This window comes from Saccharospirillum alexandrii (assembly GCF_004000275.1).
In the GTDB taxonomy this organism is placed as follows: domain Bacteria; phylum Pseudomonadota; class Gammaproteobacteria; order Pseudomonadales; family Natronospirillaceae; genus Saccharospirillum; species Saccharospirillum alexandrii.
The window spans coordinates 1268326-1325996 of sequence record NZ_RCIP01000001.1 but is presented as its reverse complement, the minus strand read 5'-3'; the positions used below and the strand labels follow the sequence as shown (position 1 = coordinate 1325996).

The 57671-nt window shown below is 53.8% G+C and carries 48 protein-coding genes (2 of these 48 only partly in view); 18 read left to right on the top strand and 30 right to left on the bottom strand.

Annotation, left to right across the window (positions count from 1 at the left end):
* The 3 genes in view from EP166_RS05980 to etfB are tightly spaced (each overlapping or abutting the next) and all read left to right on the top strand, a layout consistent with a single transcriptional unit that may run on beyond the window.
* Window positions 1-908, top strand: the final stretch of a protein-coding gene (locus tag EP166_RS05980) for a (Fe-S)-binding protein (protein WP_281276757.1). The gene continues 994 nt to the left of window position 1, outside the view; only the last 908 of its 1902 coding nucleotides appear in the window; its start codon lies beyond the left edge, outside the window; it ends in the stop codon at window positions 906-908.
* Window positions 905-2182 (top strand): electron transfer flavoprotein subunit alpha/FixB family protein, encoded by a 1278-nt coding sequence (locus EP166_RS05975; RefSeq protein WP_127555852.1) that lies wholly within the window; start codon window positions 905-907, stop codon window positions 2180-2182. The genes EP166_RS05980 and EP166_RS05975 overlap by 4 nt, the downstream gene beginning before the upstream one ends.
* Complete coding sequence (gene etfB, locus EP166_RS05970; protein ID WP_127555851.1) at window positions 2172-2978, top strand: electron transfer flavoprotein subunit beta; 807 nt, start codon at window positions 2172-2174, stop codon at window positions 2976-2978. The genes EP166_RS05975 and etfB overlap by 11 nt, the downstream gene beginning before the upstream one ends.
* Here the strand turns inward: etfB and EP166_RS05965 are convergent.
* Both EP166_RS05965 and EP166_RS05960 read right to left on the bottom strand, forming a co-directional pair.
* Window positions 2975-3991, bottom strand: a complete 1017-nt coding sequence (locus tag EP166_RS05965) for a LacI family DNA-binding transcriptional regulator (RefSeq protein WP_127555850.1) — start codon at window positions 3989-3991, stop codon at window positions 2975-2977. The two genes, etfB and EP166_RS05965, sit on opposite strands and share 4 nt — an antisense overlap.
* A 60-nt stretch (window positions 3992-4051) precedes the next feature.
* Window positions 4052-5203 carry a glycoside hydrolase family 16 protein gene (locus EP166_RS05960; protein WP_127555849.1) on the bottom strand — a complete coding sequence of 384 codons (1152 nt, stop codon included), beginning with the start codon at window positions 5201-5203 and terminating at the stop codon, window positions 4052-4054.
* Window positions 5204-5406: 203 nt separating this feature from the next.
* Between EP166_RS05960 and EP166_RS05955 the strand changes: the two genes are divergently transcribed.
* Both EP166_RS05955 and EP166_RS05950 read left to right on the top strand, forming a co-directional pair.
* Complete coding sequence (locus EP166_RS05955; protein WP_127555848.1) at window positions 5407-8562, top strand: glycoside hydrolase family 3 protein; 3156 nt, start codon at window positions 5407-5409, stop codon at window positions 8560-8562.
* A gap of 226 nt (window positions 8563-8788) precedes the next feature.
* Window positions 8789-9580 (top strand): helix-turn-helix transcriptional regulator, encoded by a 792-nt coding sequence (locus tag EP166_RS05950; RefSeq protein WP_127555847.1) that lies wholly within the window; start codon window positions 8789-8791, stop codon window positions 9578-9580.
* Window positions 9581-9656: 76 nt separating this feature from the next.
* On the opposite strand, the gene EP166_RS05945 is transcribed toward EP166_RS05950, so the two are convergent.
* The 3 genes from EP166_RS05945 to EP166_RS05935 form a co-directional block, all read right to left on the bottom strand.
* Window positions 9657-9947 (bottom strand): putative quinol monooxygenase, encoded by a 291-nt coding sequence (locus tag EP166_RS05945; RefSeq protein ID WP_127555846.1) that lies wholly within the window; start codon window positions 9945-9947, stop codon window positions 9657-9659.
* A gap of 51 nt (window positions 9948-9998) precedes the next feature.
* A complete protein-coding gene (locus EP166_RS05940) occupies window positions 9999-10394 on the bottom strand; it encodes a DUF3465 domain-containing protein (protein ID WP_127555845.1) in 396 nt (131 codons plus the stop codon).
* A gap of 82 nt (window positions 10395-10476) precedes the next feature.
* On the bottom strand, window positions 10477-11076 hold the full coding sequence (locus EP166_RS05935; protein ID WP_127555844.1) for a class I SAM-dependent methyltransferase: 600 nt from the start codon (window positions 11074-11076) through the stop codon (window positions 10477-10479).
* Between the two features lie 236 nt (window positions 11077-11312).
* Between EP166_RS05935 and EP166_RS05930 the strand changes: the two genes are divergently transcribed.
* On the top strand, window positions 11313-12638 hold the full coding sequence (locus EP166_RS05930) for a hypothetical protein (RefSeq protein ID WP_127555843.1): 1326 nt from the start codon (window positions 11313-11315) through the stop codon (window positions 12636-12638).
* A 60-nt stretch (window positions 12639-12698) separates the two neighbouring features.
* Window positions 12699-13256: an AAC(6')-Ia family aminoglycoside 6'-N-acetyltransferase gene (aac(6'), locus tag EP166_RS05925; RefSeq protein ID WP_127555842.1), complete on the top strand. Its 558-nt coding sequence runs from the start codon at window positions 12699-12701 to the stop codon at window positions 13254-13256.
* A gap of 15 nt (window positions 13257-13271) precedes the next feature.
* On the opposite strand, the gene EP166_RS05920 is transcribed toward aac(6'), so the two are convergent.
* The 7 genes from EP166_RS05920 to EP166_RS05890 all read right to left on the bottom strand — a co-directional run bounded on the left by EP166_RS05920 (window position 13272) and on the right by EP166_RS05890 (window position 18613).
* Window positions 13272-14402 (bottom strand): serine hydrolase domain-containing protein, encoded by a 1131-nt coding sequence (locus EP166_RS05920; RefSeq protein ID WP_127555841.1) that lies wholly within the window; start codon window positions 14400-14402, stop codon window positions 13272-13274.
* Between the two features lie 134 nt (window positions 14403-14536).
* Complete coding sequence (locus EP166_RS05915) at window positions 14537-14980, bottom strand: YtoQ family protein (protein WP_127555840.1); 444 nt, start codon at window positions 14978-14980, stop codon at window positions 14537-14539.
* Between the two features lie 140 nt (window positions 14981-15120).
* Complete coding sequence (locus EP166_RS05910; RefSeq protein ID WP_127555839.1) at window positions 15121-15579, bottom strand: GNAT family N-acetyltransferase; 459 nt, start codon at window positions 15577-15579, stop codon at window positions 15121-15123.
* Between the two features lie 26 nt (window positions 15580-15605).
* The gene (locus EP166_RS05905; protein WP_127555838.1) at window positions 15606-16748 is read right to left on the bottom strand and encodes an iron-containing alcohol dehydrogenase; all 1143 of its coding nucleotides are present in this window, start codon (window positions 16746-16748) and stop codon (window positions 15606-15608) included.
* A gap of 8 nt (window positions 16749-16756) precedes the next feature.
* Window positions 16757-17230: a DUF427 domain-containing protein gene (locus EP166_RS05900; protein WP_127555837.1), complete on the bottom strand. Its 474-nt coding sequence runs from the start codon at window positions 17228-17230 to the stop codon at window positions 16757-16759.
* Window positions 17231-17357: 127 nt separating this feature from the next.
* Window positions 17358-17771, bottom strand: coding sequence for a DUF4345 domain-containing protein (locus EP166_RS05895; RefSeq protein ID WP_127555836.1), 414 nt, complete (start codon window positions 17769-17771; stop codon window positions 17358-17360).
* 11 nt (window positions 17772-17782) lie between these two features.
* Window positions 17783-18613 (bottom strand): NmrA family NAD(P)-binding protein, encoded by an 831-nt coding sequence (locus EP166_RS05890; protein ID WP_127555835.1) that lies wholly within the window; start codon window positions 18611-18613, stop codon window positions 17783-17785.
* Window positions 18614-18819: 206 nt separating this feature from the next.
* On the opposite strand from EP166_RS05890, the gene EP166_RS05885 reads away from it, so the two are divergent.
* Window positions 18820-19815 carry an AraC family transcriptional regulator gene (locus EP166_RS05885; RefSeq protein ID WP_127555834.1) on the top strand — a complete coding sequence of 332 codons (996 nt, stop codon included), beginning with the start codon at window positions 18820-18822 and terminating at the stop codon, window positions 19813-19815.
* Window positions 19816-19968: 153 nt separating this feature from the next.
* Here EP166_RS05885 and EP166_RS05880 read toward each other — a convergent pair whose 3' ends face one another.
* The 9 genes from EP166_RS05880 to EP166_RS05835 form a co-directional block, all read right to left on the bottom strand.
* The gene (locus EP166_RS05880) at window positions 19969-20406 is read right to left on the bottom strand and encodes a hypothetical protein (protein ID WP_127555833.1); all 438 of its coding nucleotides are present in this window, start codon (window positions 20404-20406) and stop codon (window positions 19969-19971) included.
* 373 nt (window positions 20407-20779) lie between these two features.
* Complete coding sequence (locus EP166_RS05875; protein ID WP_127555832.1) at window positions 20780-21085, bottom strand: SemiSWEET transporter; 306 nt, start codon at window positions 21083-21085, stop codon at window positions 20780-20782.
* Window positions 21086-21574: 489 nt separating this feature from the next.
* The gene (locus EP166_RS05870) at window positions 21575-23041 is read right to left on the bottom strand and encodes an ankyrin repeat domain-containing protein (protein ID WP_127555831.1); all 1467 of its coding nucleotides are present in this window, start codon (window positions 23039-23041) and stop codon (window positions 21575-21577) included.
* A 113-nt stretch (window positions 23042-23154) separates the two neighbouring features.
* A complete protein-coding gene (locus EP166_RS05865; protein ID WP_127555830.1) occupies window positions 23155-23454 on the bottom strand; it encodes a hypothetical protein in 300 nt (99 codons plus the stop codon).
* A complete protein-coding gene (locus tag EP166_RS05860; RefSeq protein ID WP_127555829.1) occupies window positions 23451-23900 on the bottom strand; it encodes a hypothetical protein in 450 nt (149 codons plus the stop codon). Before EP166_RS05860 ends, EP166_RS05865 begins: the two co-directional genes overlap by 4 nt.
* A gap of 964 nt (window positions 23901-24864) precedes the next feature.
* The gene (locus EP166_RS05855) at window positions 24865-26136 is read right to left on the bottom strand and encodes a leucine-rich repeat domain-containing protein (protein WP_127555828.1); all 1272 of its coding nucleotides are present in this window, start codon (window positions 26134-26136) and stop codon (window positions 24865-24867) included.
* Window positions 26137-27547: 1411 nt separating this feature from the next.
* Entirely contained in the window at window positions 27548-28348 is an 801-nt protein-coding gene (locus tag EP166_RS21425; protein ID WP_127555827.1) for a nuclease-related domain-containing protein, read from the bottom strand.
* A gap of 755 nt (window positions 28349-29103) precedes the next feature.
* A complete protein-coding gene (locus EP166_RS05840) occupies window positions 29104-34218 on the bottom strand; it encodes a hypothetical protein (protein ID WP_127555826.1) in 5115 nt (1704 codons plus the stop codon).
* A 718-nt stretch (window positions 34219-34936) separates the two neighbouring features.
* Window positions 34937-36928 carry a DNA topoisomerase III gene (locus EP166_RS05835; RefSeq protein WP_127555825.1) on the bottom strand — a complete coding sequence of 664 codons (1992 nt, stop codon included), beginning with the start codon at window positions 36926-36928 and terminating at the stop codon, window positions 34937-34939.
* 363 nt (window positions 36929-37291) lie between these two features.
* Between EP166_RS05835 and EP166_RS05830 the strand changes: the two genes are divergently transcribed.
* Window positions 37292-38962: a glutamine--tRNA ligase/YqeY domain fusion protein gene (locus EP166_RS05830; protein WP_127555824.1), complete on the top strand. Its 1671-nt coding sequence runs from the start codon at window positions 37292-37294 to the stop codon at window positions 38960-38962.
* A gap of 367 nt (window positions 38963-39329) precedes the next feature.
* Window positions 39330-41033, top strand: coding sequence for an L-lactate permease (locus EP166_RS05825; protein ID WP_220432487.1), 1704 nt, complete (start codon window positions 39330-39332; stop codon window positions 41031-41033).
* Window positions 41034-41272: 239 nt separating this feature from the next.
* On the opposite strand, the gene bfr (EP166_RS05820) is transcribed toward EP166_RS05825, so the two are convergent.
* From bfr (EP166_RS05820) to EP166_RS05780, 9 genes are all read right to left on the bottom strand, one after another.
* Entirely contained in the window at window positions 41273-41740 is a 468-nt protein-coding gene (gene bfr / locus EP166_RS05820) for a bacterioferritin (protein WP_127555823.1), read from the bottom strand.
* A gap of 2 nt (window positions 41741-41742) precedes the next feature.
* Entirely contained in the window at window positions 41743-42219 is a 477-nt protein-coding gene (gene bfr / locus EP166_RS05815) for a bacterioferritin (protein ID WP_127555822.1), read from the bottom strand.
* Window positions 42220-42489: 270 nt separating this feature from the next.
* A complete protein-coding gene (locus EP166_RS05810) occupies window positions 42490-43137 on the bottom strand; it encodes a 2OG-Fe(II) oxygenase (protein ID WP_220432486.1) in 648 nt (215 codons plus the stop codon).
* Window positions 43138-43210: 73 nt separating this feature from the next.
* On the bottom strand, window positions 43211-45043 hold the full coding sequence (locus tag EP166_RS05805; RefSeq protein ID WP_127555821.1) for an AMP-dependent synthetase/ligase: 1833 nt from the start codon (window positions 45041-45043) through the stop codon (window positions 43211-43213).
* Window positions 45044-45057: 14 nt separating this feature from the next.
* A complete protein-coding gene (locus EP166_RS05800; RefSeq protein WP_127555820.1) occupies window positions 45058-45849 on the bottom strand; it encodes an ABC transporter ATP-binding protein in 792 nt (263 codons plus the stop codon).
* Between the two features lie 87 nt (window positions 45850-45936).
* Window positions 45937-47133 carry a substrate-binding domain-containing protein gene (locus tag EP166_RS05795; protein WP_127555819.1) on the bottom strand — a complete coding sequence of 399 codons (1197 nt, stop codon included), beginning with the start codon at window positions 47131-47133 and terminating at the stop codon, window positions 45937-45939.
* 77 nt (window positions 47134-47210) lie between these two features.
* The gene (locus EP166_RS05790) at window positions 47211-48263 is read right to left on the bottom strand and encodes a branched-chain amino acid ABC transporter permease (RefSeq protein WP_127555818.1); all 1053 of its coding nucleotides are present in this window, start codon (window positions 48261-48263) and stop codon (window positions 47211-47213) included.
* A 52-nt stretch (window positions 48264-48315) separates the two neighbouring features.
* Window positions 48316-49320 (bottom strand): branched-chain amino acid ABC transporter permease, encoded by a 1005-nt coding sequence (locus EP166_RS05785; RefSeq protein ID WP_127555817.1) that lies wholly within the window; start codon window positions 49318-49320, stop codon window positions 48316-48318.
* Window positions 49320-50114, bottom strand: a complete 795-nt coding sequence (locus EP166_RS05780) for an ABC transporter ATP-binding protein (protein WP_246026222.1) — start codon at window positions 50112-50114, stop codon at window positions 49320-49322. The genes EP166_RS05785 and EP166_RS05780 overlap by 1 nt, the downstream gene beginning before the upstream one ends.
* 370 nt (window positions 50115-50484) lie before the next feature.
* On the opposite strand from EP166_RS05780, the gene iscR reads away from it, so the two are divergent.
* The 8 genes from iscR to sufT all read left to right on the top strand — a co-directional run.
* A complete protein-coding gene (gene iscR, locus EP166_RS05775) occupies window positions 50485-50979 on the top strand; it encodes a Fe-S cluster assembly transcriptional regulator IscR (protein WP_127555815.1) in 495 nt (164 codons plus the stop codon).
* Complete coding sequence (locus EP166_RS05770) at window positions 50976-52148, top strand: IscS subfamily cysteine desulfurase (RefSeq protein WP_127555814.1); 1173 nt, start codon at window positions 50976-50978, stop codon at window positions 52146-52148. Before iscR ends, EP166_RS05770 begins: the two co-directional genes overlap by 4 nt.
* Window positions 52149-52166: 18 nt before the next feature.
* A complete protein-coding gene (gene sufB, locus EP166_RS05765) occupies window positions 52167-53603 on the top strand; it encodes a Fe-S cluster assembly protein SufB (protein WP_127555813.1) in 1437 nt (478 codons plus the stop codon).
* 71 nt (window positions 53604-53674) lie between these two features.
* Entirely contained in the window at window positions 53675-54424 is a 750-nt protein-coding gene (gene sufC, locus EP166_RS05760; protein ID WP_127555812.1) for a Fe-S cluster assembly ATPase SufC, read from the top strand.
* Window positions 54425-55717, top strand: a complete 1293-nt coding sequence (gene sufD, locus EP166_RS05755; protein WP_127555811.1) for a Fe-S cluster assembly protein SufD — start codon at window positions 54425-54427, stop codon at window positions 55715-55717.
* On the top strand, window positions 55714-56934 hold the full coding sequence (locus tag EP166_RS05750; RefSeq protein WP_127555810.1) for an aminotransferase class V-fold PLP-dependent enzyme: 1221 nt from the start codon (window positions 55714-55716) through the stop codon (window positions 56932-56934). The genes sufD and EP166_RS05750 overlap by 4 nt, the downstream gene beginning before the upstream one ends.
* A gap of 88 nt (window positions 56935-57022) precedes the next feature.
* Window positions 57023-57421 carry a HesB/IscA family protein gene (locus EP166_RS05745; protein ID WP_127555809.1) on the top strand — a complete coding sequence of 133 codons (399 nt, stop codon included), beginning with the start codon at window positions 57023-57025 and terminating at the stop codon, window positions 57419-57421.
* A protein-coding gene (sufT, locus tag EP166_RS05740; RefSeq protein ID WP_127555808.1) for a putative Fe-S cluster assembly protein SufT crosses the window boundary here: on the top strand, window positions 57421-57671 show its 5' portion. Its footprint extends 277 nt past the window's final position; 251 of the gene's 528 nt are visible here — the first part of the coding sequence; the start codon lies at window positions 57421-57423; the stop codon falls past the right edge of the window. The genes EP166_RS05745 and sufT overlap by 1 nt, the downstream gene beginning before the upstream one ends.

The window sequence follows — 57671 nt, the reverse complement described above, 5'->3', positions numbered from 1 at the left end:
TCGAGCACGTCGATGCGATCGTCGATATGCGCCGCTTTTTAACCCAGGAACGCGGTGAGACACCAGGCGCCGGTGTTCAGGTTCTGGATAACCTGATCGCGACCGATAACCCTGGCGGGCTCGACCCGGCGCGGCGGTTCGACTGGGCAACGGATCTTAACCTGCCGCTGATCGCTGACGTGGGTAAAGCCGACGTCTTGTTCTGGATCAGCGATGGTGCCTTTGACCAGCGCAGCCAGCGCATTTTGCGCGCCTTTGTCGCGGTCATGCGTGCCGCCAATGTCGACTTTGCGGTGCTGGGCAACGACGAATGCGATTCCGGCGACGTTGCTCGACGGCTGGGTGACGATGCCACCTTCCAGCGGCTGGCGCGCCACAATATTGAAGTCCTTGGCCGCTACGAGTTTAACCGCATAGTGACGACCGACCCGCATGCCTTTCATATACTGGCCAATGAGTACGGCGATTTCGGTGGCCATTATCGGGTTCAGCACCACAGCATGTTCATCAATGAACTGATGGAGCAGGGCAAGCTGAATCTGCAACCGAAGGCACTGGGGCGCGTGACCTATCACGATCCCTGTTATCTGGGCCGATACAACGGTGAGTATGAATCCCCGCGTTCGGTGTTAAAAACACTGGGTATCGACGTGCAGGAAATGACGCGCTCCGGCTACCGCTCGCGGTGCTGCGGTGGCGGCGGTGGGGCGCCCATTACCGACATACCCGGCGAGCATCGCATTGCCGATATGCGCGTGGACGATGCTCGGGCCGTTGAAGCCGAGACCATCGCCGTCGCCTGCCAGCAATGTACGGCCATGCTCGAAGGGGTGGTGGAACCAAGACCGCAAATTAAAGACCTGGCCGAACTGGTCAGCGAAGCCCTGGTAACGGAGGAGCGAGCATGAGCCTTCGAATCAGACGCAACCCACGGCTGGAACGTATTCGCCGCAACCGGTTGCACCCGGAGTACACCGCATTAATGGCGGCAACGGTTCCAGCCATTGGCCCAACCGGGCTGCGCCGAATCAATCCGCATCAAACCGGCTTTGTCATGGTACAGGGACGCAAGCGCCTGAATCGCTTGAATCCAGGCGGAGTTGGGTTCGCTACTTCAAGCCAGCCCGGCCAAGCGCAAGCCAAAGAGAAGCCGCTTCACAGCGTAACCGACCCGCGTGGTTATGTTGCTGTTGTGATGGATCTGCCCGGCGGTCGGCTCAGCAGTCACGACCGGGATGTGCTGGGTCTGGCTCAGCAATTGGCACAAGCAAAGGATGACCCCCATGCGGTATTGGCGATTGCTCTGGGCGACGTTCGGGAAACTGACCTGGGCGGTGCCGGTGCTGACCGGGTAATTCAACTGAGCCAACTGCACACCGAACCCCTAACCGGGTATTGCCCCGAACTGAAATTGTCGATACTGACCGAGATTGAAAAGCACTACCAGCCGGCCTATTGGTTGTTCCCGGACAGCATCGACGGCGGAGCCGATCTGGGCTCGCGCTGGGCCGTTCAGCAACACGAACGAGCCGCCGTACAAGCCTGGCAAGTCAATAAAGAAAACACCGTATGCCGGGGCGGCAGTCAGCTGACCGACTGGCATCGGCCGACGCCTCGTGTTTTGTTGCTGGCCCCCGAATGCGCCGCGCCGGTTGAGGAATATCGATACGAAGCCTTGCCGCTGGAACTGACACCGCCTGAACCGATTTCTGCAACCATCGAAGACAGGGGGCCGGTCAGTGTCGACCCGAGTCAGATCGCTCTGAGTGAAGCCGAGTTCATTCTGGCTGCCGGGAACGGTGTGCGTAACTGGGATCAGTTCCATCAGGTGGCCACTGTGTTGGGGGCAACCGAGGGCGCCAGCCGGGTCGCGGTTGACGATGGTTATATGCCACGCCACCGGCAGGTGGGTGCGAGTGGTACCTGGGTGTCTGCCCGGGTCTATCTGGCGGTGGGTATTTCCGGTGCCATTCAGCATTTGCAGGGCATTGGCCAGTGCGAAACGGTCATCGCTGTCAATCTGGATGCCGGCTGCGACATGGTACGCCGGGCCGATTTGACCGTCATCGCCGACAGCGAAGCCGTGTTTGCTGAATTGCTGAACCTGATGACTGAGCGGCAAACCGGCGTCTCCCATCAAAGTGACACCGCAGATGAAGGAGAGGCTCGCCATGTTGCCTGAATCGCTCTCAAAAGCCGTGGCGGGTCAGCCGCTGAAAATCGCGGCGCTGGTCTCTGTTGGTCAGCATCCGTTGTCGCGCCGTGAGCGCCAGGCCGATCAGGATTCCCGCGCGGTGGAGTTGGCACTGTCGTTGTCACCACAGTTGCCCAGCCTTATCCATGTGGGTTCCGCCCAGAACAACGCCCTGCGTGCCTATCTGGGCATGGGGTTGAACAGCTTGACGGTGCTGAATGCAGACCCGGATGCCGATGCCGTACCGGCGTTGGCAGACTATCTGCGCGACCAGCCACTGGATATTGTGTTAACCGGCGTCCGTGCCGAATGTGGCGAGGGCTCAGGCTTGTTGCCCTACGCAGTGGCTAGTCAATTGGGCTGGCCGATGGTGCCTCGCATTGTATCGGTGGTCTCGATTGCTGACGGCCATGCCGACGTCTGGCAAGCATTGCCCCGGGGCCAGCGACGCGCCTTGCGCGTGCCGCTGCCGTTCGTCGCCAGTGTTGACCCGGCGGCCGATCCGGCTCGCCAGTCGGCTTTCGGCCCGGCTCAGCGCGGTAATATCGATTTCCGGCCTTGCGCCGCCGAACCGGATCAGGCCCGTGCAGACTGGGAGCAACATCCCGCCAAACCCAGGCCCAAACGCCTGGCCGTCGCCAAAGGCGGCACCGCCGCAGAACGCATGAAAGCCGCGACCGCCAAACCCCAGGGGCAGGGCGGACAAGTAATGACCGAAGGAACAGACCGGGAAAAAGCCGAAGCGATTCTGGCCCGGCTGGTGGCCGAGGGCGTGGTGCGTTAGCGAACGCCGGGTTCCACCGAAAACGGCCGGCTAACCGTATTGCGTTCAACCAGGGTGGGTTCAAACTGACGGGCTTTGCTTTCCGCCTTGTTGTAAATGCCAGCCAATGCCATGCGCGCCGACGTTTGTGCCATTTCAAACATCGGGAAATGCAGGGTGGTCAGTTTTGGGTTTACATACTGGGCGGTCAGGCTGTTATCGAACCCGATGACGGACAATTGGTCCGGCACCCGAATGCCATGGTGTTCGGCGGCTTCCAACACGCCAAAGGCCATCTCATCATTGCCGGCAAATACGGCCGTTCCTTCAAACTGGCGCTCAAACAGGGTTTCCATCGCCTGGTAGCCGCCAGCGAGTTCGAAATAAGTGTTAACGACCCAGTCATCCGGAACCACAATTCCGGCTTCCGCCATGGCACGACGATAGCCCCGCAGCCGGTCTTGGGCATCCGGCTTCCAGATCTGGCCCATAATGCAGGCAATGTGCCGGTGCCCCTGGTCCAGCAAATAGCGGGTGGCGCGATAGCCACCGAGTTCGTTATCGAGCGACACACAACGGTGACTGAGCGCAGTCACCGGGTGGTTGATCAGAAAGACCGGCACGCGCTGGTTTAACTCGACCAGCTCTGTATCCTCGAGGCGTTCCACCATCAGCAACAACCCATCGACCTGCCGGTTGACCAGGAACTCAATGGCTTCACGTTCAAGGTCAGCGTCGCCGTGCCCGGCTGCGATGATCAGGTGCTTGTGCGCCTGGCGCAGGGCATGTTCGACCCCGGCCATCATCGGCCCGTAAAACGGGCCTTCCAACTTGGAAACCACCATGCCAATGGCATTGGACCGGCTGGAAGCCAGCGACTGTGCCGCCGAATTGGGCCGGTACCCCAAGGCTTGCATCGCCTGGTTTACCCGCTCTCTGGTTTTCTCCGTCACCCGATCGCTGCCGTTGATCACCCGGGACACAGTTGCCTGGGATACACCCGCCAGGTCGGAGACCTCTTTCATGGTGATCATTGTGTGCCCTCACCGAATATCACTGCGAGCATTATTCAGCCGGGCCCGGGCGTCAAGTGTTCAGGGATGATAACCCGCTACCGTCTCTGCATCGGGGTTGCGTGTGGCACAGCCGGCACCGGTAACAGCATCCACATCGCACTGGTACACCCGAACGTAGTCGACTTTCATCGTTTGCGGGAATACATCGGCATCGATACCCCGCTCATTCACATTGGTTGCCCAGTTACCGCCCACGGCCAGGTTTAGAATCAGATGAAACGGTTTGTTGAACGGCGCGCTACCACTGCCGATAACCAGTTCTTCGGTATCCGGATCCGGGTATTGTGAGTACCAGCCGGCATCGGTTTGGGTGGCGTAGTGCTGGCCGTCGACATACCAGCGAATCTCGCCGGATTGCCATTCGATGGCGTAATGATGAAACCCATCGGCTGGGCTTTCTTCCGTCCCAAAATCATAGTACGTGCCAGAGTGCACGTTATCGGGCCATTCCTGACCGTAGTGCAGGGTACCGTGAACGCGATGCTCAGGCGTGCCCGGCGTTGCTCCGTCGGCGTCACTCTGGGTTTCCAGATTGACCGCTTCCATAATGTCGATCTCACCCGAGGCCGCCCAGCCACCATAAACCCAGTCGGTCGGCAGCATCCAGATGGCTGGCCAGGTGCCTTGACCGGCAGGCAACTGAGCGCGGATTTCAAACCGGCCGTAACGCCAGTCACCTTTGTTTAGGGTGCGCAAGCGGGCGGAGGTGTAGGGCAGGGTTTGCGTATTGTTCGGGTCGAACCCGGGGTCTTCCTGGTTGGCAATGGGGCCGGTGAAGTCTTCTTTGATTGCCTTAATAACCAAGGCGCCGTCTTCTATGAACGCGTTGCTGGCCTGGTCGGTGTAACACTGTTGTTCATTATTGCCACCACCCCAGCAATTTTGTTCATAGCTCCACTTGGCCGGGTCAATCGCTGCGTTTTCAAATTCATCCGACCACACCAGTCGCCAGTTTTTATCGACCGGATGATGCATTGAATGTTCAGATTCAGGCTGTGGTTCGGGCGTTAGGTCTTCAGGGTCTGTCTCTGCATCGTCGTTTGATTCAGGGCTGGTTTCCGGGTTGGTTTCCAGGCAAGCCGAGAGCAAAAAAGCCGTCAGAATAGTGGCTGGAATCACCCATTTGCTGTGTGAACGTTGGTTGTTTTCGAAGTAGTCAATACGGTTCATACGTCCGGTCCTTTAAGCCTGGAATTTGAGAAGTCTTTGGCATGGTAAAGGGTTGGGGCTTACCCGTTCTGCAGAAATACTGACCAAACCTCCAATCCGCTGTTCCGCTTTTGCCTCACCCCCCATGATCTGCGTTGGCTCGATTCACGGCACGAATCAAGACAACGAAGACCTGAATCCCTACAACAAGAAGCGGGACTACGATGAAACAGATAACCACAGTACTGACGGTGAGCGCACTGGCGCTGTTGGTGGGCTGCGGCCCCTCCGATAAAGATGATAACGACAATGGCAATGGCGGCGGCAATGGTGGGGGTGGCAGCGAATCCATCAGCTACCGCACGGACCATAACGACTGGCCTGATATCACCAGCAAAGTAGCGCTCGACCCGGCCATTGAAGCCGAAGTTGATGCTTTGTTGGCATCCATGACATTGGAAGAAAAAGTCGGCCAGATGGTACAGCCGGAAATAAAAAGTGCATCGCCTCAGGACGTGATCGACTATCACCTGGGCTCCGTGCTGAACGGCGGTGGCTCCTGGCCCAACAACGATAAGACAGCCAGCATTGCAGAATGGGTAGAGCTTGCGGATCAATACTGGACAGCCTCGATGGACACCACCGACGGCAAAGCAGCCATCCCGTTAATCTGGGGCACCGATGCCGTTCACGGCCACAGCAACGTCTATGACACCACGCTGTTCCCTCACAACATTGGCCTGGGTGCCGCCAACGATGCGGATCTGATCAAGCGCATCGGCGCAGCCACGGCCAAACAGGTTGTGGCAACCGGCATCGACTGGACGTTCGCGCCAACACTGGCGGTGGTTCGGGATGACCGCTGGGGCCGCACCTATGAAGGGTATTCGGAAGACGGCGAGCTGGTCTTTCAATACGGCGGCGCCATGGTAGAAGGCCTGCAAGGTGATTTTTCCGAATCCCACGTGGTGGCGACCGCCAAGCACTTCATTGGCGACGGCGGTACCGATCTGGGTGATGACCAGGGCGATAACCTGGCCGATGAGAGCACTCTGATCAACGTTCACGGTCAGGGCTATTATTCATCGCTGGAAGCGGGCGTACAGACCGTAATGGCGACGTTCAACAGCTGGCAGGGTGAAAAGATCCACGGCCACGAATACCTGATGAACGATGTGCTGAAAGAAAAAATGAACTTCGATGGCTTTGTCGTCTCCGACTGGAACGGCCACGGCCAGGTGACCGGTTGCTCCAATGACGATTGCGTGCAGGCGGTGAACGCTGGCATCGATATGTTCATGGTGCCGGATGACTGGAAAGCCTTCATCGCCAACACCATTCAGTCGGTCAACGACGGCGACATCAGCATGGCGCGCATTGACGATGCCGTGCGTCGCATCTTGCGCGTAAAAATGCGTGCGGGCTTGTTCGACAAACCCAAGCCCTCCGAGCGTGATGGCGCAGGCGACTCCGATCTGATGCACGGTGAATCTGTGCAGGCACTGGCGCGTGAAGCGGTGCGTGAATCCCAGGTGTTGTTGAAGAACGAGGGTGGTGTACTGCCTTTGGGCAAAGACCTGAACATCCTGGTTGCCGGTAACTCCGCCAACAGCCTGGAAAACCAGACCGGCGGCTGGACGCTGACCTGGCAAGGCACCGGTAATGCCAATGCCGATTTCCCGAATGCCGACACCATTTTTGATGGTTTGGTTGACGTGATGGGCGAGGGCACCGGTAACCTGACGTTGAACGAAGACGGTTCCCAAGCCGATGATACTTTCGATGTCATCATCGCCGTTATCGGAGAAACACCGTACGCCGAAGGCAACGGCGACATCTCCAAGTTCGATACAATGGCGTTCGATGAGCACTACGAAGACGACGCCCAACTGCTGGCAGACCTGCGTGCCAGTGCACCCGGCACACCGATTGTGACTCTGTATGTTGGCGGTCGCCCATTGTGGATGAACCCACAACTGAACCTGTCGGATGCGTTTGTGGCCTCCTGGTTGCCAGGTACTGAAGGCGCGGGTGTCGCCGACGTTCTGTTTGGTGACCACCCCTTCACCGGTAAGCTCTCCTACAGCTGGCCTGCCAGCGATTGCCAGGTACCGGTCAACCGGAACGATGGGGAAACGCCTCTGTTTGACTATGGCTATGGCCTGACGACGGGCGAAGACGGCAGCGTGCCGGTATTGGCAGAAGACCGTTCAGAAACCGGCTGTGATGCACCCGATGTGTCTGATGCAGGAACCACCGAAGAACCGCTCGATATTTTCACCAACGGCGCCAGCCAGGGTGACTACACACTTCGCATTGGCGGCCCCTCTAACTGGGGTGGCGTACCGGTCAGTGTCGACCCGGCGGCTACAACCACCCTGCCGGGTAACGAACTGACGGTGACTACTCAGGATGGTACGGTTCAGCACAGTGCCAAGCGGATTGAATGGGCGGGTATTGGCCAGTTCTACAGTCAGAATCAGGAAGCGGCTGTTGGCACGGATCTGTCGCCTTATGCCAATTCAGAAACCAGCATCGTATTCAGAGTACGCGTAAACGAGGCGCTGACCTCGAATGCCCTGGCTCTGAGCGCGCATTGCATCCACCCGTGTCTGGGCGAGATCGACATTGCCAGCCTGATCAACGACCTGACACCGGGAGAGTGGTCTGAAGTCTCGGTGCCGCTGCAATGCCTGATCGACGATGGCCTGGACATCACTAACGTCAACACACCTTTCCTGCTCTATACCGACGATGCGTTTGACCTGTCGATAGAAAACATTCGCTGGGAACCGTTCACCGCCGGTGAAAACCCGGATTGCGAAGCCATAGCGCCGACCGAACCGAACCCGACTATCACCGAAGCAACCGATGTGTACATCGATGCTATCTCTGATACCGACGTGTTCAATGCACCCTCTGTCTGGGCCGCGAACATTAACGACTGGTCAGGTGACCCGAGCTTTGTGACCCTGGACCCTGCCTTTGATGATGGCGATAGCCTGGTCATCGACGCCCAGTACGGCGCTACAGCGGATCGCAAAGGTGTCGTACAGCTGATGATGAAGGGCGCAACGGATCTGTCTTCCCTGGCGGCCACAGGCCGGGTTCAGTTCGACCTGAAAGCGGTCGACCTGGCCGGCGCTACCGGCATGGTGGGCAAGATTGTCTGTAACGCCAATACTGAAACCTGCAGCACCGGCGACGTAGCGCTGACGGTGACAGAAGGGGTCTGGGAAACCAACGAACTGGTGTTTGCGGACTACCCGGATCTGGACTTCGTCAACATCACCTCAATACTGGAAATCCTGCCTATCTGGGCAGACGACCATGCCAACGTGCACTTCCAGATAGACAATGTTCAGATCCTGACCGACTGATCACCTGAACACTGTCTCATAACGCTTTCATTGCGTGTTTGCCGGGCCCTGTGCCCGGCTTTTTTATGCGTATCACCCCGGTTACACAGGTTACACTTTGTTATAATGTAAGCGCTTACATTTTACCGGGCAGGGTGTAGTCTCCTTTCAAGGCTGGTTCGTACGTAAAGCCGCAGAGCCTGAAACACGATGTACAAAAACAACAACACGTGTGAGGAATTTAGGGATGACGCATGTCAATGCCTTGCTGGCGCTAATGCAATTCAAAACAGACGGTAAGCACTACCAGTCCCGCATTATTCAGCCCGGGCGTGAAGAGATCGAACTGGTGCTGGATGGCCAGGCCGTATGCCAGGTAGAGGGAGGCTGTTATACCGTGGGCCCGGGCCATCTGGTCTGGCACCGCAGTGGTGACCGCACCATCTTCAGCAACGCCCGCTCAGACGACTACGAATGCCTGGTGCTCGCCTTTGCAACGGACCCGGTCAACAAGCCGCCGCTGTCGCGCGTATCCTACTGGCACAGCCGCATCAGTCCGCGCCAGTTTTGTGACGATGCCCTGGGCTACTACGACCTGGCACGCTCAGCCCAGTCAACGCCTGGCCAGCCCGTCCCCATAGATGCCGATTTCTGTCAGTATCTTTATGGCTGCTGCAAAGTGCATTCACAACCGGTCGATACCGGCGGAAGCCTGCCAGATCGGTCGTTGCACCGGGCGCTCTCCTACATTGCGGATCATTACAGCAAACCCATTACCGTGGATGCCATTGCAGCCGCCTCTCATGTCAGTGCTTCGCAACTGTATAGCCTGTTTCGAGCGCAACTGGGCAAAACGCCGCACCAGTCACTGCTGCAATACCGCATGGAGAAAGCCGTGCAGTTACTGATTCATCAGCGACCACTCAAGCAGGTAGTGAATGCGTGCGGGTTTGAATCGGAGAGTGGGTTTATTCGGGCGTTTAAGAAGCGTTACGGGATACCGCCGGGTGAGTATGTGCGGGATGGTGCGATTGTTTGATCCGGATGGAGGCATCCGGTTCAAACAGGGCTAAGTCTGGTGTTGATCAACTTCAGTCTTAATGCAGCGCTGGTAGTCAGAGCTTCGTCATTTCGCTGATAACGACAGACGCCACAGCACCTTCCGTTGCTGCCTGGTTAGCCACAATGTGTGGGCTTTTCAGGTGGTCCTGCCAAAGCTCGCGGTTTTCCCATACTTCATAGAAAAGAAATATGGCCGGGTTGTCGTTATCCTGGTGCAAATCATACTGAATGCAGCCTGCTTCTTTCAGCGTTGGCTCTATCAGTTTGGACAGCGCAGTGCGGACCTGGCTCTCCTTGCCGGTATTGGCTTCAATTCTTGCGACAATGACCAGTTTTTCGCTCATGTTATATTCCTCGTTGCGGTGCCACTTCAGCGACAGCTGTGTTTTTTCAACTTACTGATAGGTCCGGCCCTGGTGCTTTAGCCAGCCATCGGCATGGCGTCCGTTGGGGTCATGATGCGTCCAGTGCAGAACGCCGCCCTGACTGTTCCACTCATACTCTCCGAAAAACGCAACGGTGTCACCTACGGCTAACGCCGCAATTCTAGGTGCCAGGTCAATGTTATGCGCTATCAGCAAGGTTTGATTGCTGTCGAGTCTGAGGATGAACCGCTGATGCCGTGAGCCATCGATGTCATCGGGAAGAATGCGAATCACCTGGCCGTCACCCTGAACTTGAATATCGCTTTGGCGTGACTCATTGGCTTGTTGTAATACGGCATCGTTTGCATAAGCAACGTTGATGCTTAGCGATAGACAGCAGATGAGTATGGAAAACAGAAGTTTCAATTAAGAGTCCTTAAAATTGGGGTTACACATAGGAAAACCTATATGCTAGCAGGAGTGAACAGGCCATTTTCAGTCAGAGCATTCATAGTCCACGTTTGACCGCCAGCACTGAATAGGTATGCCACTGTTTTATGCAACCCATCGAGGTTGAGCCTTCTTCGTTTCGCTCATGAAAACGGACGATTTCGAAGTTTTCAAATAAGTCCATTACCTGTGTTTGCGTCAGCGGTGTAGTGGCGAGCCGAAAACCGTCGGCCCAGCTATCATCAACTCCCATAAAGTCGCCACCAAAAACACCGCCCACCGCGAGGCTGTCGGTAATTGCACGCCAGGCATTATTGAAAACGGATGGCTCAGCGAAAAACATGCTTGAATTGGCCAAAATGACACCCGCAGTTGGATAGGTAAAGTCTTCAAACGAAGCCTCTGAAACCTCTATCAAGGCGTCATGCCGGAACCGTTTTCGGCAGATGGAAATGGCGTCGGGGTTAATGTCAAAGCCGTGAACCCGATAGCCTTGCTCTGCAAGGTAAGCGATGTCACTGCCGGTACCGCAGCCGCAGTCGACCGCGACGTTTAATCCTGACGTGTTCAATTGGACAGCCCGCTCCGTTCTGGGCGAGTACGTTCGACTCATGGCCTTGTTATAATATTTCCGCCAAATCTCAGTGTTCTCATCCACTACCACGGTCCTTTACAGTTTCGTATGGATTTTGTGCAGCTCATCATAGGCTATTTAGCCTCTTTGGCGGCAGGGCTTACTTGCAAATTATTGAGGCTACTGCCACTCAAAGCTGGTGATAGCGGGGTCTGACAGCTCAACGTTAAGACCTGTCTTTAGTTGGGTTTCAATAATAAAGTGTTCTGCCGTCCATAGTACACTGATGCGCACTGCTGAATGACTGCCCAGAGGAAAGAATGTCGACTGAAGCCAATACCGCCAGCAAAGCCCCCTGGAACAGCACGTTGGCTGGCTGGTTACTGCTGTGGGTGGTGATCACGGCTGTGTTGGCAGTGACTCTACCGGGTTTCCCGGCGGCCATTGCCGGTGGCTTGATCTGGCTAGTGGCTGTATTACTCAAGGGCGGCGGCATCAAAGGGCCCCAGCGTATTCAGGTGGTCGTGATGCTCAGTGTCGGCAGCCTGGGCTTGCTGGCCGGGTTGCTGAACGGGGCCGATGGCCGTCATTTGCTCCGTGCCCTTGAGGCTAACCAAATGGTGATCGCCATGCTGATCGGTGTGAGCTTTCTCCGCCTGGTCACGTCCGGTGAGCTCAACGGTACCGATACCCTGCCTACCGGGCGGAAGGCTTTACTAAGCACGCTGGCCGGGCCTCACCTGTTCGGTTCGGTCATCAACATGTCGGCACTGTTCATTGTGGGTGATCGGCTCAGCCAGCGGCAGCCCCTGTCGATTCTCCAGGCGTTGATCATGAGCCGGGCCTTCAGCCTGTGCGCCCACTGGTCGCCCTTCTTTGCGGCGATGGGCGTCGCGTTGGTCAATGCTCCGGGTGCGCAATTAGCCACCCTGGCCAGTGTGGGTATTCCCTTGTCGCTGGTCATGCTGGGGTACACCTATTGGGAGCTAAGCCGAACACCGGAAGCCGATCAGCTGACCGGGTACCCACTCAATTCCGGTTCGCTCTGGCTACCCTTGCTTCTGGCGGTGCTGGTGCTGGTGGGCCACCAGATCTGGCCAGAGGTGCCGGTGCTGACGCTGGTGACACTGATTGCTGTGCTGGTCGCACTCGGCTGGTCTGTGTTGCGCGAGGGCGTCTCCGGCGTGTACAAGAGCGTTCAGCATGTGCAGACGGCGCTGCCGCGCCAGGGCAACGAAGTCATGTTGTTTCTGGGCGCTGCGGTGCTCGGTGCGGGTGTGGCGGCGTTACTCGATTCTTTTGATATTCAGCTCAGTTTTGCGACCTTCGGGGCGCACCAGGCCTTTGTGGTACTGCTGATTATGGTGACTCTGGCGATGGTCGGTATGCACCCGGTAACGTCGGTTACTCTGGTGGGCAGTTTGCTGGCACCGGTGGTAGAAGACCCAAATCTTCTGGCGCTGGTTTTCCTGATGACCTGGGCGTTCGGGGCCGGTATTTCACCGTTTTCGGGCCTGCAGCTGAGTTTGCTGTCTCGCTACCAGGTTAATGCAATGGCGTTGCTGCGCCGTAACTGGCGCTATGCTCTGATGCTGCTGTTGGCGGACTATCTGGCCTTGTTGGTGTACGGGTGGGTTTCGCAGTAGAACGGAAAGCCGGGTATGAATGACAACTTGGATTGAACGGAAAATACAATGGGGCGCCGCATGGACTGTACAGAAGTCGATTTAAGCCAGGAACCCGCCTTACACGAAGAAGCGGCAAGCGTGCTAATGGACGCCTTCCTGGCCAAAGGCAACACAGCATGGCCAACCCTTGAGCGAGCACGGGAAACGGTGGCTGAGTGCATCGCAGCCCCGAACCACTGTCTGGCCATACTGTGCAATGGCACGTTAACCGGGTGGGGAGGGCTGCGGCCCATGTACGACAAGACCTGGGAGCTACACCCCCTGGTTGTTGCGCCGGCGCACCAGGGGCAGGGTGTCGGCAGGGCACTGATGCAAGCTTTGGAGCAACGCGCCAGAACGCTTGAGTTGAACGGCATCGTATTGGGGTCGGATGACGAATTGTTTGAAACCAGCCTTTCACAAGTGCACATCACAGGCAGTAATGCCCTTGTCGAAATGCAACGGCTAACGAACCTGAAACGTCACCCATTCGAGTTTTACCAGAAGTGCGGTTACAGCGTTGTTGGTATGATTCCCAACGCCAATGGCAAGAACAAACCGGATATATGGATGTGGAAAGACCTGACGGTAGAGTGAGCCATCGGCGGTCGATCATAAGTCCGGGTCGAAGTAGTACTGCGATATAAACCTCGCGAAGGCAGTAGGGTCCCGACTGGCATCGTTGCACAGGATAACAATGGAAAATTCAGATTCCGGATACCGTTCATAGTAAGTCTTTGATCCGGCGTGCCAACCATCATGGGAATAGACGGGTTGCTCAAAGCGTTCTGTTACAAACTGGCCATTGGCGTACAGGCTGTCGTTGTACAAAATGGAACTGTTTGGCTGGTTAAACCCTTCAATCAGCGATTCCGGATCAGTCCCTAGCTGCGGATCATAAAAATGACGATCCCAGGTTAGCATGTCGTCGATTGACGTGTATAAATTGCCGTCGCCGACCCAAGGCTGGTTGATGTCTTCCCTGACGTAGCGTTCTCTATACTTGACGTAACCCGTGACGCGATTTTCAATGATGGGGTAGGGGCTATCCAAAAACACGGTGTCAGACATTCCAAGCGGCTGAAAAATAGTCTGGTGAGCATAGTCCGCCAGGGTCTGGCCGGTCACTTCCTCCACTAGCATGGAAAATAGAAAGTAGGCCACATTGCTATAGTGGAACTGCTCGTCTGGTGAATACCTAAGCGGCACGTCTTGAAAATAGCCATACAAGTCACTGGTGGAAAGGTAATGTACGTCATCAAATTGAAACGGGCCACCGCCTACAGACCTAAGCTCTAATGCGTCACCACCGGGCTGGGAGATCCAGTACTCATAGTCACTGTAGTTTGCCATACCACTGACATGACCCAGCATGGCATTGATGGTCACCGGCTCGCCGTAATCCATTAGGGCGGGCAAGTAAGTTCTGATGTCTTCGTTGAGATCAATTTTTCCTTCGTCTGCGAGTAAGTGCACCGCCATGGCCGTGAACTGTTTGGACACCGACGCCAGGTTGTGAACGTTTTGCGGGGTCATGGGTACCTGAAGTTCCAGACTGGCTAACCCGTAGGCGGCCTGGAAAATCCACTCTCCGGATTCGATCACGCCTACCGAGCAGCCCGGCTCATCATCTTCGATAATGTACTGGAAAGTGGTGTCTACACGCTCGGTGAACGAATCTGCTTGAGCATTCAGGCAACCAATAACCGACACAGTCGCTGCCAACAGGCTTTTCTTGAACATAGTGCTTCCTTGTAAAGAGCCTCTATCTGAGAATCGGTTCCATGCCCGAAGAACGACTGCAGCGGCGTTTGTTGTCGTAGTACATTTATGGGTCGAGACAAGTCGTTACGGTGGCACTTATTGCCCTTTAGCTTCTACCGGGCTGATGTCACATACTTGAGAATCTCAACCACCTGCGCCGGCGTTTGTGCCCACCCCATGGCGGAGGCATCGACTTCCTTCAGCGGGTGAATGATATCGTCGTTATGCAGGGTGATATAGGGAGTGCCCATAGCGGCACAAAACCCGGCATCGAAGGCAGCGTTCCACTGTTTGTATTTGTCACCGAAACGAATGACTGCCAGGTCGCACTGCTCCAGCATGGTTTTGGTGCGAATGCTGTTGATTTTGGATGACTGGTGGTCACGCCAGAAGGCCACGTCCGGTTTGCCCAGCATATCGCCTGCGGCATCGCTGGCATCGTGGTTGGTGACCGGTGCGGTAAACTCTACCGGCAAGCCAGCGGCATCGACGCCCGCTTGAATTTGTTCGCGCCAGTCTGTGTGGATTTCGCCAGAGAGATAGACTGTCCAGATCATGCGTTTCTCCTCAGTTGCCATTTAACAGCGTTAACAGAAAGCGTTTAACGTTATGACCCTACCATAGCCAGCTGGATTACAGAATTACAGGCGACTCCCCGCAACAGACGCTCAGCCGGATAGCGCCGGTAGTTCGGTGCTTACAAGTCTTGTGTATATAAATGCCAGTGATGCTCTTTCGGCGCTGTGACGGTAAAGTCCTGAAAGCCAAGGGAGGCGTACAGCGATTTGGCAACGGCGTTGTCGTCTTCAACCTCCAACGTCACTTTGGCGACATTGGCCGTTTTGGCTTCTGCCAGCACCCACTCCAGCAATGCCCGGCCTGCGCCCAGGCCCCGTGCCGAGCGCGAAACCATCACGTCATGCAGGTTCCAGACGTACTTCGATCGGTAGGTTGAGTAGGTTTCATAGCACACACAAAAGGCGATCGGTTTGCCGTCGTCGAACGCCATGAACCCTCTGAAACAGGGGATGGTTGCGAGTTCCTCGGCAACGGTGGGGCTCATGTCGGGCTTCACTTCAGCCGCGTATTCCTTAAAGAGCGTTGACAGCAGGCTGATGTCGCTCCTAGATGTTCGGTCAATTTCTCGCAACTCCATGAAAACCCCCAGTGGTATTCAAACCCTTATAATGACTCGCGCATGATGGCGTCTATTACCTCTGTTGGCAAAACCACCGGGTTAGCCTTCATCGACGATGAACTGGCCGCGGTGCGGGCCGTTGATGCGATGTGTTCCTCCGTTACACCCAGGGCCGACAAACCGGGTAACCCGCTGTCTGCAATCCATTGTTGAAATACCGGTAACGCCTGGTCGTTAGCGGTGTCGAACACCTCGGCTATCCAGCCGATTACGCGGTCAAGCCGGGCTCGTATCTCGGGGGCCTCAACATGGGCCCGGTTAGCGGCAATGCCCGCCGGTAACAACGCACCGCATATAGCACCGTGAGGGGCGCCGCACAGCCCACCCAGTGGGCCGGCAATACCGTGAACTACGCCTAGCCCGGAGTTGGCCAATGCCAGCCCGCCAAAGAGGCTCACCTGGGCCAGGTCATCACGCGCCTGTTCAGATTCGGCCGTCATCAGTTGCCGGAGCGCTCGCAGACCTTTGGGAATGGCCTCCACACAGAGCAGATCGGTGAATACGGTGGCGCGCGATGACACATAGGGCTCGATGACCTGGGTAATGGCATCCAGACCTGAATGCAGGGTCACGAGGCGAGGGCAGTGGTCGGTGAGGGCCGGGTCGATCAATGCCAGGTCGGGCAGCAGTTGCGCATCTCGCAGGCTGACTTTTCGGTGCGCGTCGGGCACATCGATCACCGCATTGCGCGTGACTTCGGCCCCCGTACCTGAGGTGGTGGGTACCAGAATCAGCGGTAACCGCCGTGCCGACAGTGGTAGCCCTTGCCCGACCACCTCCAGGTGGCTCAGCAGCTCGGTCGTGCTTGGCAGCATAGCTGCCAAAACTTTGGCTGAATCCATTACCGAGCCACCGCCAATCCCAAGCACCAATTCAACGCCAAGTGATTTGCCTTCGGCGATCGCGTTGATCAGTGTCTCTAAATCCGGCTCCTTCCCGATGGAGAGCGTTTGCACGATCTCAAGATCGGTCAGTGATGCGAAGACTTGCTCAAGCCGGCCCGGGCTGCGGCCATGCACAATAAGGGCACGAGTGCCCAGTTGTTTGGCGCGTTCGTTAAGCTGAATAACCTGCCCCCGGCCGAACACGATCTCCTGTGGGGTGAGAAGGGTAAAGTTGTTTGTCATCCAGGCTCCTACCAGTGTCTCGTTCCCGGGGCACCTTTGATCTGCCCCTCCAGATTTGGAGTAACCCAACCGCCATAGAAGTCGCCCGGCTGAGGGATGACTTTCATGTCGCCGACCCAGGCTTCGTCGATCAGCCCGGCGTAGAAGGCGAGGTAACTTGCCAGAGGTGCAAAACGTTCGGTCGGGTTGTCATAGGCCCAGGCCGCACGCTTGGCGGTGGTTCCCCCAACGATAACATCAAAGTAGCGAGCATTGCCTTTCCACTCGCAAAAGCTGGTGCCTGCTGCGGGCTGAAGTTCAGCGCTGACATCGTCTGGCGGCAAGTAATACGTGGGCGCATGATGGGTTTCCAACACCCGAAAGGCGCGGGTTGACTCGGCGATCAACAGGCCGCCAAGCATGATTCGGATGCGCTGTGGCACCGGCTCCAGAGCCGGTGGGCGTGGGTAGGACTGAACGTTTTCGCGGAGCAAGTCGGTCATGATGTGGGCCCTCGGTAGCCAGTAATGGAGCTGATTCAACAGCGCCTGTGGTTACCTTACGAGTAAACCGCACCAACCAGACGACAACTCCCCCCGGCTTATCGCGATTGATACGCCGGGGGCATGACTAGCGCAGTGGCAAAGTGGTTTTTTGAGCCTTGGCGATAACCCCTGCTATGACGACCAACACCAACAGTGCGGCCTCTACCGCCCAGGCGGTGAGAATGCCCGTTGATGGCAGGCCATCGACCATCAGCCCCAGCAGTCGGCCAGCGACAAGAGCCAGGTAGGTCCCGATGGCGACGATCAATGCCGTGCCTTGCAGTGACGGTTTAATAACTCCGGCCAGCATTAGGCAGCTTGCCAGCATGAGTAAGGCGCCTAGGGTTTTGAGTTCACTGCGCAGGCTCGCGGACTCGGGCACGGTAACCCCGTAAGACGCGTAAAACGCATCGGGCATTAGCAGAATACCCAGTCCGATAAGCCCCGTGAGCGCACCCGCAGTCATGAGCGTTAACTGAACCAGCCGTACGTTTTTCATGTCACCGCTCCCTAAGCGTTGTTCCAGACACCGCTTTCATGCGTGGCGATTACATAGTCCGCGAACCGCCGGGGTAGCCGACCCAGCGCCTCTTCGATGCCGTGCGTCGGGTAGCTGTTTCGGCCATCCAATACCTGGGTGAACAGCTCCCGCATCAGCCAGAGTTCGTCTTCACTCATGCCCAGTTCGCTCAGGTAGGCCAAATAAGGTTCCAGCGGTACCGGGTTGTAAATAATGGAACGACCCGTGACTTCGGCTATTTGGGCCACGCAGTCGGCAAAGGTCATCAGCTCCGTCCCGGTGACTTCAAACAACCGATTGGCCAGTTCCGGCCGGGTTAGCGCGGCGACCACGACCTCGGCAATGTCATCACAGTCGACAAAGGGCTCTTTCACATCATCGACGGGCAGAGATACCTCGCCTTCAATGACCGACCCGGTAAGGAAGCTCTCGCTGAAGTTCTGAAAAAACCAGGAGGCGCGCACCACGTTCCAGCGCAAACCACTGTCGATCAGCGCGTTTTCTGCGCGAATGGCACCGTTTTCACCCCGGCCGGACAGCAACACCAGATGCTCAACGCCGTGCTCCCGCGCCGCCTCAATAAAGGCGCGCAGCGTCGGCTCTGCCGAGGGTATGGCCAGGTCAGGCTGGAAGGTTACGTACGCCTGCTTCACGCTCTGCAATGCGGCAGACCAGGTCTCTGGGCGATTCCAGTCAAACGCCGGTTCGGTAGAGCGCGATACCGGCCGGGTAGCGAGGCCGTTCTGGCGCAGTAACGCATCGACGCGGGCGCCGGTTTTACCGTTTTTTCCAATGATAAGAATGGGTGTTTGTGTCGTCATGGGGTATTTCCTCAGTTGTGGATGGATCAGAGTGCTTGAAACTGAGGGCCATTCTGAGGGAGGGCAGATAGACGAACCATAATCAAAACGCTAACATAATTGACTATTCGTCTAAAACATTGGATTACTGATCAAATCTGAGTATATTTTCAAAATCAGCCATCCAAACAGGCTGGCCATTCCCGTGTTGAGCAGGCAGGTTAACCGTGACAGAGCAACGAAGCGTTCCCGAGCACTCCGACTACCTGGGCGAGGCATTGCACCTGCTAAAGCTCAGCGGCACTTTTTATTGCCAGTCCGAACTGCGCTCTCCATGGGGCGTTGACATGCCGCCATTCGACGATTGCCTGATGATGCACATCATCACCGCCGGACATTGCTGGCTGATGGTAGAGGGCGAGGCCCCCATTCACGTGCAGCAGGGCAGCCTGGTGATGCTGCCGCATGGCAAAGGCCACGTGATCGCCAGTTCACCGGAGCAACCCAGCACGCCACTGTTTGACATACCCGTGCACCACATCAGTGACCGATACGACCTCATGTCATTCGGCGGAAGCGGAGACGTCTGCCGTGCCACCTGCTGCGTGGCCCGTTTCGACCATGTGGCAGGCCAGCAACTGATCCGGCATTTACCAGCGGTGATGGTGGTGAATTCCTGGGAAGAGGCCGAGGGCAGTTGGCTGCAAAGCACGCTGCGCTACATGGCGCACGAAGCGCAAAAACTCAGCCCGGGCGGCGAGACCGTGATGTCTCACCTGGCCGATATTCTGATCATTCAATCCATCCGTACCTGGCTGGAAAAAGGCACCCAAGCCCACATCGGCTGGTTGGCTGCACTGCGCGACCCGCAAATTGGCCGCACCCTGGCGGCCATGCACCGCAACCCGGAAACCGACTGGACCATTGAGCGCCTGGCCGATGTGGCCAGCATGTCGCGCTCCGGCTACAGCGCTCGCTTTACCGACCTGATGGGCGAACCGGCCATGCGGTACCTCACACGCTGGCGAATGCAGATGGCCCGGTTGCAACTGAAAAACAGTGCCGATTCGATGATTGCGATCGCAGAAAACCTTGGGTACCAGAGTGAGGCCGCGTTCAGTCGGGCGTTTAAGCGCGTGTTTGGTGTGGCGCCGGGGAGTGTGAGGAAAGAGGCGAGGGTAGAAGCCTCTGGTACGGGTGTGATGATCGGTAGCAGCTATTGAAGATTCAGAGCTGATGTTCTAGCAGCTAGTTTTATGGGTTTGATAGGGCCTAAGGTACATTTCTCGACAGATGTATATTGAAGCCATCACAATGGATGGCCGAAGAGCCTTAGCGCCACCTTTCGGCGGAGTGGCTGACTACCGATTACAGAGTTAAGCTGCCTTGTTGTTAGCCTTGTATGCACGGTATAGCCGTTCTACAAGGAACATAAGCCCAACCAATACGCCCACGGCCAAAGACAACAAAAAGCCATCCACAAGAGTTGCAAAGTACGCTTGAAAGAAACCCTTTTCCGGAAAAACGGCACCAACGACGATCATGGCACCTATTCCCGCCCATATCTCCAACACAGGGGCGAACTGGGTGCAGGCTTTTACCACCGTGGCAATGCTTAACCGGAGCACAAAGGCGTTCCAGCCTTTTTGAAGGGCCCAGCGCTCCAAAGCTACATAGAAACCGATGAAAGTGACCACTCCGGCAACCATAGCGGTAATTTCAGATGGCGTTCTCGATTCCGACAGTGCGAAGGTGAAGCTAATTACGGCATTCAGGCAGACAAGTATGGTCCATTTGGTGATCAGTTTAGCCATGGTTTATTCCTTTTTGGCTGCCAGTGACAATGCTGCGGTAGGTGTCCGGAGCAAACTGCAGTTACCGGCGATTGGATTACAATGAGCAGCGCCCGCATTCAACTGGTACCAGGCACCGCTGTAGTTTGTCTCCGCTCTCCGATTTGAAAGACTGATTTAACAACGCCGGACATTACCAGGAAACAGTTGGATTAAACATTAGGGGCAGGACACGAGAGTCTGATTTTCTTCACTGAACTCAGGTTTTGTGATGGTCTCAGTGAGCTTGCCGGAAGACCTTCTGTTGCACCCGCGTGAAGAAACCATGGAAGGCCGTGCGAGTGGCGCAGACGGCCATCAGACCGGCCACAGCCGAGTGGCACGGTATCGAGCGTTATCGAGGCATAGCCAGGCCATTATTAAGGCTCTTTGTGCGGCCAGTGCGTATCCGGGTTCTTACTGTCAGTGTTAAGACACCACCAGAAAGAATCAGCGTAACCAGGTTTGCCAGCAGCATTGGCAAGTCACCAATGATGATTGCATAGATCAGCCAAAGTGCAACGCCCAGGGTGAAAATGGCGTACATGCCCAGTGATATGCCTTCAACATTCTTGGTTTTCAGGATTTGTACCACTTGAGGTACGAAAGCAGCCGTCGTGAGGCACGCGGCAGCCAGGCCGATTAACGTCATTAATTCCATGGGGGGAGCTCGATAAATGTTCAGCGTTGTAGGTGCAGATAGGCAATGAGCCTGCTGGCAAGTGTCAACAGAGCCGTTCCGTGATCAACCGACTTTGTCAGCCGAAATGGTAATTGTGGCGGTACCCCTACGCAATGGATAACACCCTAGGTTAGCCTGATACTTTCTAAGCTAATAGGTTATTAATAGTAACCTATGGAGTGATGGAGGGTGCCACAGCAGGCCGCCCTGTTTCGCCAGTTCCCGGCCGCTTCGCCGGGCACTCACCAGAGGTCTTCAATAGCTGAGCGCTGAAGAGGGCATCCATACAGGCATATTACTGCTTAATGGGCATGTCCAGAAGAACCATAGCCTTGTGAGGGGCCGAAGCATCAGCCAAACAAGACACCCAGCTCTATATGGATGTATAAATACTATCAAAGATACAAAGTTTATAGTATTTATGTATGGTTGTCACAATAGTTAACTCGACATGAGTACCGAGCCAAACTAAAGAGTACGACTTAAAATGCCTCTAACCTCTTCATAATAAGGAGTGTACAAAGAGTTCAACTCTGCATTCTCCAGTGCGGGCCGGTATTGTTCATCGAGCAGTTCGAGATGCTTTTGCTGAACCGTAGCGCCCCCAGCCATTAAAGCTTGGATAACGGCGATTTCTTCTTCATGAATGCTTCTAATGCGATCACTGCAACAGTTACTGAACAGTGATAAACGTTTAATACCATAGACGAGGGCATCGTCTCCCTGGCTGTCTATTGCATTCGCGTCGGCTCCATAACGCAGTAACAAGGCAACGGTGGCAGGGCTATATAGCTCCGCTGCTTTTATCAGCGGCAGCGACCATGAAGATGAGAAAAAGTGGTGGGGTTTGTTCACTGCTGCGCCCTGTTGCAACAGATACTCAAGGATTTCGCCCTCTGGCTCTCTCATTGCCGTTGTTAAGGCGGAATGCCCCAGCTCGTTAACATGATCGAGGTCGGCTCCTCGCGTAGCCAGCACTTTAACAAGCGGCATTTGCTGTGCGGTGAGCGCGCGTAGCAAAGGCGTAACCCCAGCCGATTGGTGGTTAACATCAGCCCCTTTATCAATAAGGTATTCAGCAATTTCCTCGTGAGGCGTCAATGCCGCCAGCATTAACAGACTATGCTGCATATCCATAATAGGCTGGCCTACCTTGAGATTCGGTGAGACGTTTCGCACTTCTATATAATCCCGCAGCAAAGCCAAGTCGCCCTCAACGATCGCCGCTTCGATTGAACCAGGCTGGTAGCTACCAATAGCAATGTCGATCAACGTGGGCCTATTTTCAAGTGCATCAACCAGAGCTTGTTCAAAGGGAGAAGACGCCGTTTCACCCAAAACCACCTCGCTGTTATTGTCCAGGAGGTTCGTAACGGTGGGTTCCTCGGTAACTAGATTCTTAAGCGGATTATGGAAGACAGCGTCTAATTTTGCCTGCACCTCGGTCGAGTATTGAGCTCTGCGACCTTTGAGCAGGTTGGCCGCTTCACGGCGAACGAAGTCACTTTCATCGTCAAGCCCGTTGATAATGTCTTGCTCTACTATGGCTAATTCATACTGCCACAGCGCGCGAAGCCCTGCGGTGCGTACAAACTCGTTCGGGTCATTGGATAGTGCCCGCAATATTGGCAACGATTGTTCGCTGTTGATTAACCCCAATACTGCGGCAGCGGTCTCCCGCTCAGCGTCCTCATCGCTCTGTGCTTGCCGGTGAAAAAACTCCAGCGATTGGATATCTTTTTCATCTATATGCAAGTAGCCTTCACGAAGCACTCTCATCCGGGTATCACGCCGCACTTCCGGATCAGGGTTTTGCCAGCCTTGAACGGCTTCGTCCAGCCAGAGGTTGGAATGGGGTGGCGGCTCCTTCGCGCAGGCAGCAAGAAGTAGAACAACCAGGGTCAGTGTTGAAAATAGATAGTTGTGTTTATTCACCTTTACTCCAATTTGCCTTAGGTCTAAGGGCCTATTCACGAATTCCGGTCGCGTTCGATGAGCGGAGGGTCATTCTGCCGAGGTGAACATACCCCAAAGCATCAGAAAAACTGTCAGTGCGGGTTAACCGCCGCATCGAATGCCAGACGTTTTTGGTAATCCAGCCAGTTGCGGGCACCGAGAATGCCGATAATTCCGATCGGCACGAAGGGGATAGAAAAAATGATGACGATAATCGCTCCAGCCTTGTGCACCGGTGTCTGCATCATTAATGCGCCTACCCAATTCATGCAAGCCAAACCCATTAATACATAAGAAATGGCCATCGGCATCTCCGGATCGCCCAGGGTCAGCGCAGATATTGCCAGAGTAATGAAGGCTGAAACGAAAATTTTGCCCATACCGGGGTTCATACGGCTAGCTCCTCAGTGCTCGGTTGGGTATGTTCACTAAGGACTTTCCATAAGCGTTCCACATCGCCAGGTTTGAACGTTTCAATGGGAAGATAAACGGGTTTCCTTTGGTAGGAAGACTCAACAACAAAACGGCGTTTCTGGCGACTGACCGAAAGAATGGTATTAAGAGGTATGAGTTGCAGCGCTCCCAGGGGAGCGGGGCTTTTGAATTCCAGCGTATTGTTCCTGATGGTACAAACAGGGGTATCTTCGCGACTCAGTATAATGAGCCCGACCACTACCATGAGCAAAGCCGATGCCAGCGGAAGCACCACTGGTATACCCAGTGCCAGAATAATAAAGGTTAGAAAGCCGAGCGCTATTCCGAGGCCCAGTTGAATTTTGGCCATTTTGCTGATTTTGGGGTTGCGCATGAATACGATGGCATCATGAGTGTCACTCATGGAGATCTCCTTATCTATGAGGTGGGTTTCCCTTGGTTTAGCTACCCAGACCGAGCCTGTGGCGGCAGCAGGCACTCTATAGAGATGTTTTTTATGTTTCCAGCCTGCTGAACGTGATCAGTTGCTATCAATTCCGTATTTGTGACGAAGGTCACTGCTACCTCATACGAGCCTGATGGCAGAGACGCTGGAATCATCCGAGTTCACTTCAGCTAAAGAGCGGATAGCTACCGCGTAGAAAGCCCCGGAATCACCTGAGCCACGTCAGCCAAGACCATTGTTCTCGTTTGTGGGTTACCCGCGCCAGGATCTGCCCGCAGGCCTTCCGTTTCGACTGCAAGACTACCTGGAGCTGATCGACTGGGCCGGGCGCCAAATCCGGGATGACAAGCGCGGGAGTATAAACAACAGCAATCCGGTTACTTTCGAACGCTTAAACATCGATGTAGAACACTGGGTCCTACAATACATAGCACTTTGAGAGCCAGTTCAAAGGGCTGGTGGGTACCGCAATATCAATCAAGGCTAAATTTCAACAATTTGGTTATCAGCGAACCTCTGGGCTTGGGTTAGCTGAACTGCTGACTTAGATGATCACCAATTAAAACACTCGTCATGGGCAGCCTGCAGCTTTGTTGTGCCTGAAATCTGAGATTTCTACGCTTTTCTACAATGTCACCTGCTACTACCCATTTTTAAAGCTCTATTGCGAGACTTTATAATCGTTCGGCCAAATTCTCGATAGTGTTCACTGTAGAGAGTGTCCACTAGTCGCGGTGAGTGTCCAGCAATCAGCTAGTGCAATAGAAGCCGCTTAGAGCCAGACCAATATCTGGCTTAATGGACTACTTGGGCATTACAGGTGTCGGGTGCCCATATATGTCCAGCTAGTTATTTTGATAGCTGTCTAGTGTGAGTGACCGGCTAGTCTTCAGCTGGCCTAGCTACTTCGGTTTTAACCGCTTCACTCTAAACCCAGACCGACTAGAAACGCTGTTATTTCAAGATCAGAAATGCCATCTTCTTCGATTTCAATACTCCCTGCGACAGTCTGCAAGTTGTTAGATAGCACACTGATGGAGCTTAGACTGTTTAACCGGATTGTTAAGTCACCCGCGACGCTATCCAAACCACCCAGCCCAGTTAAATTCGTTAGGGACTCATTCCGTTCGATCTCAACATGGCCAACACTTGTCAGGTTTTCCAGGCCAATGAGAGAAGATAGTTCGGAGTTTCTACCAATGCTTAGCTTGAAGGGCAAACTAGTAAGGCCTTCCAGTCCTTGTAAATCTGTTAGATCTGTATTTTGAATTTCTAGGTGCCTTACAGAGCTTAAGTTCTGCAATGGTAGCAGTGAACGAATAGGTCCATTAAGTGTAAGCTTATTACCAACGTTCGTCAGTTTTCCCAACGGTTCAATATCGGTCAGTACGTCATTGCCATCGATGCGCAAATCCCCTGATATATCATCGAGATTATCCAAACCCGATAGAGAGGACAATTTCGGATTGCCTGTAATTTGAACGTCATCGTTCAAAAAAGTACCAACAGATGTTAAGCCAGATAAACCCGCGATGGACTGAAGCGCATCATTGCCACTTAGGTCTAGGTTTCCTGCAATGAGGGACAAGCTCGCTAGGTCATCGAGATTGTCGAGAACAGGGTTGGCCGAGATCGTAAATTCGCCAACTTCAGTGAGACTTTCAAGCCCCCTCATTGAAACCAGAGAATTATTCGAGCGCAGAACAAAATCTGACCCTACGCTTTCTAGTTTTTCTAACCCACTTAAGTCAACCAAGCCGTCTGCATTTTCAATAACCAAACTGCCGCCAATAACCTCCAATTTTTCTAACCCCGCCATCGATGTGATGGCAGGGTTACCATCAATCCGAAGCCGGCCCGAAATGCTGGTAACATTGCTTAGCAGGGTAAGATCACTGGGTTGGCCTCCGTCATAGCCTATTCGCACAGAACCCGCAATTCTGTCACACTGGGCCAGGTTGACACTACTGATCACAGTATCGCCACTTACGAAATCCGTTACTTCTCTTACCGCAAAATCGATAAAGAAGTCGCCGGTACAAACATTCCCCCCGACTAAATCTGGATCTCCACTGTTGTTTCCAGGGGTTGTGTCTGATCCATCATTTCCGGTACCGTCGCCTCCAGTACAGGCAGTTAAGAATAAGGTAAGTAACGCTAAGGAAATGGGCCGTAGAGCGGATTGAAGTCGCATGAGAGTCCTTTCTATGCTGTTTGATAAAAATGCTTGAGCAATTTACACATCGTTCAGATAGACCATATTAAAATTTATTGACCGATGTCAATGACTATTTCTTGTGACCTACTGTTGGCCAATAACATGGACTCACACTTAATATTCTAGATTGTAACCTTTTGCTGTCAGTCGATAGCTTTCTCTACACAATATACAGGTATGTGGAGGGTGAATGACCTGGTCAAGGTGGTATTCATAAGACACCTGTCTGACGAACATTAATATAATCTATCAGGAACTGTTTTTTATAATCGAATATGGGCATGCCGGGAAGTTCACTGGAAAACTGACTTCCTAGAGTTTGTACAGCGCTATATACAGTATTGCGATAACGGGCCGTCAGAGTAAGACACAATGCCACGTTCAAGGAAAAGCCAGATCGCCCTGGAGGCGACACCTTACTATCACTGCACCTCTCGGTGTGCGCGCCCCGCGTTTCTGTGCGGGCGAGATGAACATTCAGGTAAAGACTATGGGCACCGTCGTAGCTGGATAGAGCAGCGCATGCTGGTTTTTGGCAGAGGTATACACACTCGATATCTGCGCTTATGCCGTCATGTCTAACCACCATGCTAGTCCGGACACCCAGCTCTATTTCAATATATCCAGACTATCGAAAGCAATTTTTTGATAGCTTTCTAGTGTGGGTGTCCGGGCTAGTATTTCCGTTTCGGAAAAATTTGTAATGCGATTGCGAATAAGAACCCTAGTGCTAAATAGTAATTATGAATCACCAGGCTATTGAGCAGATCTGAAGAATTTGTAAGCCCGAGAAGTATGCCAGCGTAAAGTGCTATCGACATAAATGTGACTACCACTTTGAATAGAAGGCTATTAACCCAGTTTACCTCGGCTTCATTAACTAACAGTATTGAACCGAAAGTGAAAAGTAGAGGAATCAGCTTATCGTAGATAGTGATATCTGGATTAAAACCTGCCTCTATAAGGCGCCAGAGCATAAAGACTCTTAAAAGAGGAGGCCATACCAAGAATACAATAATCAAGTTTCTCTTGGTAATGATCGAATAGTTTCGGTTACCTATCACTATGATGTCCTGCTTGGTGTGGTTGTCTTGTTTACCCGTGTGCGGCTATTTCGCTATAGCCCACTGTGGTAGGTGTCCAGAGAACCCGTAATTTACTAAAGCTATCACTAGCAATGTTTTAATAGTCGCCTAATGTGGATGTCCAGCTAGTCAATGGGTGTCAGGTTAGTCCTTTTCCGCCTTGAGGCCGATAGGTAATTGGCAGCGAGGCGCTGTTGGCCTGCGCAGGCAGGCACCTGTAAGGCTAGGATGAGAGCTTAAAGATGGTTAAACCACAGCCGACTTGGGTGCGAGTCATATCGGTGTTCGTTACATTTGGCGAATCATTGGAGGTTCAACGCAGATGCACCTCTGGTTCCACGGCACTTAGGGTAGCGGGAGCAACCCCAGAAGGCATCTCCTGCATTGTGGCCTTTCTTTGACTCTCTCAACACCATATCAGCCCCGCAATTGGGGCATTTTTTGCCATAAGTCTTCTCTTCAATGATGGACTCTATATGGCGGATGTGTGCCTTATTGGTTGCCCGGCTCCTCTGCAACCTCAAGTTACTTATTTTGGTCACCAAATCGGTAACCTGGTCATGATCAAGCACTTTGGTCTCGAAGCTTCGGATGAATCTGACTCCCGCTCTGGCGGTAGTTACGTTCGAAGGCATTTGCGTTTTGAACGTACTATCGCCAACAAAAAGGACCAGTGAATGTACGATCTCAGGAGGTAACCCCAAAGATGACTCAAGGACTTTAATGTGCTTGTAGTTTTGATGGAGTGGGTTCTGAAACTTCGAGCTGTGGCGATATATCTTTTGAGTCCACTGGCGCTGATTCACTGACCCAAAGATCCAGCCTTTCATGTTCTTGGTCTCTACGACGAACACGCCATATATAGACACCACAATATGGTCTATCTGGGTAGTTCCGTCTTGAGTAGGGATCGTGACGTCATTGAGCGTGACATAATCGCCTTTGGGCAATCGCGATAATAAGTACGCGACGGCACCTTCGCCAGCTTTACCTTTAAACCAACTGCTCTGGAAAAATGTGACTAGGAATATGAATGCAAGAAAGCCCGGGATGAGGTAACCGGTCTCTACGATGCTGGCCCATACTGTACTGACTATTTCCATCTAAATGCTCCTGTTTGCTCCTGTTTGCTCCTGTTTGCTCCTTTTTGCACTTGCAGTGCTTGGTCACCCTGTCAGTCTCAGTATGGCCCATTCGAGCCTTTGGAATGTTTAGGGTACCTAGAATCAATGACTCTGACCTCATTGATTGGCCCATACAGTTCTTACTATTTCCATCAAAATACTCTTGTTTTTCCTTTCAATAATTGCAATGTTTTGCTTGGTCGTACTGTGAGGCCCAGTACAGCCAATTTGAGCCATAGGAATGAGTAGGGCACCTTGAATCAATGACTCTGACCCCATTGATTCAAGCATTAAGCAATCATTGCATTGGCCAGTCGGATGGCCTGGTTAGCCTGGACGCTTATTCAAAAGCAGGAGATCTACCGACCGGCTTGATGGCATGGCTTAATCAAGAGTAACCCTTCCAAAGTCCGTTGAATCGATGATGAATTAGCGGTTAATCCGCCTTGGCATCAGTCTGATTTGGACATGGTTCCAGTAAACCGAGTGGGTGTTTTAGACAGCCAAGTGCGGACCTTCATCAGGGCCCGGGAGTGAACTTAAAAAGCTCCCAACCAGTAGGCCGGATATATGTCAGCACGACTGCTCTATCATTGAATAGCGCGTGGTTATGGCAGTAACAATAGAGAGGCATCGAGCCAGATGAAAATCTGGCTTAACAGACTACTGCGACTTGACAGGTGTCGGGCGTCCATATATGTCCAGCTAGTCTGTTTAGTTTGCAAGAACGAACTTTAAACATGTATTTTTCGTGATCTAACCATATGCTCACGAAGGTAATAAGCCCTAGCAGAACCAGTCTCTACAATTCCATTAAGTAACTCAAGGCATGAGTTATACATTTTTCGGTTTAATATTCCTCTATTCTCAACCTGCAAATAGCGCCCTATTGCCATTTCCAAGTAGAAAGCGGTATTGACTTGTTTACCGATAAGCTCTGAATTACCAGAAAATTTTGAAGCTAATAAGTGGATGCCTTTATCGAAGAAGACTTCATGAAATTGATACATTAATGATGCTAATGCTTCGAATACATGGCTATTGTTTGCAGATTCATTTGCAAATTCTAATAAATAATTTGCCCCTCGTTTCATATCACTTTCTTCGCTCTCATTACCTTGCCAAGGGCAATCAGCATACATCATTCCACGTAATAGCTGATTTAAATCATTCTGCAAGCCTATATAACGATCGTTAATATCATTCAAAGCTATCTTATGCGCTTGTGGCGCTAACAAGCTCCATAGTGTCCATATAGCATCATAATCACCTTCTTTTTCCACAGCGACATGATATGAAAGTGTTAACGAATAAATAAAGCTGGGTGCTTTTGAACACCCCAAGACTAATAACTCTTTAAAGGGCATGAAATTATTATTTCTTGAGTAAATAACATGCTCAGAAAGGCAATCTTGCATCTGTTTTTTTATATCATGATTTATTTTTTCATCACCACTTGAACGATGATGTTGATATTCAGTATCAAACACAAAATTCACTAACTTGTTAACCAACTGAATCTGAACATCATCCGTAGTACAATATGGAACCATTAACATTGGTAAATGAAGAAACCATGAACAATGGCTTTCCAAAGAAATATCGTCAACCGAAAGCTTAAACTTTCCGTCAACTAATTCATTGCGAAATGTTGTTATAAGAGCATTCCATTTTTCGAGAGCGGCTTGCAATTCATCACCTTGTAAATGATAGAACCTACGTACCACACTATCTTCTCTTCGGAATCTTGCATACTCAACTATCCCACCTATACAACGGGATGCTAATTCAGCGTCTCTTGACCAAAGAAACTCCCTTACCCCCTTAGCAGCACAAGCACAAACATTAAGGTTCTCATGTGTTAGTGCAGTTGCCAAAGCAAACTTCAAATGCTCTTCTTGTTCTGAATCTAGCTCTAAATCAAATAATTTAGGTAAAACAAATGCACACGCTCCAGAGCCATAATAATCAGTCTTATCATGGGCTGTTGTTCCATTCATATTATCTGCGTGCATGAATATTGACTCTAGGATAACTCCTAGGCACCAATCTTTATCCTCATTACTTAAGTTCAAAAGATCATCTCTAACACAAACAGCAGCAACAGTTGTAATTGTACCAACTGCCATATCGTAAAAGTTGTGAATTTCACCTTTTTGTAAGGAAATGAGTAATTTTTTTGCTGATATTAATGCGTCTTGATATGAAGAAAAATATTTTTCTTCGAGTAATTTTTCTTCTAATAATTTTCTTGCCCATAAATGCAAACTAGTTACAATATTATCAACCGCACGCTTTTCATTAAACTCTTGTTGATCTTGTTTTAAATCTGCAGGAAGTTCAGAAGAGCTTTGAAGTAATATTCGATCATTTTCTTTATCTTCAACGGCCTCCCAAGTACGCGTATCAACTCGGTGTACCATATACCGAAGTTTTTTTTCATTACGAGCAGTCGCTTCACTTATCAATTCATCAACAATTTTCAAAGCGCCATCCCTGAACTCACTTACGAACTGAAGCCTTGTTAATAAGGTTTCTAATGACTCTTTTCTCCATTGTCTAAGTGCTGCTTTTCTTCTCTCTTCGATGTAGATTTTCGATAATGCATCTCTATCAAGACCGAAGAAGTGCATTTCATTTCCGCCCATTTCTTGTGTCATTCGAATTAAATCTAAATGGTATAAATCAGCAGTTTTCAGTAAAGGAAATGCTGCTTTCCCTACTTTATCAGGGAAGCCTGTAGCCACAGAGGATAAAACAGATGTAGGCATTACAGAGTTGCTTTTTCTCAGCAAGTAATCATAAATCCATTCTATTTCATTGTCCTCTCCACTATTATCGACATATTCAACTAACCAGTTTTCTAATGCCATTAGCCCACACTGTAGCAGGTAAGGTAACGTAGACTGCCCTCGATAACCCTTCCAAAGGTGGGGTGATGCATACTGCTTAACTATTGTGCCGTCATTTAGTGTTATATCCACTTGCTTTACTACTGTCTCATAAGCATAAATAGTGTCTTCTTCATTATCATAAGGTTTAGCAAATTCAGATTCCGAATACTTTTGTGCCGTTATGTTGCATAACTTAATAATAAAATCTAACGCTAATCTAGGTTTTGATTGAAGAAGATAACTAAAAGGGCCTTTAGAGCCACTTGTAGGAAAAAAATCACGTTCTCTATCTAAACCAAAGGATTCTTCAACATCAATTCGGCCATAAGAACTATAGCCAAACTCATCTTCTTCTGGTTTTTGCAGTAGCCATTCATGCAATGAAAGCTTAACAACAAAGTCAGGATTACGCTTACACAACATAGGCACATTAGTGCCTACAAGGGCTAAACTAGTCAGCTCATCAACATAATTTAATCTTCTAGGTTTTACCTTGGAGATGAAAACATCCCGCTCCATTAATTCATCAAATTTTTCTTTAATTGCTGTCGAAACCTTTAATACAGCATTAAGTATTTTTTTTCTTCGCTTTTCATCACGATAAGAATCTTTTACCTGTTCAAGCAACCATAAACTCAACAAGCCAACCTTTTGTGACGCTTTTGGCAGTTCCTCATATATATTGATAAGGCCACACCATTCATCTATCACCTCAACAACTTGAGTAAGCATAGAGTTACTCAAATCGTCTTTAACCTCATAGATAAAATTAAACAGTGCCTCCCAACCATTGCCATAGGGTTGTAAGAACAAAGTTTTCAAAATTCCTGACTTTTCATCTTTAACCAATAAATAATTATATAGTGAGCTTGGCCTTTGACAGGTTATTCTTAGAATAAAGCAAAATCGGATCAAAAGTGCGCAATCATCCTTTAGAAGCTGAGACTTAAGAGAATATAGAAAATTTTCTGGCGAGCTATGTTGCATAATCGCTGCAATAGCCTCATCCTTCCAATAACTTTCTATACTATCAGTGGTCAATACTTCTTCAACAAATTCATTCGTTGCATGATCAAATTTCAATTTTCTGTATAGCCATAACCGAAAGGCCCTACTAATTGCAGGCTCATTACCAATAGTTAATAAAAATTTAACTAAGTCATGTGAATTTTCTACGTACTCGCTCTCAATGTATTCTTCTAATGCCCAGTCCTCTAATACGTCGTGCATTGGACTTATAGTGGCAGACTTCTGATCACGGTGAATTAAATGATCTTCTTCCAATTTAGCAATGACCTCAGGATCAAACTCACTAGCTCTAATACCAAACAACATTTTTTTCGCTCGTTGTTTTGCAATATTAATAAAAGTTGCTCTTCGTTTATCTGGCATTCCTAATTTTCTATCTGCCTCTTTTGAAATCACTGTTGCCCAGACAGTATTTCTAAAATCGTCTTCAGTATCACCAGATTTAAATTGTGCGCCATTTCCAATAGCTCTTACTGCAATCTCGATAAAAAATGGTACTTTAAGCAATTCAGTTAACGAATCATTAGATATTAGCCCTGTTAGCTCAGGAATATGTTCACTGACTTGATTAATCTGATCCGTAGTAAGTCCTTCCACATTTACACTGTCAAACTGGATAGCACTAGGTTGAAGATAATTAAAAGTAAGTTGTTGGTATGCATAATCACGGCCCGTTGCAATAATGGTCCAACCCGCTTGCCTTTTTATGTATTGAAGTAAATCAATAAATGCATCTTGATAATTTGGCTCTAAAACTTTTTCTAGAGATTCAATAACAAGTATTTTTTCTTTAAGTAACGAGAAGTATCCTTCAATCTGCCCTAACGTAGAATTCATTCCGATAGATGTGAATACATCGTTAAGGTGGCTTTTATCTAAGTCTTCAGCTCTTAAATAGAAAACAGGAACATCTTTGCCTTTCGTTGAGATAAAATCTTTAACAACTCCTGATTTGCCAATACCTCTAGCACCAGTAACAAAAAGAAAGTCATTTACCTCGTACAGTTCAGATATTTCTGCTATTTGCTCAAGCCTATCTATATGAAAACCATTAATCGTGTTCGATATTCCATCAAATATATGGTCACCACGCTCTTTAAGCTTTAAGAAATCATTTTCAAAATCTACTTTACTTGTCGGCTCAAATAATAATTTAACTTCATTTGGCACATTAGCTTGAGTTAGAGTCCCTGCATTCTGGTTAAATTCTTGAGCACAAGCCACTAATTTAGACAAAACAAGAGATGGCGATTCATCCGAGTAACATTCAATCAAAGAGCACAGCAAGTTTGCAACGACTGAATATTTGGCATCTAAGTCGAAAGAAATTAACTGAAAAGCTTTTAAAAAAAGCCATAATTCATCATCAGTAATTGCATTTCCTTCGTTAGCACTGGTTAATTGTGCCCTGAATATATTTAGCTTCATAACCTTAGCTTCACTAGAAAAACCTTTGGTTTCTAATTTTTTAATAAAGTCTGCTGAGTTTGATGAATATTTAGCCCATTCCAATATAGGAAGAGTATTATTAACTTCAAGTTTGGGTAACGGTCCTGTTATTAATGCAATTGAATCATTTTCAATATTAAACTGAGTGTTTTTAAAATCTTTCCATGCACTGTTAATAACTTCAGCGAACATTGAATCAGCAGATCCACTTATGGTGATTTCGTGCTTAATCTGAGCAAAAAGTTGACTTTGGTTATTTGCTTTATCAGTCGCAACTAAAACAAAGTCATCAGTATTTACGCCATCATATTTATTCTGAAACTTTAGCTCTTTTGCCCTCATATTCTGTGATAAACAAGGAACACAAGACTTTGTTAATAATGACAGTGCAAAAGCAGCTTGAACTCTAGTTTCAAAGTTTACACCGCCACCTCCAGTAGAGAATGGATTGCTTTGTTGTTTTACATCTTTGCTCATTTTATTTCCATATTTTCAAAACAATGCCAAACAGAAATTGATGTGCTTTGAGAAAACTGTGGTGATCGAATTGGCATGTAACAGTATCTTCATCGTCGTTTTCGCCGATGATTCCGACAAATAAGACCTTAAGCTTACTAAACCATACCGCTATGACTCGGTGATATAGGACCCGGGACTGTTGCTAACCTTACTAAAGGCGCATATCAAAACCGGTAGAACTGTCGCTTCAGCTGACTATTCTCGGCATCAGTGTCTCGGGAAACTCTTATTCCGGAATATCTCCGGTATCAGCGTCGCACCCGAAGTATTCTATGTGACCAAGTTCTCAAACACAGATTGCCTGGGGCTGAGCAGCGCGGGCTGAGATTAACAAAATAGGCAGTTGTTACACTCTCCTTTATTCCTTCGCTACTGAGTAGTTCCGCCGAGGTACCTAATGATTCAATATCCAGAAAAGCTTGGGATGTTCGTCTTTAAAAGCCACTCCCATATGTGCCGAATTAACTGGGTTGGATGAGCTCGGTTACAGTGCATTAGACTCGCTACCGCCCGGCCGGTTACAGGGCACACCAAGGCGAAAAACGTTGTTTCGACACCATCTCACTCTGTGACGAAGTTGGCAAGTATTTATTGAGTAGAGGTGTCACATCTGTCCGCTTTTAGGTTGCTGGGCTCAATTCAGTGGTTTTATACTCCCCAAGACACTTCGACAGGCTCAGTGCGAACGGGAATGGGACTTTGGGGTTGGTTTTGGCTTGGATCTGGCACCTGCCTTTTTGGGACCTACGGCCTGCTTCGCCTTACGCTTCCTACCAAAGGCTTTCCCAGGCTTCCTACCCAGGCCAGCCAGGCCCGTTGGCACCAGCGTCCTAAGCTGACCACACAATTCAGTTAACCCCTGCTCCAAGGGTTTCATCAAATCATCATAACGTGCCTTCTTGCTCGCTATGTCCCCAAGCACCGATTCCCAGCGGGCGGTTAAATCCGGCTGGGTAATCCGTTCGGGCAGAGCGTGAATCAGCGCTTTCCCGGCCTGGGTGGCGTGTATGTTCTTGCCCTGCCGCTGTAAAAAGTCGCGCTTGAACAGCAGTTCGATAATGCCAGCCCGGGTGGCTTCGGTGCCCAGCCCGTCGGTTTCTTTCAGAATGCTTTTCAGGGTGGCATCGCTTACGAAGCGGCTGATGCCAGTCATCGCAGCGAGTAAGGTGGCCTCGGTGAAGGGTTTGGGTGGGGTGGTGTGTTTTTCCATGCATTCGGCCTGCAGCGACTGCAGGGGTTGGCTTTCTTTCAGTGCCGGTAAGGGTGGGGCGGTTGTTGCCTCTTCTGTGTTGCGGGCACTTGGGAACAGGGCCTTCCAGCCCAGGTCGTGAGTATCGGTCTGGCAGGCCCGGAACAGTCCGTTTTCTATGGTCACGTCTACTTTGGTATCGAGTTTTTTCCACACCGGCATGAACTGCGCTAAATAGTTGCGGCAGACCAGGCTGTAGACTTTAAGCTCATCGGCATTCAGCCGGGTAAGGCTGCGCTGGGTGGGGATGATGGCATGGTGCGCGCCTACCTTGGCGTCGTTCCAGGCTTTGCTTTTCTGTTTCAGGTTCAGGCGGCCGCCGGTGTCGGTAAAGCCCGAATGGTTCAGGTTGGTCAGGCTGGTCTCTATCGCTTTGGTTACCGCTGTCGCTTCGGCAAAGTGCTCGGCAGGCAGGTGGCGGCTATCGGAGCGCGGGTAGGTAATGGCCTTGTGCGTCTCATAGAGTGACTGGGCCGTGTCGAGCACTTGCTGGGCGCTCATGCCGAAGGCCCGGTTGGCATCCATCTGCAGGCTAGACAGGCTGTGGGGTAGAGGGGCTGGCTGGTTAATGGTTTTCTGCTCCAGCCGGCTGACGCTGGCCGGTTTGAAGCTCACCCGCTGCACCACGTTCTGCGCCAGCGGTTGGGAGAGGTTGCGGCCTTGCTCATCCAGCCAGGGTTCGCAGGCTTCGCTGGGCACCCATTTGGCGTTGAAGCGCTCGCCCTGTTCGGTTTCCAGCAGGGCTATCACTTCATAGAAGGGTTTGCTGACGAAGGCCTCGATGCTGTCGTCCCGCCCGACCACCAGCCCCAGTACCGGCGTTTGCACCCGCCCGATGGATAAAACGCCCTGGTACCCGGCGGCTTTGCCCTGGAGCGTCATCGCTCGGGTCAGGTTAATGCCATAGAGCCAGTCGGCCCGGGAGCGGGCGAGGGCAGAGGTCGACAGCGGCTGGAAATCGGCATTGGGTTTTAACTGGCGTAATGAACGCTCTATGGCGGCCTGGTTTAAATCGGCAATCAGCAGGCGCTGGGTGGCGGCTTTCTTGGCAGCGGGCACCTTTAAGTAAGCGATTACTTCATCGACCAGTAACTGGCCTTCTCGGTCGGGGTCTCCAGCGTGTACGAGTTGGTCGGCTTCTTTCACCAGTTTGCGCAGGGCGCTTAGCTGAGCGCCTACCTGCTTTCTGGGTACCCACTGCCATTGCTTGGGGATGATCGGCAGGTGATCGTGACTCCAGCGCTTAAAGGCAGGGTCGTAGGCATCCGGATCGGCTTGCTCTAGCAGGTGGCCGATGCACCAGCTCACCACATCGCCACTGGCAAAGCGGAAGCAGCCTGTCTCTTTGCGGGCGGTGCCGGGCAGGGCATCGGCAATGGCGCGGGCGAGGCTGGGTTTTTCGGCAATAAAGAGGCGCATTAAGGAAGTTCGATAAGCATGGATGGATATACAGTAATCTGACCTGCGCTGTGGATCAAGGTTTTGAGCTGCGAGCTACGAGCTATTAGTTTTTAGAATGCAGCGTTTGCAACCAGTCGAGTGCCGGGCGCCGGGTGTGCCTGGTTGGGGAAGTCTGAGGCATGGATGCCGAAGCCTAGGCCCCATGGACGGGTTCACGCCGACCCCAACCAGGCATACCCGGCGCCCGGCGCGCATTTCTGACACCGCATCACAGTCTGACGCCTTACCCGCCAGCTATGAACCCGCTATAATGCCCGCCTTTGGGTTGCCGCGTGCGACCCGCCCTGACTTTACTCGACCGACCCGGGAGTTCCTGTTCACATGAGTGACAAGCCGTCCAACTTTCTCGCCACCATCATTGAGGATGATCTGGCCAAGGGTAAGCACGATAAAATCGTGACCCGCTTCCCGCCAGAGCCCAATGGCTATCTGCACATTGGCCATGCGAAATCCATCTGCGTGAACTTTGGCCTGGCTGAGCAATTTGGTGGTGTCTGCAACCTGCGCTTCGACGACACCAACCCGGAGAAAGAAGAACAGGAATACATCGACTCGATCAAGGCCGACATTCACTGGTTGGGCTTCGAATGGAACGAGACTGAAAAGTACACCTCGAACTACTTTGATACCCTTTACGACTACGCCGTGCACCTGATCAAGAACGGCGACGCCTACGTCTGTGATCTCTCGGGTGACCAGGCGCGGGAATACCGCGGTACCCTCACCGAACCCGGCCGAAACAGCCCCTACCGGGATCGCACCGTTGAAGAAAACCTCAACCTGTTCGAACAGATGCGCAATGGCGAGCTGGACGAAGGGTCTTGCGCTTTGCGGGCGAAAATTGATATGGCCGCGCCGAACATGAACCTGCGCGACCCGATTCTGTATCGCATTCGCAAGAAAGCGCACCACCAGACTGGCAACAAATGGTGCATTTACCCGAGCTACGACTTCGCCCATGGCCAGTCGGATGCGCTTGAAGGCGTGACGCATTCCATCTGTACGCTGGAATTTGAAGACCACCGGCCCCTGTACGACTGGTTCATCAGCAAATTACCCGTACCCGCGGTGCCACGCCAGTATGAATTTGCGCGCCTGAACGTGAACTACACCATCACCTCCAAGCGCAAACTGAAGCTGCTGGTCGACGACGGCGTGGTCGACGGCTGGGACGACCCACGCATGCCCACCATCAGTGGCATGCGTCGTCGTGGTGTGACGCCTTCCTCACTGCGCCACTTCTCCGACATGGTCGGCACCAGCCGTGCCGGCGGCGTGGTAGACCTGGGCATGCTCGACTTCGCAATTCGTGAAGACCTGAACGACAACGCCCCCCGCGCCATGGCCGTGCTGGACCCACTGAAAGTAGTGTTCACCAACTTGCCGGAAGGGCACCGTGAAGTGTTCACCGCCCCGGGCCACCCGAACCGGGAAGACCTGGGCGAGCGCGAACTGCCGTTCACTCGGGAAATCTACATCGACCGGTCTGACTTCAATGAAGACAGCAGCCTGTCGCGCAAGAAATTCAAGCGTCTGGTTACCGGTGAATGGGTGCGGTTGCGCAATGCGTACATCATTCAGGCCGATGAAGTGATCAAGAACGATGCCGGTGAGATTACCGAGATTCGTGCCAAGGTTGTCGAAGGCACCGTCGGTTCGGATGCCCCCGAAGGCGTTCGCCCGCGCGGTGTGATTCACTGGGTGTCGGCCAGCGAAGGCATACCGGCCACAGTGCGCTTGTACGACCGCCTGTTCGATACCGAAACCCCGGATCGCGGTGGCGATGACTTCATGCAATACCTGAACCCCGAATCGTTGAAGGTGCTGACCGGCTGCGTGGTCGAGCCGAGCCTGGCCGAGGGCGCGCCGGAGCAGTCGTATCAGTTCGAGCGGGAAGGGTATTTTGTGATCGACCGGTATGAGTCCAAACCAGATGCGCTGGTGTTTAACCGGACCATCGGTCTAAAAGAAGTCTGGGAACGCAAGGTTTAACTTCCTACAGCGTTCCGGTTGGCTTGGGTGGCTGTCGTCCGCGGCGGCTACCAGTGTTACCTCTGCGGGGTCGGTGTGAATCCATCTATGGAACCTAGATCGCATGATATGAATCCCCTCCTTGGGATTCACCCTTCGGGCTCGCTACGCTCATGCTAAAACGCTCCCGGCGTTTTAGTCCCTGTTGCGAACTACCCCGCATAGGTAACACTGGCACCCACCGCTCGCAGGGTGGGAACTTCTAAGCTCCTACAATGAAAGCTGCCAGGTTTTCACTGGTATTTTCTGTTTCATTGACCTTAAACAAGTCAAAACTCGATCAGTGGTCTAGACTGCGGGGTTGAAAAACCTCTGTCTGGAGCTTTGCATGCTGTCTGTTGTTTATTCACTGGCTTTCCTGCCTATTGTACTGGCTGGCATTCTATTGGTTGGCTTTCACTGGCCCGCCAAGAAAGCCATGCCGGTTGTGCTGCTGGTTACCCTGGTACTGGGTGGCTGGGTCTGGCAGATGAGTCTGATGCGGATGACAGCGTCTGTGCTGCAGGGGCTGATTCTAACTGCGGGTATTCTCTGGATTATTTTTGGCGCCCTGTTGCTGTTGAACACCCTGAAAGCCAGTGGTGCGCTCTCGGCCATTCGTGCCGGGTTTTCCGACATCAGCCCGGACCGTCGGGTGCAGGTGATTCTGGTGGCCTGGATGTTCGGGTGTTTTCTGGAAGGGGCTTCCGGGTTTGGCACCACAGCCGCCATTGCTGCGCCGTTGATGGTTGCGCTCGGTTTCCCGGCCATGGCTGCGGTGGTGATGGGCATGATGGTGCAGTCAACGCCAGTGTCGTTTGGCGCGGTGGGAACGCCCATTGTGGTGGGGGTAACCGGGGGGCTGGACAGAATCGCAATAACCGAATTACTGGTTGCCGATGGCAGTAGCTGGAGTGAATTTTACCGGCTGATGACCTCTGAAATTGCGATTACCCACGGCATTATCGGCACGCTGATGCCATTTCTGATGTGCCTGATGCTGACGCGTTTTTTCGGTGAGAAAAAGCAATGGCGCGAAGGCTTTGCGATGTTTCCTTTCGCGCTGTTTGCCGGTTTGTCGTTTACCATCCCCTATGCGGCGGCCGGTATTCTGCTGGGGCCTGAGTTCCCCTCAATGTTGGGTGCACTGGTGGGGCTGATGATTGTGGTGCCGGTTGCCAGGCGCGGCTGGTTGCTCCCGAAAGAATCATGGGATTTCTCGGCCAAACAGCACTGGCCCGAAGCCTGGAACGGCAGCATTAATATCCCGTTGGACGACACACCCTCCGAACAACGCATGCCGCTGCTGCGCGCCTGGGCGCCCTATGCCATGCTGGCGATATTACTGGTGCTGACTCGGGCCATTCCCGTTTTGAAAACCTTTGTTGAAACCTTTCTCGCCTTTGGCTGGACCGATATTTTAGGTGAAAGTGGCATCAGTGGCAGCTTGCAGCCGTTGTATTTGCCCGGCGGTATCATGGTGGTTGTGGTTGCCCTTACGATGTTGTTGCAGCGCGTGGGTTTGCCCTCGCTGGGCCATGCGGCCAGCGAGAGCACCAAAACCCTGATCAGCGCTGGCTTTGTGTTGGTATTCACCATTCCAATGGTGCGAATACTAATCAACTCAGGCGTGAACGCGGCCGACTTGCCCTCGATGCCGCGTGCCATGGCGCAGCTGGTGTCGAACGGCGTCGGAGTGGTTTACCCGATGTTTGCTTCAACAGTAGGTGCCTTGGGTGCTTTTATTGCCGGCTCCAATACCCTGTCGAATCTCATGCTGTCTGATTTTCAGTTCAACACGGCTCAGTTGCTTGGGGTTTCAACCGCGATGCTGGTGTCCGCCCAGGCGGTGGGTGCGGCTGCCGGTAATATGATCGCCATTCATAATATTGTGGCGGCATCGGCTACGGTTGGTTTGATGGGACGCGAGGGAACCATATTGCGTATGACCATTATTCCGACGTTGTATTACCTGGCGTTTGCGGGTGTGATTACGTTGATTGCGGTGTATGTGCTTGAGGTGGGAGATCCGGTGATGAGTGCGATGCAGTAGGGTTTAAATAAAGGGGGTTTGGGATTGTGCAGTATCTGGTGTCGCTCAAGTTCCGGCGTTCGCTGGCACATAGTTAGCGCCGGGTGCCAGGTGGGCTTATCAAGGGTGGTCCGCAGCAGGGATGCTGCGGTCCAGGCCCCATGGATGGGTTCACGCCGACCCTTGATAAGTCCACCTGGTGGCCGGCGCGGGTTATTGGCCACGAAGCCAAACGCGAACGCCGGAACTTGAGTTTTGAACTACATCTGGGATTGAAGGTAGTTCGGCAGGCCGATCATCTTGATCAGGCGCAGCTGCTGTTCCAGGTAGTAGGCGTGGTCCATTTCGGTGTCGTCGAGCAATGGTTCCAGCATATCCCGGGTTCCGTAGTCCTGTTCCTTCTCGCAGAGGGCGATGGTGTCGGCCAGCATTTTTTGTACGGCGTACTCAATGTCGAGATCGCTTTGCAACATGGACGGCACGTCGGAACCGATGTTGATCGGCTCGCGGTCTTTCATATTGGGCGTGCCTTCAAGGAACAGAATGCGTTCAATCAGTTTGGTGGCGTGGCCTTTTTCGTCGTCAAACTCGTGGCTGATGCGCTCGTAGAGTTTGTTCAGGCCCCAGTCGCGGTACATTTCGGAATGCAGGAAATATTGATCCATCGCCGAGAGTTCATTGGCGAGCAGGGCATTCAGGGCCTTGATGATGGTTGGATTGCCTTTCATGGTCAGTCCTCATCCGTCAGGTTGGCTTGAAGGTAATTTGGCAGCGTTACGTTGGCGATCTGGTAGTGCTGGGTTTCCAGCCAGTCGAGGTAATCTTCCTCGTATTCCAGCAATTCGACCAGCATGTCGCGGCTGACGTAATCCTGCTGCGTTTCACACAGGGCGATGGCGTCTTTGAGTTGGCTGATCTGCTCTAACTGGAAATCGGCATCCAGCTTCAGCATCTCTTCGGTGTGCTCACCAACCATCAGCCGGTTCAGCTTTTGCAGGTTGGGCAGGCCTTCCAGAAACAGTATGCGCTCAATCAGCTCATCGGCCTGTTTCATGTCCTTGATGGATTTCTTGTAGCTGTGCTCGTTCAGCCGCTCCAGCCCCCAGTTGCGGTACATCCGCGCGTGAAGAAAATAACGGTTGATGGAAGTCAGTTCGGTGGTCAGCACCTTGTTCAGTGCGTCGATCACCTGACGGTCACCCTGCATTGGAAAACTCCTGAAACGCTGTATCAAAATAGGTTTCGGGGGAGTATAGCTGACTGAAGAGTGATGTGGGAAATAACAACCAATGGAGGTATTAATTCAGTACTTTTACGTGTTTTTACTGAAGATGTGACTGATTATTAAAGCCAGTTACGTTCGTGTTGCGTTCAAGCGATAACGCGCCCGGTGCCATAGCTTATACAGATAACCACTGCCGCAGGCTCACCCGGTCACTCTGAATAACCGATGCTCAACACGCGGTTGTTTTTATCGTTACTGGCTCGGGTCAATCCGGTTTTGTATGGAATTGTTATTGCGGTACCAGCCGGCAATGCTGAACCGGGTGCGTTCGGCCGCCAGTACTTCGTGCGGGAACTCTTCGCTCAGGAAGATGACCATGCTGCCCAGGGTTGGCAATAAACGGCTGATCAGCTGGTTTTGCTCATTGTAGAGCAACAGCTCGCCGCCCTGGTTGTCTTGCCAGTCGGGGTTCAGGTAGGTCACCGTCGTCAGCACCCGGTTGGTGCGGCCGCGGAAGGCATCGACGTGCTTGCGGTAGAAAGCGCCGGTGTCATAGCGGGCGTAGTGGCATTCATAGTCCCACAGGCCGAGCATCAGGCGTTTGTTGAGTTCGAGCCGAAGTTCGTCGGCGGCCGCCAGGTACTGGTGCTGCGCGGGTGTTTCCCCGGTTAGCCAGTGGGTGCTGTCGCGACGAATCAGGTCGTTGGTGTGGTTGTCCTGCTTGCGGCCAATGCCGGCCTGGTCCCACTGGTCGGGCTGGTGCTGGTGGATGTCTTGCAACAGGTCCAGGGCCAGCCGATCGCTGATCCCATTGGGCAGGTGCACCCAGCCTTGCTGGCGCAGGCCATCGGCGATGAGGTCGTAATCCCACAAGGGGGTCAGCAGGGCGGTCGTGTTCAAGGCCGGGCATCCAGAAAGGGTGCGCTATAGTACGAAAACTGACCGCCGGGTAAAGCGTTTTTACGCGGTTTTTTTATGCCGCTGTGTCTTCTCTGAACAAGGCTTCAATTTGCTGCTCATACTGCTTGGCAATGGTGCTGCGCCGCACCTTCATGGTAGCGGTGACTTCGCCGTCGTCGTGGTCGAGTTCCTTGGTCAGCAGGGTGAAGCGTTTGATCTGCTCAACCGGCGCTAGCTGGGCGTTGCCCTTGTCGACTTCTGCCTGTATCAACGCTGTGACGGCCTCGTTTTCCGACAGGGATTTAAAGGTGGTGTAGGCCAGGTTCTGGCGTTCGGCCCAGGTGGTGACGGTGTCGTAGTCGACCTGGATCAGCGCGACCAGGTATTTGCGCTGGTCGCCGATGACGATGCATTCCTTGATGAACGGGCTGGCCTTCATGGTGTTCTCGATCACGCTCGGCGAGAGGTTCTTGCCGGCGGCGTTGATGATGATGTCTTTCTTGCGGTCAATAATGGTCAGGGTGCCGTCTTCATGTTCTTCGACGACATCGCCAGTGTGCAGCCAGCCGTCTTGCAGGGTCTCCGCCGTCGCTTTGTCGTTCTTGTAGTAGCCCTTGAAGATGATGGGGCCGCGCAACAGTAATTCGCCGTCGTCGCCCACGCGGGATTCAACGCCGGTAATGGCGCGGCCGATGCGGCCCTGGCAGTTCAGGTCCATCGGTTGCAGGGTGGCGGCGCCAGTGGTTTCGGTCATTCCGTATATTTCGATCAGCGACAGACCCATGCCCCGGAACATGGCCAGCAAATCCGGTGAAATCGGCGCTGCAGCGGTCATGGCAATGTTGCAGCGGGCGAGGCCGAGGTAACCGAGTAGGGGCGCGTACAAAACCGGGCGGTAGAGTGCGTAGCTCAGTTTCTCCTGACGGGTCCATTGTGGCTTGGGTTTGGTGCCGCGTTGCTGGGCCGATTTCAAACCCTTGTGCAACAACCAGCGGCGCAACGGGCCGGTGCGGTCGCCGAGCACGGTCAGTTCGGACTGCATTTTTTCCCAGATGCGGGGAACACCGAAAAACATCTGCGGGGAAATTTCCTGCAAGTCGGTGCGGATGGTGCGCAGGCTTTCGCCAAAGTTCACCACCATGCGGCGTGCCATGGCGTTCATGGTCGAAAACGCCTGCTCGGCTACGTGGCACAGCGGCAGGTAAGACAAAATGTTCTGATGAGTCTGAGAGGGCACGGCATCCCACAGCAACGCCATTTGCGACCAGATGTTCTGGAACGAAATCATCGCGGCCTTAGGCAGGCCGGTGGAGCCCGAGGTAAACACAATCAGCGCCGTGTCTTCCGGTACCTGCTGGGCCAGGCGGTCTGTGACGGCCTGGGGCGAGCGCTTCAGTTGGGTTTTGCCACGGTCAATCAACTCTTTGAGCGTCATCCATAGGCTGGCGTCGTAGCCGTACAGGCCTTTGGCGTCGAAGACGATGATGTGTTCCAGCAGCGGCAGTTTGTCGCGTATCTCCAGTACCTTGTCGACCTGCTCCTGATCTTCGCAAAATACGACCTTGCAATCGGCGCTGCTAAGCAGGTGTACCACTTCGCTGGCCGGGCTGGTCGGGTAAATACCGCAACACACAGCGGCAGCGCTGTTGATGCCCAGTTGCGCGACAATCCACTCCTGCCGGTTTTCGGAAATGATGCCGACGTGATCGCTGTGTTGAATGCCCAGATCAATCAGCCCGGCGGCAATGGCGTGAGTCTGGTCGCGGTATTGGCGCCAGGTGGTTTCCTGCCAGATGCCCATGTCTTTCTGGCGCATGGCCACGTCATTGGGTACGGTTTGGGCGTGGCGCTCCAGTAACTGGGTGAGGCTGATGTAGCCCTGATCGTGAAACGAACGTTCAGACATCTCGGCGGCGCTCCTCAGTTGAGCCAGCGCTTGCGGCGCTTGTAGTGCTTGATGTTTCGGAACGATTTTTGATCGTCCTGCTCGCCAACACCCAGGTAGAAAGTTTGGATGTCGGGGTTTTCACGTAATTGCTCGACCGGCCCTTCAAGCACCACCTTGCCATTCTCCAGAATGAAACCCCGGTGAGCGATGCGGAAGGCGGCACTGGCGTTTTGTTCGACCAGTAAAATGCTGGCGCCCTGTTCCTGGTTCACCCGGGCGATGTTGTCGAATATTTCATCGACCATGCGCGGCGCCAGGCCGAGCGAGGGTTCATCCAGCAAAATGAGCCGGGGTTGGCCGATCAGCGCGCGGCCGATAGCCAGCATTTGCTGCTCGCCACCCGATAACAAACCGGCCGTCTGGTGCGCCCGCTCTTTGAGCTTCGGGAAAAACGCGTAGACGGCGTCGTAATCCGGTTTTTCCTTGCGACCGGTCAGTGCGTAAGAGGCCGCAATGAGGTTATCTTCCACCGTCATTTCGGCAAAAATGCGGCGCCCCTCGCGAACGTGAATCAGGCCGGCACGGGCCAGCTCGTGAGGGGCGACCCGGTTAATGGGGTCGTCGTTGAAGCGAATCTGACCGGCGTCGATGGAACCGTTTTCCAGCGGCAGTAGGCCGGAGGCGGCCTTGAGAACCGTGGTCTTACCGGCGCCGTTGGCACCCAGCAGGGCGACGACCTCGCCCGGTTCGACCGATAACGTCAGGCCTTTCAGCACCTGAATGGCGTGGTGGTAGGCCACTTCAATGTTTTCAATGCTCAGCATGTCTGCATCCGAATTCGGAAACGGGGTCGACCCGGGTTGCCCCGGGCCGCCGTGAGGGTTCAGCTCTGACTGTGAAGCCGAGTTCGATCAGACCTGAATCCAGTCCGAAACCGGGTTGTACAGGCGGGTTTCGGCGTCGTAACGGTACACTCGGCCCTGGCCGATCTTGTTATCGACCACATCGACCGGTGCACCGAAGAAACCGCCGCTGTCCCAGTTGCGAATGCTACCGAGCTCGGCCATCAGGTTGTCGGGCGTGACTTCTTTGTCGGCTTCGATCACCCGCTCCATGCACAGTTTCCACAGTTCCAGGCACAAGCGGCCTTCCAGTTCCCAGGCGGTAACGTAACCGGAAAACCCGGGATTCACGGAGCGTTTGAACGCCCCGAGTTCCTGATAAAACGGGGCCTCGTCCTGGTCGTAGAAATAGCGGTAGGGCATAACGCCCTGGTAACCGTCGAGGAACGGGCCTGCTTGCTCGGTCACCCGATCGGCAATGATTTTTTCCATGCCCCAGAAGGTGCCCATGAACTGGGTGGTCAGGCCAAATGCGCGAGCCCCGCCGATCAACTGCGGCCACACGCCGGTCACGTAGCCCTGCAGAATGGTGTATTCCGGGTTGGCCTGGGCCAGCTTGGTGACGTGGTTTTCAATGTCGGCGCCTTCGGCCCGGGTGACTTCTTCGAGCACCACGTCAATGCCAAGTTCTGCGGCAACTTGCCGGCCATGTTCAATGGGGTCACGCCCGAATTCAGTATCGGAATACACGAAGGCGACGGTTTTGCCGCCTTTATTGGCGATGTCACGCAGTAGAATTTCGAACTGGTCTTCGTAGGTGGGGCCGGCCATGAACTGGTAGGGCCGGTTGGCCGGGTCGGAGAGCGCCGAGGCAAAGGAGGTGGAGCCCATCATCACTGCGTTGTCGCCGGTCAGCGTAGGGCCGACCAGCTCCATGAATCCCGTGGAATCACCGTAGTAAAAGTGCAGGTCACCGGCGGCCTGAGCACGCTGGAAATTCGCCAGGGCGTTGCGCGGAATGTAACCAGAGTCGGCCACCTCGACCCGAATTGGCTTGCCACCAATGCCGCCGTTGTCGTTAACCTGTTGTTCGAACTCGCTGAAGGCCGGGGCCACAAGCTGGCCCGCCGTCGCGAAGGGGCCCGTCATTGGCAGTGACGCCGCCACACGCCAGTGCGCACCTTCCGCCCGCACAATGCCCGGGGCCATGCTGGCCGCCGTGAGAGCGGCGCCGGTTTTTAACAAGGTTCTTCGGTTCAGGGCCATGATAGCCTCCTATTGTTTTAGTTATGAGCTGCGAGCTTCGAGCTGCGAGTTTTGAGCTAACAGCTCGCAGCTTCTTCCTACTTCGCAAACGGCCAGCGCGACATAAAGCGCCAGAAACGGTCCCAGATGTTGACCAGTCCCATTGGCTCGAATATCAAAAAGCCGATGATCATCAGGCCAAATAAAATATCCCGTGTCGGGCTCACCCAGGTCTGGGCGGTTGCGTCCCCACCGGTAATGCTGGCAGCGACAATCTTGAGCAACTCTGGCACCAGCAGAATCAGAATGGTGCCGAAAATCGGCCCCAGTGTGCGCCCCATGCCCCCGGCGACCAGACAGACGACCAGTGTGATCGACATGTTCAACCCAAAGTCTTCCGGCAGTATAGCCGGGAAAAAGTAAGCCCACAGGCTGCCCGCCGCGCCGCAATAGGCGGCTGAGATGGCGAAGCTTTTGAGCTTGTAGCTAAACAGGGCAATACCCAGAATCTCGGCCGAGTAGTCTTTGTCGCGAATGGCGATCAGGGCACGGCCAAAGCGGGTGCGGAACAGGTTCTGCGCGAACAGCAGCATCAGCACCATCACCGGCATGATGAAGAAGTATTTGGCCTGCTGGGACACCAGCTCAACGCCGAAGAAAACGGCGTTGGGGGTTTCGGTGCCGCTGATCCCTCCGGTCCATTCGGCCAGCCACTCCTGTTCGATCAAAAACAAAATGATGAAATTGGCCGACAGGGTGGCCACGGCAAGGTAGAGCCCTTTCACCCGCAAGGACGGCAAGCCGAACAACACCCCAAAGGCCGCGGCAACGACCGTTGAAATAACCAGCGTGATCAGAGGAAATGTGAGCGGCCACTCATGGTGGATGGCAACAGTGGTGTAAGCGCCGACCGCAAAGAAAGCACCGTGGCCGAGCGACATCAAGCCGGTGTAGCCAATCAATACGTTCAGACCCACTACGGCGACGATAAAGATGCCGATCTGACCGGCCAGCAGCAATGCATAATTACTGGCAACGAACGGGAAAATCGCCAGGCCAACCAAAGCGGCTACCAACCCCCAGCGTTTCGGCCAGTTCGACCAGATGCCCTCATCGGCACTGTAATCCGTCTTAAAGTGTCCGGTGATCATGGCGTTATCCTGTGGTCAGGGTGGTTTGAGTCGGTGTCATGGACAATGCTGGTCATATTCGCTCGATCTCCTCTTGGCCCATAAAGCCATGGGGCCGAATCAGAATCACCACCAGAACCGCAACATAGGGCACAATTTCAGCCACACCGCCGCCGAGTTTCCATTGCGCCATTGAACTGAGAATACCCACCAGCATCGAGGCGATCAGTACGCCGGCGAAGGAATCCAGACCGCCCATCAACACGACCGCCAGTACCGACAGACCAAAGAGTCCTATAGCAGGCGACAAGCCATTGCGGCTGGCCAGAATGGCCCCGGCTACGGCACCGGTTGTTGAAGCAACCAGCCAGGCGGTAGAAAACACCCGGGGCACATTAATGCCCATGGCGTAGGCGGTGCTCTGGTCTTCCGCCGTTGCGCGAATGGCCACGCCGGAGCGGGTATACCGCAGTACCAGCATCAAACTGGCGAACAGGAGCAGGGCGACCAGCAAGTTAACGAGTGAGCCGCTGAACAGGAACAGGTTCTGGTCGAACAGCTGGAAGCGGATTGGGAAGTTGGGTCCGAGCGCAGGTACCTGCTCGGCTTCCGCGGTCCAGATAAGGCCTGCGCTGCCTTCCAGCACCCAGATTAGCCCCACGGTCGACAGAATCATCGCAAAGGCGGACTGGCCCAGCAGTGGGCGCATGATCAGACGCTCAATGATCAGCGCCAGTACGGCATTGGCCGCCAGGGCACCCACAAGCCCCAACAGAATGCGCGGCAGGTCACTGACCCAGCTGGCAATGGCGGCCCTGGGTGAGAACATGGGGGCATCGCCCGCGTAGGCGATTAACCAGGCCGGTTCCCAGCTGCTTACCCAGGCTGGCATAAAGGGCGCATCGGCCAGAACGACGGAAAAGGTGAAATAGAAGTAGGCACCGAACAGAATCAGGTGGCCGTGGGCAAAGTTAACCACTTTGGTCGCCTTGAATACGGCCACAATGCCCAGGGCGATGAGCGCCAGAATGCTGCCGGAGATGACCCCGTTGATGATGTACTGAATGAACTGGCCCATCAGGCGGTCACCTCCCCGGCGTCGGTTTTACTGCGGTCGCTGGTGCCCAGGTAGGCCTCAATAACGGCCGGGTTGGCCTGCACCTGGTCCGGTGTGCCCTTGGCGATCTGGCGGCCGAAATTGAGCACCACCACCTGGTTGGAGATGTCCATCACCATGCCCATGTCGTGTTCGACCAGCAAAATGGTAGTGCCCCACCGGGCCTGAATATCCAGAATGAAACGGGCCATGTCTTCGGTTTCTTCCCGGTTCATGCCGGCAACGGGCTCGTCGAGCAACAGTACCTGCGGCTGCATCGCCAGTGCCCGGCCCAGTTCAACCCGCTTCTGCAAGCCATAGGGCAGGGCGGCGACGGGGGCCTTGCGTATGTGGTCCAGCTCCAGAAAGTCGATCACGTCCCGTTCGATCTCGGCGCGCAGCCGGGCTTCTTCGCGCCGGGCCCCACCATAAAAGAATCCGGACGCCCAGAAACCGGTGCTCAGCCGGGTATGGCCACCGAGCTTGATGTTCTCCAGCACCGACATTCCCCGAAACAGCGCGATGTTCTGGAACGTGCGGGCGATGCCAAGTTCAGCGCGCTTGTCGGCCCGCATTCTGGTGATGTTTTGCTTATCAAACAGAATCTGCCCCTGCTGTGGCCTGTAAAACCCGGAGATGATATTGAACAAGCTGGTTTTACCGGCGCCGTTGGGGCCGATGATGGCGGTGATTTCGCCGGGCGCGGCAGTAAAGGACACATCGTCCAGCGCCTTGATCCCGCCAAAGGCCAGGCTGGCCTGGGAAACACTCAGCACAGTCGGACCCTCCCGGCCAGGCGAGGGGGTGTAAGAGATAGCATGGCAGCGACTCCGGAACGGTTCAGGTTGGCCCTGACCACTCGTTATTGTTGTTGTTCGTCTTACGTTATAACTAGTCCAGCCTGAGTGTTTTGTAAACGAAAGGTGGCAATTTGTTATTTTTTTGCATCAATAACGTGCCTGACATGGGACCCGTGATTCGGTGTCACGAGGGGTGGCCGGGCCTTGTGGGCTTTTTAACGGGCAATAGTTGACTGTTTTACTCAGGTATTTATAATTCGCGCCCATAGAGCCTTGCCTGCGTCTTGGGTGGGGGCTCGACTTCATTCATAGACAGACACTTCCGGCTACTCGGGGGATCACCCGCATGAGACTGACGACCAAAGGCCGCTATGCGGTAACGGCGATGCTGGATCTGGCGCTGAACCAGGAGACAGGCCCGATCAGTTTGTCCGACATATCCGAGCGGCAGGGCATTTCGTTGTCTTACCTGGAACAGCTGTTTGCCAAACTGCGCCGTCATACTCTGGTGACCTCAGTGCGCGGGCCGGGCGGTGGTTACCAGCTTGGCCGTCCAAGCGAACTGATCAGTGTGGCCGATGTGGTGGATGCCGTCAGTGAGTCGCTCGATGCCACCAAATGCCAGGGCAAAACCGGCTGTCAGCAGGGCGAAGTCTGCCTGACACACCACCTCTGGCAAGACCTGAGCCAGCAAATTCATGATTTCCTGCACGGGATTTCCCTGGCCGATCTGGTCGGGCGGCGTGATATTCAGGCCGTCAGCCAGCGCCAGAATCAATATTTGAAAACCGGGCGTACCGACGCCCCGAACGAAGCCACTATTTTGGCCAGTCAGCTATGAGTACGCAACCGATCTACTTTGATTATGCCGCCACCACGCCGGTCGATGAACGCGTCGCCGAGCGGATGATGGCGCACCTGACCCGCGATGGCATCTATGGCAACCCGGCCTCGCGCTCCCACCTGCTTGGCTGGCAAGCCGAAGAAGCCGTGGAAGACGCCCGCAATGAGGTGGCCGATTTGCTGGGAGCCGATAGCCGCGAAATCGTCTGGACCAGCGGCGCGACCGAGAGCAATAACCTGGCGATCAAAGGCGTTGCTGAACAATTCGCGCCGCAAGACTGCCATATCGTGGTGGCTGCAACAGAACACAAAGCCGTGCTTGATCCGGCGCGGTACCTGGAGCAAAAGGGCTATGGCCTGACGGTGCTCCTGCCCGACGCCGATGGCGTTATTTCGGCTGAAACTGTCGCTCAGGCGCTGCAGCCCAATACCCGTTTGGTTAGCATTATGGCCGCCAATAACGAGACCGGTGTGCTGAACCCGGTCGCCGGTATTGGTCAGGTGTGTGCCGACCATGATATCTGGTTTCATGTCGATGCGGCCCAGGCCGTTGGCAAGATTCCGGTGAATGTTGATGACTGGCAAGCCACCCTGGTGTCGGTTTCAGCCCACAAGTTTTATGGCCCGAAGGGCGTTGGCGCCCTTTATGTGCGGCGTCGTTCCAGCTTGACGCTGTTGCCCCAGATTCACGGTGGCGGCCATGAACGGGGCATGCGCTCGGGGACCCTGGCCACGCATCAGTTGGTCGGAATTGGCACCGCAGCCAATCTGGTGTCCGAACACCTGGCAGATGAAGGCCAGCGCATTGCGACACTGCGCGATGACCTCTGGCAGGGCATTGCCGACCTTGGTGATATACACATTAACGGCGGCCAGGCCCCGCGTACGCCGGGCCATCTGAACGTCCATTTTGGCGGCGTCGACGGCGAATCGCTGATGATGGCGCTGCGCGACATCGCGGTATCGACCGGCTCCGCCTGTACGTCCGCCAGCGTTGAGCCTTCGTACGTATTAAAAGCCATGGGCTTGAGTGATCAGGCCGCACACGGCTCCTTGCGCTTTAGCCTGGGCCGTTTCACCACCCGTGAAGAGGTGGACCAAGCCATACACCGTATTAGGGACGCCGTGAAGGCCTTGCGCACGCAGGCAAAAACGGCGACCACCTGACCTTCGCAGGGGAATACCATGAGTGAAAACATAGACCAGTATTTGAAGTCGGAGTACTCGGCCGGTTGGATAACCGATATCGAGTCGCTGACCATTCCGCCCGGTTTGAACGAAGACGTGATTCGTCTGATCTCAGCCAAGAAGCAGGAGCCCGAATGGATGCTCGAGTGGCGTCTGAAGGCCTATCGTGCCTGGCTGGAGATGAAAGAACCGGAGTGGGCGCATGTGGTGTATCCGAAACCGGATTTTCAGGCACTGTCTTACTATTCATCGCCCAAGAGTATGGAAGACGGTCCGCAATCGCTGGATGAAGTCGACCCCGAGTTGCTGCGCACCTATGAAAAACTGGGCATCCCCGTGCACGAGCAGGAAGTGCTGGCTGGGGTTGCGGTCGATATGGTGTTCGACAGTGTGTCTGTCGGAACAACCTTTCGCCAGAAACTGAAAGACGCCGGGGTGATCTTCTGCCCAATCTCAGAAGCCGTGCATGAATACCCGGAACTGGTTAAGAAGTACCTCGGTTCGGTTGTGCCGCAGAAAGATAATTTCTACGCGGCTCTGAACTCGGCGGTCTTTTCCGACGGCTCTTTCGTCTACATTCCCAAGGGCGTGCGTTGCCCGATGGAATTGTCGACCTATTTCCGCATTAACGAAGCCAAAACCGGCCAATTCGAGCGCACCCTGATCATCGCCGACGAAGGCAGCCAGGTCAGTTACCTCGAAGGCTGCACCGCGCCAATGCGCGATGAAAACCAGTTGCATGCGGCTGTGGTGGAACTGGTAGCGCTGGACGATGCCGACATCAAATACTCGACCGTGCAGAACTGGTATCCCGGTGATGCCGAAGGCAAGGGTGGTATCTACAACTTTGTCACCAAGCGCGGTATCGCCCACACCCGGTCGAAAATTTCCTGGACACAGGTTGAGACTGGCTCGGCGGTTACCTGGAAATATCCGTCTTGCATCCTGAAAGGGGATGACAGCATCGGCGAGTTTTATTCAGTCGCGCTGACCAGCAACCACCAGCAGGCCGATACCGGCACCAAGATGATTCATCTGGGCAAGAATACGCGTTCGACCATTATTGCCAAGGGCATCAGCGCCAAGCAGAGCTCGAACAGTTATCGCGGTTTGGTAAAAATGAACCCGGGCGCTGAAGGTGCGCGTAACTACACCCAGTGCGATTCTCTGTTGATTGGTGACAAGTGCGGGGCACACACCTTCCCGTACATTGAGTCGAAAAACCCGACGGCAGTGATTGAGCACGAGGCGACCACCTCGAAAGTTAGCGACGACCAACTATTCCTTTGTCAGCAACGCGGCATCGATGCCGAGAAAGCGGTCTCGATGATCGTTAACGGCTTCTGCAAAGACGTGTTCCGCGAATTGCCGATGGAGTTCGCCGTTGAAGCCGGCAAGTTGCTCGAAGTCAGTCTGGAAGGTGCCGTAGGTTAAGTTCCCGGGCCGGTTTAGCCGGCCCTGTGCGCACTCGCGATGAACCGAATTTGAATGAAAGAGATGGAAACATGCTGAACATTAACGATTTGCACGCCCGGGTTGAGGATACCGCCATTCTGCACGGTCTGAACCTGGAGGTTAAGCCGGGTGAGGTGCATGCCATCATGGGCCCGAACGGGGCTGGCAAAAGCACCCTTGGCAACGTATTGGCCGGTCGCCCCGGTTACGAAGTGACGGGCGGTACGGTGACCTATAAAGGCAGCGACCTGCTCGAACTGGAAGCCGAAGATCGTGCCCGTGCCGGCGTGTTCCTGGCGTTTCAGTACCCGGTTGAGATTCCCGGTGTGTCTAACATGGAATTTTTGAAAGCCAGCGTCGATGCCATTCGCACCGCACGTGGTGAAGAGGCGATGAGCTCGATGGATTTCATCAAGCTCGCCCGCGAGAAGTGCAAGGCCGTCGATCTGCCGCAGGATTTCCTGAAGCGCGGTGTGAACGAAGGCTTTTCCGGCGGTGAAAAAAAGCGCAACGAGTTGCTGCAAATGATGTTGCTGGAACCGAGCCTGTGCATTTTGGATGAAACCGATTCCGGCCTCGATATCGATGCCCTGCAAGTGGTTGCCCGGGGCGTGAACGCGCTGCGCAGCCCGGACCGCGGCATCATCGTTGTTACTCACTATCAGCGCTTGCTCGATTACATCGTGCCGGATTACGTGCACGTGCTGGCCAAGGGCCGCATCGTGAAATCCGGTGGCCGCGAACTGGCGCTGGAGCTGGAAAAACACGGTTACAGCTGGATCGACGAGGAGGTGGCCTAAGTGTCCGACCCGATGCAGGCAGAACAGGCCCATCAGGGCTTGCAGGCACAGTCTGACTGGGGCTGGCTGAAAGACTGGCGCGCGAGCGCCTGGTCGCAATTTGCCGCCACCCCATGGCCGACCCGCAAGACCGAAGCCTGGAAGTACACGCCGCTGAAATCCATGCTCGATACCGAGTGGTCGCTGGCGGAACAGCCCGGCACTGGCACCGGAACCGTCTTTGAAGACTGGGACCGTACGGTCATTACGCTGGTCGATGGCAAAGTGGCTGATCATGACGCCTTGCCCGAAGGCGTGACCGTACGACTGCTGTCAAAAGCAACGCCTGAACAACGTGCACAGTTTGAAGACCGGCTGTCTAAAACCCTGGCGGGCGATCAGCTGTTTACCACCTTCAATCAGGCCTTGTTGGCGGAAGCCGTGTGGATTGACGTGGCACCGGAAACCGTTCTGGAAAAACCGCTGCACATCAATCAGGTGCTGTCGTCCAGTGCCAACGGCCGCGCCGTGCCGGTAAGGCTGATGCTGGATCTGGGCGGGCGCAGCCAGATGACGCTGGTGGAAACCTTTTCGAGTGAATCGGACGGACCGGTGTTTATTAATCCGGTGACTGAGATTGAGGTCGGTGACAGCGCCAAGCTGACGCACTATCACCTGCTGCTCGAAACCGGGGATGTTCGTCACCTGGGCTCGGTGCAAGCTGTATTACGTGCGCACAGCCAGATGAACAGCTTTCATATGGCGTTGGGCGGTGTACTGAAACGCAAGGACATTGTTGTTCGCCATTGCGGCAGCGGCGCGCATTTGCAGTTGAATGGCGTCTACTTGCCCAAGGGCAAAGAGCACGTCGATTACCACACAACGCTTGAACACGAAGTACCGCACGGCACGTCGAATGAAGTGTTTCGCGGCATTATCGGTGATGAAGCCAAGGCAGTATTTAACGGTCGCATTCATATCCATAAAGATGCGCAGAAAACGCTGGCCGAGCTGAGCAACAAGAATTTGCTGACCAGTCACAAGGCTGAGATCAATACCAAGCCGGAACTGGAAATCTACGCCGACGACGTCAAATGCGCCCACGGTGCAACCGTCGCCCAGCTCGACAAAGGCTCGATGTTTTATTTCCTCTCGCGCGGTATCAGCCGGCAGGAAGCGGAAGTGATGATGAGCTTCGGGTTCATCAATGAGCTGCTCGAAACGCTCGATGATGAACCGGTCAAACAGTTGTTGCGGCCCATGCTGGCCGCCTTGTTTGCCAAAGAAGACGAGTTGGCGAGGCACCTGGTATGAGCTTTGATGTTGATGCCTTACGTGCTCAGTTTCCGATACTTGACCAGCAGGTGAACGGTAAACCGCTGGTGTATCTGGATAACGGTGCCACAACGCACAAGCCGAACGCCGTGATTGACGCCATTGCCGGTTATTATCGGCACGACAACAGCAATGTGCATCGCGGTGCACACACCCTGAGTGACCGGGCCACCGCCCGGTTCGAACAGGCGCGTGAATCGGTGCGTGGCTTCATCAACGCGCGCAGCACCGATGAAGTGATCTGGACCAAGGGCACCACCGAGGCGATTAACCTGGTGGCGTTCAGCTGGGGTCGCGATAACCTCAAGCAGGGCGATCGGGTACTGGTCTCCGGCATGGAGCATCACGCCAATATCGTGCCCTGGCAGATTTTGGGCGCCCAGACGGGTGCCGAGCTGGTGCCCATTCCGGTGGACGACCGCGGGCAACTGGATATGGTCGCCTTCACCGACTTGCTCGACGAGCGCGTCAAGCTGGTGTCTATTGTTCATGTATCGAATGCGCTGGGCACCGTTAACCCGGTTGAGGCCATTATTGAACAGGCTCATGCCGTTGGTGCCAAAGTGATGATCGACGGCGCACAAGCAGTGGCGCACTGGCCGCTCGACATGCAGGCGCTGGATTGCGATTTTTACGCCTTTTCTGCTCATAAAATGTACGGCCCCATGGGCATTGGCGTGTTGTATGGCAAGCGCGAATTGCTGGAGGCGATGCCGCCGTTTATGGGCGGTGGCGAAATGATCGAAACCGTGTCGTTTGAGGGCACAACCTACAATACGCTGCCGTTCAAGTTTGAGCCTGGCACGCCGAACGTGGCCGGTGCCATTGGTACCGGGGCGGCGATCGAGTTTATTAACAGCCTGGATCGCGACGCGGTCGCCGCGCATGAAGCCGATGTGCTCAACTATGCCGTCAGCCGCGCCAAAGACTACCCGGGGCTGACGCTGGTCGGCGATGCCGATCATCGTGCCGGCGTAATGGGCTTTGTGCTCGAAGGCGCTCACCCGGCAGACCTGGGCATGTTGTTGGACCAGCAGGGCGTTGCGGTGCGCACAGGCAACCATTGCGCCATGCCGATCATGACCCGGTTCGGGTTGACCGGCACCGTGCGCGCCAGTTTTGCGCTGTACAACACCCGTGCCGATGTCGACGCGCTCTTTGCCGGGCTCGACAAGGCCAAAACCTTTTTGATGTAAGCGCTGTTGACCCCATATCGTGTCTGTGGCCCCCGGTGGGTTGTAGACCGACAGGCAAGCAGCCCCTTTGTGAGACAGGAGTACGACCATGAGTGTTGAATCCTTTGATCCGAGTCAGTCAGCCCGGCTGACCATGACCGCCGCCGCCGTGGAGCACAGCCGCCGCCAGATACAGGATGCCGGTGCCCAGGGCATTCGCTTGTCGATCAAGGAAAGCGGCTGTTCCGGTTATATGTACATTGTGGATCTGGTGACCCAGCCGGATGAAACCGATGTGCGTCTGAGCATGGCCGATGACGTCACACTCTTTGTGCAGAAAGACGCCCTGCCCATTGTTCAGGGCACTGAGATCGATTTCGCGAAAGACGGCATCAACCGGGTGATCAAGTTCCGTAACCCGAACGTGACCGCCGAATGCGGGTGTGGTGAAAGCTTTGTGGTCGACGATAAATCGGCCGACAGCGACCTGGCGGAGACCGCGCACTGATGGAAAAACGCATGGTGGTTACCCAGCGTGATGTTGAAGCCCGGCTGGTGCCGGTGGGTACGCCCATCACCATCCCGCAGGACAGCTTTGTTACCCTGACACAGTCGCTCGGCGGGAATTACACCGTGGTGCACAACGGTAACATGGCCCGCATTGACGGTACCGACGCTGATGCTCTGGGCTTTGAACCGCAGCGCCTGGAATTCGAACCCCGGGCCGATGGCGAGATCGACGAAGCCCAGGTCTGGGC

Coding starts and splice junctions, on each gene's coding strand:
- EP166_RS05975 (WP_127555852.1), top strand. CDS start 905: ATGAGCCTTCGAATCAGACGCAACCCACGGCTGGAACGTATTCGCCGC.
- etfB (WP_127555851.1), top strand. CDS start 2,172: ATGTTGCCTGAATCGCTCTCAAAAGCCGTGGCGGGTCAGCCGCTGAAA.
- EP166_RS05965 (WP_127555850.1), bottom strand. CDS start 3,991: ATGATCACCATGAAAGAGGTCTCCGACCTGGCGGGTGTATCCCAGGCA.
- EP166_RS05960 (WP_127555849.1), bottom strand. CDS start 5,203: ATGAACCGTATTGACTACTTCGAAAACAACCAACGTTCACACAGCAAA.
- EP166_RS05955 (WP_127555848.1), top strand. CDS start 5,407: ATGAAACAGATAACCACAGTACTGACGGTGAGCGCACTGGCGCTGTTG.
- EP166_RS05950 (WP_127555847.1), top strand. CDS start 8,789: ATGACGCATGTCAATGCCTTGCTGGCGCTAATGCAATTCAAAACAGAC.
- EP166_RS05945 (WP_127555846.1), bottom strand. CDS start 9,947: ATGAGCGAAAAACTGGTCATTGTCGCAAGAATTGAAGCCAATACCGGC.
- EP166_RS05930 (WP_127555843.1), top strand. CDS start 11,313: ATGTCGACTGAAGCCAATACCGCCAGCAAAGCCCCCTGGAACAGCACG.
- EP166_RS05920 (WP_127555841.1), bottom strand. CDS start 14,402: ATGTTCAAGAAAAGCCTGTTGGCAGCGACTGTGTCGGTTATTGGTTGC.
- EP166_RS05915 (WP_127555840.1), bottom strand. CDS start 14,980: ATGATCTGGACAGTCTATCTCTCTGGCGAAATCCACACAGACTGGCGC.
- EP166_RS05910 (WP_127555839.1), bottom strand. CDS start 15,579: ATGGAGTTGCGAGAAATTGACCGAACATCTAGGAGCGACATCAGCCTG.
- EP166_RS05905 (WP_127555838.1), bottom strand. CDS start 16,748: ATGACAAACAACTTTACCCTTCTCACCCCACAGGAGATCGTGTTCGGC.
- EP166_RS05900 (WP_127555837.1), bottom strand. CDS start 17,230: ATGACCGACTTGCTCCGCGAAAACGTTCAGTCCTACCCACGCCCACCG.
- EP166_RS05895 (WP_127555836.1), bottom strand. CDS start 17,771: ATGAAAAACGTACGGCTGGTTCAGTTAACGCTCATGACTGCGGGTGCG.
- EP166_RS05890 (WP_127555835.1), bottom strand. CDS start 18,613: ATGACGACACAAACACCCATTCTTATCATTGGAAAAAACGGTAAAACC.
- EP166_RS05880 (WP_127555833.1), bottom strand. CDS start 20,406: ATGGCTAAACTGATCACCAAATGGACCATACTTGTCTGCCTGAATGCC.
- EP166_RS05875 (WP_127555832.1), bottom strand. CDS start 21,085: ATGGAATTAATGACGTTAATCGGCCTGGCTGCCGCGTGCCTCACGACG.
- EP166_RS05865 (WP_127555830.1), bottom strand. CDS start 23,454: ATGAACCCCGGTATGGGCAAAATTTTCGTTTCAGCCTTCATTACTCTG.
- EP166_RS05860 (WP_127555829.1), bottom strand. CDS start 23,900: ATGAGTGACACTCATGATGCCATCGTATTCATGCGCAACCCCAAAATC.
- EP166_RS05855 (WP_127555828.1), bottom strand. CDS start 26,136: ATGCGACTTCAATCCGCTCTACGGCCCATTTCCTTAGCGTTACTTACC.
- EP166_RS21425 (WP_127555827.1), bottom strand. CDS start 28,348: ATGGAAATAGTCAGTACAGTATGGGCCAGCATCGTAGAGACCGGTTAC.
- EP166_RS05840 (WP_127555826.1), bottom strand. CDS start 34,218: ATGAGCAAAGATGTAAAACAACAAAGCAATCCATTCTCTACTGGAGGT.
- EP166_RS05835 (WP_127555825.1), bottom strand. CDS start 36,928: ATGCGCCTCTTTATTGCCGAAAAACCCAGCCTCGCCCGCGCCATTGCC.
- EP166_RS05830 (WP_127555824.1), top strand. CDS start 37,292: ATGAGTGACAAGCCGTCCAACTTTCTCGCCACCATCATTGAGGATGAT.
- EP166_RS05825 (WP_220432487.1), top strand. CDS start 39,330: ATGCTGTCTGTTGTTTATTCACTGGCTTTCCTGCCTATTGTACTGGCT.
- bfr (WP_127555823.1), bottom strand. CDS start 41,740: ATGAAAGGCAATCCAACCATCATCAAGGCCCTGAATGCCCTGCTCGCC.
- bfr (WP_127555822.1), bottom strand. CDS start 42,219: ATGCAGGGTGACCGTCAGGTGATCGACGCACTGAACAAGGTGCTGACC.
- EP166_RS05805 (WP_127555821.1), bottom strand. CDS start 45,043: ATGTCTGAACGTTCGTTTCACGATCAGGGCTACATCAGCCTCACCCAG.
- EP166_RS05800 (WP_127555820.1), bottom strand. CDS start 45,849: ATGCTGAGCATTGAAAACATTGAAGTGGCCTACCACCACGCCATTCAG.
- EP166_RS05795 (WP_127555819.1), bottom strand. CDS start 47,133: ATGGCCCTGAACCGAAGAACCTTGTTAAAAACCGGCGCCGCTCTCACG.
- EP166_RS05790 (WP_127555818.1), bottom strand. CDS start 48,263: ATGATCACCGGACACTTTAAGACGGATTACAGTGCCGATGAGGGCATC.
- EP166_RS05785 (WP_127555817.1), bottom strand. CDS start 49,320: ATGGGCCAGTTCATTCAGTACATCATCAACGGGGTCATCTCCGGCAGC.
- iscR (WP_127555815.1), top strand. CDS start 50,485: ATGAGACTGACGACCAAAGGCCGCTATGCGGTAACGGCGATGCTGGAT.
- EP166_RS05770 (WP_127555814.1), top strand. CDS start 50,976: ATGAGTACGCAACCGATCTACTTTGATTATGCCGCCACCACGCCGGTC.
- sufB (WP_127555813.1), top strand. CDS start 52,167: ATGAGTGAAAACATAGACCAGTATTTGAAGTCGGAGTACTCGGCCGGT.
- sufC (WP_127555812.1), top strand. CDS start 53,675: ATGCTGAACATTAACGATTTGCACGCCCGGGTTGAGGATACCGCCATT.
- EP166_RS05750 (WP_127555810.1), top strand. CDS start 55,714: ATGAGCTTTGATGTTGATGCCTTACGTGCTCAGTTTCCGATACTTGAC.
- EP166_RS05745 (WP_127555809.1), top strand. CDS start 57,023: ATGAGTGTTGAATCCTTTGATCCGAGTCAGTCAGCCCGGCTGACCATG.